Source organism: Streptomyces sp. NPDC007901, from assembly GCF_042959465.1.
Lineage (GTDB): Bacteria > Actinomycetota > Actinomycetes > Streptomycetales > Streptomycetaceae > Streptomyces.
In genome coordinates this window covers 367,334-424,650 of record NZ_JBIBKW010000003.1, presented here as the reverse complement: position 1 = coordinate 424,650, position 57,317 = coordinate 367,334, and the positions used below count along the sequence as shown (strand labels likewise).

Sequence of the window (57,317 nt, the reverse complement as noted above, 5' to 3'; positions counted from 1 at the left end):
GAGCAGGGCCACGCCCACGGCGCTGCCGATCTGGCGGCTCATGTTGAGTACGGCGCTGCCGGTGGTGGCGCGTTCGGGGGCGAGGGTGCCTGCGGCGGCGAACAGCGGCGCCTGGGCCAGACCGCCGGCCAGGCCGACCAGGATCAGGCCCGGGAACATGCCGCCCCAGTAGTCGGGGGTGGTGTGCACGGCCGCCAGCCAGTACCCGGCGGCGAGTGCCATGGCCAGCGTGCCGGTCACGGCGGGGGCGGTACGTCCGAAGCGGCGCTGGAGAGGACCGGCGTTCATGGCGAAGGCGATCGAGGCCAGGGGGGCCGAGGCGATGGAGACGCCTGCGCGCAACGGGCTGAAGTGCCAGACCTCCTGCATGAACAGGGCGGTGCTGAGCAGGACGATGGCGAAGCCGGCGGAGAACAGGAAGAGGGCCAGGGCGGCGGCGGTGAACGGCCGACCGGCGAACAGCTGCTTCTCGATCACGGGCGCCTTGGCGCGCAGCGTGCGTTCGACGGTCGCGGCGCCGGCCAGGGCGGCTGCGACGAACAAGGCCAGGGTGCGGATGTCCGTCCAGCCCCACCCGGGTCCCTGGACGGTGGCGAGCACCAGCAGGCTCACGGCCAGCAGCAGGGCGAGGGCGGAGACCGGGTCCGGCAGGGCGGCGCCCCTGGGCTGGCGCACCTCGGGCAACAGCAGCGCGCCGGCGAGGAGGGTGGCGATGCCGACCGGAACGTTGATCAGGAAGATCCACCGCCAGTCGAGGGTGACGAGGAGACCGCCGACGGGCGGGCCCGCCGAGGCCGCGATCGCGCCCACGCCCGCCCACAGGCCGACCACCAGGGTGTGCTGGCGTTTGGGGAAGCTCGGGTAGAGCAGGCCGAGCGAGGTCGGCACGATCATCGCCGCGCCGACGGCCTGGAAGGCGCGGGCGGCGACCAGCACGCCGAGACTCGGTGCGGCGGCCGCGACGGCGGAGGTGAGGGTGAACAGCGCCACTCCGGACAGCAGCATCTTCTTGCGCCCCCACTGGTCCGCGATGCGGCCCGCGGGCACGAGCACGGCGGCGAAGACGATCGCGTAGGCCGACAGCACCCACGACACGCTCGCGACGCCCGCGCCCGGGAACGACCGGCCGATCCCGTCGAGGGCGACGTTGACGACGAAGAAGTCGAGCTGCGCCATGAAGGCGACGGCACCCAGCACCGCCATGATGCTCCAGCGGCGCGGGTGACCGGCGTCGGTGACGGCCGGAGCCGCACCGGCGGGCCTTGTCGATGCCGCGGCTGCCTGCGGTGAAGCCTGTGTGGACATGGCGTCCGCCCCTTACACGAAAATGGGCTTGCTAGCCCTTTTTTGGGCTCGACCTCATGGAACACCCAAAAAAAGGGGCTGTCAAGCCCACTTTCGTGCTAAGGTCATCCGCATGACCGCAAGCAGCGAAGTGCCGGCCCGGAAGCTGACCCCCAAGGGTCTGGCCACGCGCGAGCGCATCATCGAGGCAGCCGCGGAGCTGATCTACGAACACGGTGCGCAGAACACCAACAACGAGCAGATTCGCGAGGCCGCCGGCGTCAGCGGCTCGCAGCTCACGCGCCACTTCCCCACCAAAGAGGCCCTGGTGCGCGCGGTGCTCGCCTGGCAGGCCGACAACATCGTCGCCCGCCACCAGGCACCAGAGCTGGGCGAGCTGGACAGTTTCGCCGCCCTCCATCAGTGGGCCGACTCCTACATCGCCTCGCAGGACATGCTGCGCGGCGGATGCACGTTCGGCTCTCTGGCCGCCGAGGTCGTCAAGACCGAACCCTCCCACCGGGAGGCGGTGGCCGATGGCTTCGAGCGGTGGCAGGCGCTGTTCCGACGCGGCCTGAGCAAGATGCGCGAGCGCGGCGAGCTGCGGCCGGAAGCCGACCCGGCCGCGCTCGCACACCTGCTCACAGCCGCATTCCAGGGCGGAGCCCTCCTGGACCAGGCGGCCGAAGACAGCACCCCGTTGCGCGACGCGCTGTACGGCGTCCTGGCCTACATCGAGTCCTTCGCCGTAAAGGGCTGAACGGCCCGGCACTGGCGGACACCCGGCGGCAGCCGATGGGGGAGCACGCTGCCCGGTGGGGCCGCAGAGGGATCCGGACGGCACCCGCCCACTGCTCTGCGGAACTCCAAGGACCACCGGCTGGGCCGTCGGGCCCCGAAGGCGAGAGCGACCGCCGCGGGGTGACGGATCCCCTGACAATCAGCGAGTGATGGCCGTCGCCCCCCGCTCGTCGACGAAACGGAAGCGGATCACCGTGTCGTCTCCCGCGCGAAACAGACGGCGGCCTTCCAGAGGATCTCGTTGTCCTCCTTCAGCCGAGCGCTCTCCCGCCGCAGGCGCTTGAGCTCTTCTTTCTCATCAGCCGTCATGCCGGCGTCACCCTCGTCGTCACCGGCCTGGTGACCGAGTGGGAGGTGCGCGGCGCCGGGCAGCGGCTCGTGCGTGTGATCGTCCGGGAGGGCAAGGACGGCGACGGCCCCGAGGACGCGGCCTTCACCGTGGAGATCCAGCCCGACATGGACGCAGAGTGGCTGAAGCCTTCGCACCGCGGTCAGGCGCGCACGAAGGCTTCGAGGGCAAAAAACAGTCCCCGGTAGTGCTGCGCGTGTCCTGAAGCTTCAGTCGTCACTGTTGCCTCGGTATCGCGCCGGCTTGCCGGGGGCCTGAACCACATCCTGTCCGAGTCACTCCGCCGACTAGACGTCCTCACCGACTTTGTGGCCCTTCCGGTGTTGTGGTCTAGTAATCACTTTGCGCGACAAATGCCAAAAGTCAATACATTTTGCGTAACTTTTTTTGGCGTCCTCTGTGCGTCGTCGTGCGTCGTCGAACCCGCCGACGATCGTGCGCCCTCCGGCAGCCCCGGGGGGAGCAACGCTCGCGCCCTTCGTGTGCCCGGGCGCGGCCTGCTCAACGTGGCGGGAACCGTGCGCGTGCCGCCTCTGCGCAGGCCCTCGGTGACGACCGGCACCGGAGGCAGAGCGCGGTCGAGGACCTGCGGCGCTGGATGAGCCGGGTCGTGTCGTGATGCCGGAGATCACGGAGGACCACTTGGGGTGGGCGGGGCTGAGCGCGACCATGTCCTACGGATTCCCGGTACGGCGCGAGGGGACGTGGTGGCAGGGTTTCGACGCGCCCCTGCCGCGGAGCGTCGAACAGCTCACGGCGGCCGGTCACGTCTTCGCGATCAGCGAGACCGTGGTTCACCCGCACACGGACGACCAGGGCCTCGCCCGCCGCCTTCAGCAGCACCTGCTCGCCGACCACCACGCCTCGCTCGGGGCCACGCTGGTGGAACAAGCCGACTTGGCGGTCTGCGACGCCTTCCTGTCGTGGGGCTGGCAGGACATCGGAACGGTCCGTCGCCCGTCGGACCGTTCCGGTCTGCTGTCTCTCCGCCTGTCAGAGGCCGTGGTACTCCGGGCCCTCGTGCTTCCTCTCGGGCTCAGGCCGCGTACGGCTGCTCACCCGGACGGGCCGGCTCACGAAAACCGCACCCAACGCCCCGACTGAAACCGACGCCGATCACGTCCACCGCACGAGCCGCTGCCTCCGCTGCACCGGGGTGCCCGTCGTGGGAGCTGGGGCTGTGCGTCGTGCTCCGTCGGAGGATGCAAATTTCTCCGTCCACTCACACATGGCGCTATTACCCGATATTACGCAGTGGGTTGACCTCTATGACGGGCTCCAACATCCCCGAATGTGTGGCCCGAAGGGTGTGCGCCGACTCTCGACGAAGCGGTTACGACCTACGACTTCCGGCCATACGGATTTACGGTGTCACGCCCATAACTTTATGTGATATTCCGATTCGAGCCTGAGCGTATCCGTCAATACTCACCCAAATGGATCGCACATTAACGTTGTCTGCGGTTCCTCGCCAGCTAATCTGAATCAATACCTCTTTCCCGGGTCTCACCGCGCGGGCCATTGAAACCCGCGGCGCTTGCCAGTGGGAAGAGGTTCCGGCTCGCGGCAATTCGACAAGGACAGCAAACAAAACATTCACCATACCTCCCTAGAGGAGTATTCCCCTCAATGACGCAGAAAATCTCTGGCGCGTATCAATGGCGCGCAATGCCCGCCTGGGTCGCGTCGGTTATCGCGGTGTTGACCGCTGCTGCCGCAGTGGTAATGGTGCCGACACAGGCAAATGCCATTACAACGCCCGTCCCCCTTGGTACTGCCACCAGCTTCGCGGTGCTGGGCGGCGAGGCGGTCACCAATACCGGCTCTTCCCTGATCAGTGGAGACACCGGGGTGTCACCAGGGACTTCGGTTACTGGATTTTGTGCCCCGCCGCCGCCGGCGATCCCCGCATCTCCGCCGTGTGCCAATGTGATCAACGGGACCGTCCACGTGACAGACGGGCAGGCCAACGCTGCCCATGCCGCACTGCAGAATGCGTACACCGTCGCCGCAGCCCGGGGCCCCGTCGATGGCACCCTTAACTCGGAACTCAGTGGCGCAGGCGGCCCGACGGGGCTGGGTCCGGGCTTGTACGACTTCGTTCCTGGTGTGGTCACGAACTCGGGTGTTCTCACGCTGAACGGCGGCCCCGACGCCGTCTGGGTATTCCAGGTCCCCTCCGGACTGACGCTGGCACCCGGCAGCCGAATGGAATTCACAGGCGGCGCTACGGCATGCAATGTCTTCTGGCAGATCGGAAGTTCCGCGAGTTTCGGCAGCGACTCCTTCTCCGTGGGCACCTTCATGGCCCACACCTCGATCACCATGGAGAACAGGGCGACGGTCGAGGGCCGGGTGCTGGCCGGCGCCGTGGACGAGTCCGGGATCGTGTCGATGATCACCAACACGATCACTCGGCCGACTTGCGGGACCGGTACCTCCACCAGCACCACGAGTGGGGGGCTCCTCGGCGGCGGCCTCCTGGGCGGGCCCATCCTCTCGCCCGGCGCAACCTCGGGCAACACCGCCGGGAACACGGCGGGCAACACCGCCGGGAACAGCACCTCCGGGAACACCATGGGCAACACCGCGGGGAACACCGTCTCCGGGACCACCGTGGGCAACACGGCCGGGAACACCTCTGGCGGTATCGGCGGCGGGCCCGACCATGCGCCGGGCCAGCCGGACCATGCCGGCGGGCCTGGAAGGCCGGACCACGAGGTCAGGCCCGGACAGCCGGACCACGGCGGCAAGCCCGACCAAGGACAGTACGACCACGACAGCAAGCCCGACCAAGGACAGTACGACCACGGCGGCAAACCCGACCAAGGACAGTACGACCACGGCGGCAAACCCGACCAAGGACAGTACGACCACGGCGGCAAACCCGACCAAGGCAAGCCGGACGAGAACTTCGGCAAGCCCGACCAAGGCAAGCCGGACGAGAACTTCGGCAAGCCCGACCACGGCAAGCCGGACGAGAACTTCGGCTACGACGAGATGCCCCGGGGCTACGAGGGCGACGACCACTCCAAGGGCTCCGAGAGCTAGGCAGCGCACTGCGGTCAGTCAGCTCACCGGATGACGGCGCGCGGCGGAACTCTCATCGAGTCCGCAGCGCGCCGTCGGTGACAGTCAGCGAAAAATCCAGGCTCAAGCAGCTGGTAGAGAAAGACAGGTAGGCGGTGTCGAGCAGAATTGACTCAGCGGACGTGGAGGAAACCCAGCAGTCCGACTCGGGTCCGGCCACGCAGGAACGTCCTGACGCCACGACCGCGCCGCACACGTCACCGAGGGGCGCACGGGCGCTGGAATCCGGACTGCGCGCCGCCGTGGTCCTGTGCCTGGCGGCGAGTGTCGTCCACGTGATTCTCGTGTTCCTTCACGTGGCACCGGCCAACATCGTCTCCAAGCGATACAGCCCGCTGATCAATGCATGGGTGTATCCCTTCTTCGAACAGGACTGGCGGCTCTTCGCCCCGGACCCCGAATCCCTCAACCGGCAGATTCTGGCGAGAACCGCACACACCAGCTCCGACGGATCGGTTCAGGTGGGTCCCTGGTTCGACCTGACCGCCGTGGACATTTCCGCAGTCGAACATCAGCCGTTCCCGAGCCACACAGCGCAGAACATGCTGCGTCGTGCCTGGTCCGGCTACGTCGACACGCACGGAGGAGACGACAAGGCGCGCACGGAGCGCGCCCTGATGATGCAGAAGTACCTGGCCAACATCGCCGCGGACCGCGTCGCCGCCCACAACGGCGGCACCTTCGACTTCATTCAGCTCCGCGTCCTCGCACTGCCCGTCAACGACGCGCCCGGCCCCGCAGCCGACGAGCGCCCGCCGACGCCGGTCGAGAACCGGCTCCTGCCCTGGTGGAAGGTGACCCGCGATGGAAAATGAGGCGCAGAGGACCGCGTCCGCCGGCGCCGACCGGTGGATCGCCGCCCGGATCAACACCGTATGGGGCCTCCTGACCGGCCGCCCGGTGTCCCTGTACGCCGCATCGGTGCTGCGCATCGGCTACGGACTGCTCTACCTGCTCTTTCTGCTGCGCGAGTTCCCGCACCGTGCCGAGATCTGGGGTCCCGGCTCTGCATGGACGCCTGCCTTGGCACACCAGCTCTTCGAACAGACGGGCTGGTTCAGCGTTCTGCTCCTGTCCGACAGCCGCGCCTACTTCGAGCTTTGCTATGTGCTGGCCCTCGTCACGGCCGCACTGTTCATGCTGGGCTGGCGGACCCGCGTCCTGTCCGTCCTCTTCGCCGTCGTAGTGACCTCGTTCCATGCCAGGGCGATCTTCATGACGGACGGGGGCGACAACCTGATCCTGCTGATGGCCCTCTACCTCGTCCTCACGGCCTGCGGTCGGCGCTGGTCCCTGGACGCGCGCAGAAACCGACTGAAGACGGTTCACGCGGGCAACGCGCCCGAACGGCCGAGGAGTCTCTTCGCGCGGCAACTCCGCCAGGCCCGAATCACCTTGATCACGGTGGTGCACAACTGCGGCATGTTCGTCATCGCGGCACAGGTCTGCTTCCTCTATGGATCAGCCGGCCTGTACAAGGTCCAGGGAGCTTCCTGGCGCAGCGGCACCGCGCTCCACTACGTCCTGAACCTCGAACTCTTCAGACCCTGGCCCGCCATCTCCCATTTCGTGGACGAGCACACGCTCGTGCTCGCCGTCGCCGGCTACATGACCGTGCTCTTGCAGGTGGCATTCCCGTTCGTGCTCTTCGGCAGGCTCAAGTACCTCGTACTCACCATGCTGCTGGGCATGCACATCGGCATCGCCGCGCTCATGGGGCTGCCTCTCTTCTCCGGCGCGATGATCGTCGCGGACGCCGCGTTCCTTCCCGACCGCTTCTACACCTTCCTGCCCCACCTCTGCCGGCGCGCGATGCGGCGGACGGACAGCCGGCGTCCGGCCCCCGGACGGGCGGCAGGAGCCGGAACCGTACCTGCGCAAGGCGGCTCCGGCGTACTCGGCGCGAAGCATCGAGTGTCGCCCACGCAGGTCGAGCTGATTGGCAACGCCGCGGCGCTGGGCGATCGCTACACAAAGACGTTGAGGCCGCTGACGACTCCTGCGTACCGCCAGGCCGCGGAGGACGGGGGGACTTCCGGGCGCCGTTGAATTGGACGAGGTGATCGGCTACCCGCTGTCGATGCCGAGGATCTCGCGGTGGCCGCCGGCATTGACGCCGACCGCGATGAGGGCATGGGCGTTGATGACGCGCCCGCCCTCGCGGACCTTCTGCGTGAGCACGTCGACCCAGACGAACGCAGATCACCCGGCGTCCAGGGGCCGGTTGCGGAAGGCGGCGACCTGCTCGTCCAGGTGCCTGGCCATCACGCCGGCCTGGGACTTCGGCAGCCGGGTGACGCCGAGGCTCTCGGCGAGCTTCTCGACATGGCGGGTGGACCCACCCAGCAGCTAGTGCTGCGACCGGAAAGGTTCACCGGCTCGCGACGCCCGGCAAACCTTTCCGGTCACAGCACTAGGCGGTGGCGACCACGCTGATGAGGTCCTGCTCGGCCCGCCGCCGGCGTTCCAGGAGCCAGTGCGGGAAGTAGCTGCCGGACCGGAGCTCGCGGATGCTCACAGTCCGTAAGTACCGGCCTCCACACCCGCCCGCATGCTCACGATCCGTCAGCTGCCGCCGCCTGCCGCCCGATGGTGCTGGCTCGTGGAATCAGCCGGTGCGGCGCCCGGATCTCCCTGCCCGGCACGGGAGTTGAGCTGCCGATCCGCTTCAGCAGCCGTTCCACCGCCGTCTCCGCGATCACCTTCTTGTCCGGGGAGACCGTGGTGACGGGTGGATTGGAGTAGCGGCCGTCCTCGATGTCGTCGTAGCCGACGACGGCGATGTCCTCGGGGACGCGCAGTCCGCGGGAGGCCAGGGTGTGCAGGGCGCCCAGGGCCACCAGGTCGCTGTAGCAGAAGACCGCGTCGGGCGGTTCCTCCAGGTCGTCGAGCAGGTGGGCCATCGCGGTCGCGCCGTCGGAGCGGTTGAAGCGCGGGGTGGAGACGACGAGTTCCTCGCTGACGGGCAGGCCGGCTCGCTCGTGGGCCAACCGGTAGCCCCGGGTGCGCAGTTGGGCCGCCTCGCCGGTGCGGTAGGGCTGGTCGCCGATCGCGGCGACGCGGCGCCGGCCGAGGCCGAGCAGATGCTCGGTGGCCTCCAGGGAGGCGGCGACGTCGTCGATGCCGACATGGTCGAAACTGCCGTCGCTGACCCGCTCGCCGAGCACGACGAGCGGCAGGCTCGGGTCGCGTTCGGTCAGGTCGGACTGGGCGAGGCCGAGGGGGCTGAAGATGACGCCGTCGAAGAGCAGGTGCTGGGAGCCGCGGCTGAGGAACAGCTTCTCGTGCTCGGCGTCGCCGTCCGTCTGGTCGATCAGCACGTTGTAGCCCTGGACGCGGGCCGCGCGGATGATGCCCTGCAGCAGTTCGGCGAAGTAGGGCGTGTCCAGGTACGGCACCACCACCGCGATCTGGCCCGAACGCCCGGCGGCGAGGTTGCGGGCCAGCACGTTGGGCCGGTAGCCGAGCTTGTCCACGGCCTGCTGAACCCGGACCCGGGTGGCCTCGGCGACGGGCGCGTAGCCGTTGACCACATTGGACACGGTCCGGCTGGAGACGCCGGCGAGCTCCGCGACGTCGCGGAGTGTGACGCCCTTTGCCATATGCCACCTTCATCCCGTATGTCGGTTTCAGCGCTGAAAGTTTTCCCCCAAGAGAGTGCCTCTGCTCTTGCAGCGCGGCAACTTCTCGGTTAACACTTTTGCAGCGCTGCAGAGCGTAGCAGAAGGGCTTGATCCGGCGGATCGAGTTCCCAGGGACCGTGACGTCGCCGCGCCACGGACCGGATCCCCGAGAGCGATCACGGGGATGAACAGTAGGAGCCGCAGTGGGACCAGCAACCTCTCACGGGCCGGGAGCCGCACCCGTCCTGACTGGGCATCACCCTTTACTCACCGCGGTCTGAGCCGTTGCCCGGCGCGCCCGCCGCGCTGATCACCGAGCCGTCTCTCCTCCCTCACCGACGTCACACACGCCCACCCTCCCGCGTCGATCGACGTCCGCCCGCCGGCATCCGTAGGCGGGCAGCACACCCGAGCGCCTCGCGTCCGAAGCGCCCGCCCTTCACCCGAGCCGGCATGCCGCATGCCCTCACCCCGTTCACCGCCTTCACGCCGGTCCTCCGTGTGCCCGGCGCGCGTCCCCTCACCTCCCTTACTCCGTACTCCGTCCTGCCCTCGGGCACCACACCCAGGAGACCGCTCATGTCGTCCAGCAGAAAGCCCCAGCTCCGTTCCGTCCGCCGGACCACGGTCGCGGCGACCTCCGCCGCCCTCGCCGGCGTGCTCCTCGCGGCCTGCGGCGGCGGGGGCGGCAGCGCCGGCGGCGCGCAGAGCGGCCCCGTGCACATCAAGGTGTGGGCCTGGTACCCGCAGTTCAAGCAGGTCGTGGCCCAGTTCAACAAGACCCACAAGGACGTCCAGGTCGACTGGGTGCAGGCGGGCGTCGGCCAGGACGAGTACACCAAGCTGAAGACCACGCTGAAGGCCGGCCAGGGCGCACCCGACGTCGTCATGCTGGAGTTCCAGGAGCTGCCGACCATCCAGCTCACCAAGGGCCTGCTCGACATGGGCAAGTACGGGGCGACCGCCGACAAGGGCAACTACGTGTCCTGGGCCTGGAACCAGTCCTCCGACGGCGACCACGTCTACGCCATCCCGGTCGACGGCGGCCCGATGGCGATGATGTACCGGGCCGACCTCTTCAAGAAGTACCACCTCAAGGTGCCGACCACCTGGGCGGAGTACAAGGAGGAGGCGGCCAAGCTGCACAAGGCCGACCCCAGCGCCTACATGACCGACTTCGGCAGCGACGAGACGGCCGCCGGCTGGCGCCAGGGCCTGATGTGGCAGGCCGGTTCCCGCCCCTACACGTACTCGGCGAGCAAGCTGCCGGACATCGGCGTGAAGCTGAACGACGACAACGCCAAGAAGGTGTACGGGTACTGGGGCGACCTGGTCAAGAACAAGCTGGTCGACACCCAGTCGTACGCCACCACGGACTTCTACAGCGGCCTCAGCAGCGGCAAGTACGCCACCTACCTCGCGGCCGGTTGGGGCCCGGGCTACCTCTCCAGCGTCGCCGCGAAGACCTCCGGCAAGTGGCGCGTGGCCCCGCTGCCGCAGTGGACCGCGGGCGCCGGCGCCCAGGGCGACTGGGGCGGTTCGAGCTTCTCGGTGACCTCGCAGACCAAGCACCCCAAGGAGGCCACCGAGGTAGCCCGGGAGCTCTTCGGCACCTCCCAGGCCGCCTGGAAGATCGGCATCGACCAGGCGTACCTCTTCCCGCTGTCCAACCCGATTCTCAACGGGGCGTACTTCAAGTCCAAGAAGTACGACTTCTTCGGCGGCCAGCAGATCAACTCGGTGTTCGTGCCCGCCGCGAACGGCATCAGCTCCTTCGACTGGAGCCCGTTCCAGGACTACGCCTACAACACCGACACCAGTGAGGTGGGCAAGGCCCTCCAGGGCCAGACCGCCTGGTCGTCCGTCAACGACAACGTCCAGCAGCAGGTGACCTCCTACGCGGCCAAGCAGGGATTCAAGGTCAGCAAGTAACCGGCCCGGGTCCCCGACTCCCCACCGCCTCCGCCGGCGCGCCCGCGCCCGACAGCTCCGCCGCCGGCGGGGGCCCGCACCACGCGCAAGGAGAAGTGATGAGCCTGCTCCGACAGCAGGGTTCCACCGCGGTGGCACCGCCACGTGCCGTCCCCGCGAGGGGACTTCGCACTCCCGTGGCGGGCCGGCGCCCCGGCCGGCTGTCCGCCCGCACCCGGCACAAGGGCATGGGCCTGCTGCTGGTCAGCCCGTTCCTCCTGCTCTTCCTGGCCTTCCTGGTGGCCCCGCTGTGCTACGCCTTCTGGCTGAGCCTGCGCACCTCCACCCTGGTCGGCGGCGACCACTTCAGCTGGTTCGCCAACTACCAGCAGACCTTCACCGACCCGCAGTTCCTGTCCGGTGTGCGCAGAGTCGTCGTCTTCGGTGTGGTCCAGATCCCGGTGATGCTCGGCTTCGCCCTGCTCGGGGCGCTGATCATCGACGAGGTGACCAGCAGGCTCGCCAAGGTGTTCCGGATGACCCTGTTCATGCCGTACGCCGTACCCGCGGTGATCGGCGCGCTGATGTGGGGCTTCCTGTACAGCCCGACCTTCGGCCCGGTGAACTCGATCAGCAACTCGCTCGGCCTCGGCAAGGTCGACCTGCTGTCGCACGGTCTGATGCTGACCTCGCTCGGCAACATCGTGACCTGGCAGTGGACCGGCTACAACATGATCGTCCTGTACGCCGCCCTCCAGGGCCTGCCCCGCGAGGTCTACGAGGCGGCGAAGCTCGACGGCGCCGGCCAGCTCCAGACGGCCCTGCGCATCAAGGTCCCGATGATCTCCTCGGCGCTGGTGCTCACTCTGATGTTCACCCTCATCGGCACCCTGCAGTTCTTCACCGAGCCTCGGGTCCTGGAGAAGACCGCCTCCTCGGTGATCACCCCGGACTACACGCCCAACCTGTACGCCTACAACCTGGCGTTCCAGTACTCGGAGTTCAACTACTCCGCCGCCATCTCCTTCTCCCTCGGAGCGGTGGTCTTCATCGGCTCCTACATCTTCCTGTTCGCCACGCGCAAGAGGAGCGGACTGAAGTGACCACCGTCGCCGCACCCGCCGTCACCGCCGCCCCGGCCACCGGCCGTCGCCCGTCCGCCGCGCGCGGACGCGTCACCGTCAACGTGGTGATGGTGGCGATGATCCTGTACTTCCTGCTGCCGTTCTGGTGGCTGGTCGTCGCCGCCACCAAGGGCAACGACGCGCTGTTCTCCACCGCCGCCCTCTGGTTCCACTCGCCGGGCTCCTTCTTCACCAACCTCCAGCAGCTGTTCACGTACAACGACGGCGAGTACCTGCGCTGGATGGGCAACACCGCGATCTACGCCGGTGTCAGCGGAGTGGGCGCCACCGCCGTGGCGACTCTCGCGGGCTACGCCTTCGCCAAGTACCGCTTCCCCGGCCGGAACCTGCTCTTCTCCAGCCTCCTCGGCGCCATCATGGTGCCCGCCACCGCGCTGGCCATCCCCACCTATCTGCTGCTGAGCAAGGTGGCGCTGACCAACACCATGTGGGCGGTCATCCTGCCGCAGCTGCTCAACCCGTTCGGCGTCTACCTGGTGCGGGTCTACGTGCAGGAGTCCCTGCCGGACGAGCTGCTGGAGGCGGCCCGCATGGACGGAGCCGGCGAGCTGCGCGTGCTGTGGTCGGTGGCGCTGCCGACGCTGAAGCCGGCGCTTGTCACCGTGCTGCTGTTCTCCATGGTCGGCACCTGGAACAACTTCTTCCTGCCGTTGGTGATGCTCAACAACGACAAGCTGTTCCCGCTCACCGTCGGCCTGCAGTCCTGGTACGAGGGAGCGATGATCCAGTCCGGCGCCAACGCGCTGTTCACCCTGGTCATCGCGGGCTCCCTGGTGGCGATCCTGCCGCTGATCGTCACCTTCCTGCTCCTCCAGCGGTACTGGCGCGGCGGTCTGACCGTCGGAAGCCTCAAGTGACCTGACGGGCCCGCCCGTTCCTCCTCTTCTTCTTGCGCACCTCCCGGAGCGACCTTCATGCTGCACGCCTCCCTGACCGTCGACCCCGCCTTCCGCGTCGCCGACGTGAGTCCCCGTACCTTCGGTTCCTTCGTCGAGCACATGGGCCGCTGCGTCTACACCGGCATCTACGAGCCCGGCCACCCGCTCGCCGACGAGGACGGCCTGCGCCGCGACGTCCTGGACCTGGTGCGCGAGCTGGGCGTGACCGCCGTGCGCTACCCCGGCGGCAACTTCGTCTCCGGCTTCCGCTGGGAGGACAGCGTCGGCCCGGTCGCCGACCGCCCCACCCGCCTCGACCTCGCCTGGCACAGCACCGAGACCAACGCCTTCGGCCTGCACGAGTTCCACCGCTGGGCCGAAAAGGCCGGCGTCGAGCCGATGATGGCCCTCAACCTCGGCACCCGGGGCGTCGCCGAAGCCCTGGACCTGCTGGAGTACTGCAACCACCCGGGCGGCACCGCCTGGTCCGACCAGCGGATCAAGAACGGCGCCCCGGACCCGTTCGGCATCCGCATGTGGTGCCTGGGCAACGAGATGGACGGCCCCTGGCAGACCGGCCACAAGACCGCCCAGGAGTACGGCCGTATCGCCGCCGAGACCGCCCGCGCGATGCGCATGATCGACCCGAAGCTGGAACTGGTCGCCTGCGGCAGCTCCAGCTCCGCGATGCCGACCTTCGGCGCCTGGGAGGCCACCGTCCTGGAGGAGGCGTACGACCAGGTCGACTACATCTCCTGCCACGCCTACTACGAGGAACTCGACGGCGACCTCGGCAGCTTCCTGGCCTCCGGCGTCGACATGGACCACTTCGTCGACTCGGTGGTGGCCACCGCCGACCACATCCGGGCCAAGCTGCGCCGCAAGAAGCGGATCAACCTCTCCTTCGACGAGTGGAACGTCTGGTACAACACCCGTTTCGAGGCGCAGGAGAAGCCCACCGAGTGGGCCGTCGCCCCACGCGTGATCGAGGACGAGTACAACGTCGCCGACGCCGTCGTGGTCGGCGGACTGCTGATCAGCCTGCTGCGGCACAGCGACCGGGTCACCGCCGCCTGCCTCGCCCAGCTCGTCAATGTGATCGCCCCGATCCGCAGCGAGGCGGGCGGCCCGAGCTGGCGGCAGACCACCTTCCACCCCTTCGCCCAGGCGGCCCGCCATGCGCGCGGCACGGTCCTGCGCGTGGAGCCGCTGGCGCCGACCTATGAGACGGAACGTTTCGGCGAGGTCTCCGTCGTCGATGCCGTGGCCACGCACCTCGCGGAGGCGGACGGCGCCGACGAGCTCACCGTCTTCGCCGTCAACCGGCACCAGAGCGAGAACGTCGAACTCGCCCTCGACCTGCGAGCGTTCCCCGGCTACACGCCGGTCGAGCACTCGGTGCTGAGCGACCCCGACATCCGCGCCGCCAACACCCAGGACGACCCCGACCGGGTACGCCCGTACGTCGCCGACACCGGTCCCGTCGCCGACGGCCGCCTGACCGCGAGCCTGCCGCCGGTCTCCTGGAACGTCATCCGGCTGCGCCGCGCCGGCTGACCCACCCCCTCGGACACCCGCCGCTCCTTGTTCTCCCGGAGAGCGGCGGGCCCCGCACCACCCCCTCTTCCCGGACATTCCTTGGGAGCCGCCCATGTCCACCACCAGGGAAGGCGCCAGACACGGCGCCCTGCCCCGCACCCAGGCGATCACCCTGCTGCTGGCCCTGCTCGCAGCCGCCGTCGCCCTCGTCCTGCCCGCCGCCGGCCCGGCGCACGCGATCTCGCGCGCCTCGCAGACGATGTACACCCCGCCGTCGAACGCCCCGTCGCCCGGCTCGCTCTACCCGCGCGCCATCCGCCTGCAGAACAGCGGATCGTCCAACGGCACCCTGCTCGCCACGTTCGAGCAGTACAGCTCGGGCACCCCCGTCTTCCCGATCTACCGCAGCACGGACAACGGCAACAGCTGGAGCCAGATCTCCAGCATCAGCGACACCCACAACGGCTTCGGCATGCGCTACCAGCCGTTCCTGTACGAACTCCCCACCGCCGTAGGCAACTTCCCGGCAGGCACGATCCTCGCCGCCGGCAACTCCATCCCCAGCGACCTGTCCTCGACCGAGCTGCACCTGTACGCCAGCACCGACCACGGCGCCAGCTGGTCGTACGTCAGCACCATCGCCACCGGCGGCAAGGCCGACCCCACGAACGGCCAGACGCCGGTCTGGGAGCCGTTCCTGATGGTCTCCGGCTCCAAGCTGATCGTGTACTACTCCGACCAGCGTGACCCCAACAACGGCCAGAAGATCGTGCACCAGGTCAGCACGGACGGCCTGACCTGGGGTTCCGTGGTGAACGACGTCGCCACCTCGACCTACAGCGACCGTCCGGGCATGCCGGTGGTCGCGAAGCTCCCCAACGGCAACTACGTGATGACGTACGAGTTCTGGGGCGCCCCGGAGGGCGGCTTCGCCGTCTATTACAAGATCTCCTCCGACCCGGAGGCCTTCGGCTCGGCGACCGGCATCGCGCTCAAGGCCACCGACGGCACCCAGCCCAAGAGCTCCCCGTACATCACCTGGCTGCCCACCGGTGGCGCCAACGGCACCCTCGTGGTCAGCGCCAACAGCAGCGACGACCTGTTCCTCAACACGCAGAACGGCGCCGCGAACACCTGGACGCGCATCGCCTCCACCGTCCCCGGCGGCTACAGCCGCGGTCTGCTCCCGCTCGCCGACGGCCACAGCCTGCTGGTCCTCAGCGGCGGCCACCTGACCAGCACCGGCCTCAACCCGGTCAGCTACGGCACCATCGACCTGGGCGGCGGCATCTCCGACGGCGCCACCTACACCATGTCCAACGCCAACAGCCATCTGATGCTCACGATCGTCGGCGGGTCGACGACCAACGGCGTCAACGCCACCCAGCAGAACGCCGACAACGCCACCGACCAGCAGTGGAAGTTCGTCCAGCAGACCTCCGGCTACTTCAAGATCTTCAACGTGGCCAGCGGCAAGGTGCTGGGCGTGCAGAACCAGTCCACCGCCAACGGCGCCAAGGTCCTGCAGTGGGACGACAACGGCACCCTCGACCACGAGTGGGCCGTCGCCCCGAACCCGGCGGGCGGCTTCACCGCAACCAACCGGAACAGTGGCAAGTACCTGGAGATCCCCAGCGCCTCCACCACCGTCGGCACCGCCGCCGGGCAGTGGTCCGACACCGGCTGCGCCTGCCAGCGCTGGAACCTCACCCAGACCGCCCTGCCCACCCTGTCCACCGGCCAGTACCGGCTGGTCAACAAGAACAGCGGCAAGTTCCTGGAGATCCCCGGCGCCTCCACCACGGTGGGCAAGCAGGCGGGCCAGTGGGTGAACACCGCCAACAACTGCCAGCTGTGGACGTTCCAGTCGGTCAGCGGCGGGACGTGGACCGTGAAGAACGTCAACAGCGGTCTGTTCCTCGACAACAACGGCTCGACCTCGGCCGGCGCCGCCGTCGTCCAGAACTCGTCGTCGGGGGCGAGCTCCCAGAAGTGGACGCTCACCGACGCGGGAGGCGGCTACTTCAAGCTCGTCAACTCCGCGAGCGGCCTGGTCGCGGACGTCGCCTCGGCCTCCACCGCCAACGGCGCACTGATCGTCCAGTCGGCGGACAACGGCGCCGATGACGAACTGTGGCAGGTCGTGCGGGTCAACTGATCCGCCAGGGGGCCCGGTCGCCGCCGGGCCCCCGACCTTCTGCCCAGCATCCCGAACGATGACTGTCATACCGAACGAGAGAGGTGGATCGCCCCGTGTCTGAAGAACCCTGTGTCGTGGGCGTCGACTTCGGCACCCTGTCCGGCCGTGCCGTGGTGGTACGGGTCGGCGACGGCGCGGAACTGGCGTCGGCGGAGCACGTCTACGCCCACGCCGTCCTCGACCGGAGCCTGCCCGACGGCACCCGGCTGCCCCCCGACTGGGCCCTGCAGGTGCCATCGGACTACATCGACGTGCTCCGAAACGCCGTACCCGAGGCCCTCGCCCGCGCCGGAGTACAGCCGGAGCAAGTCATCGGCATCGGCACCGACTTCACCGCCTGCACGGTCCTGCCGGTCCTCGCCGACGGCACGCCGCTGTGCGAACTCCCCGGCCTGGAGAACCGCCCGCACGCCTACGTCAAGCTGTGGCGCCACCACGCAGCCCAGGGCCAAGCCGACCGGATCAACGCGCTGGCCGCCGAGATGAAGGAGCCGTGGCTTGAGCGGTACGGCGGGAAGATCTCCTCGGAGTGGGAGTTCGCCAAGGCGCTCCAGGTCCTGGAGGAGGACCCGGAGATCTACCGGCGCACCGAGCGGTGGCTGGAGGCGGCCGACTGGATCGTGTGGCGGCTCTGCGGCACATACGTCCGCAACGCCTGCACAGCCGGTTACAAGGGCCAGTACCAGGACGGCACTTACCCCTCCCGGGACTATCTCGCCGCCCTGAACACGGACTTCGCCGACTTCGTGACCGACAAGCTGGACCATCCCATCGGCCAACTCGGCGATCCGGCCGGGGTGTTGACCGCCGAGGCCGCCGCCTGGACCGGGCTGCGGGAGGGCATCACGGTCTGCGTCGGCAACGTCGACGCCCATGTCACCGCCCCGGCGGCGGTCGCCGTGGAACCCGGCCAGATGGTCGCCATCATGGGCACCTCCACCTGCCATGTGATGAGCTCCGACCAGCAGGGTGTCGTGCCCGGCATGTGCGGGGTCGTGGACGGCGGCATCCTCCCCGGGCTGTGGGGCTACGAGGCCGGGCAGAGCGGCGTAGGCGACATCTTCGGCTGGTTCGTGCGCACGGGCCTGCCCGCCGAGTACGCGGAGCGCGCCGCCGCGGCCGGCCAGACCCCGCACGAGTACCTGACCGCCCTCGCGGCCGGACAGAAGGTCGGCGAACACGGCCTCCTCGCCCTGGACTGGCACAGCGGCAACCGCTCCGTCCTGGTCGACCACGACCTCAGCGGCCTGCTGATCGGCCAGACGCTCTCCACCCGCCCCGAGGACATCTACCGCGCCCTGCTGGAGGCCACCGCCTTCGGCACCCGCACCATCATCGACGCCTTCGAGTCCGCCGCCGTACCGGTGACGGAACTGATCATCGCGGGCGGCCTGACGAAGAACGCCCTGCTCATGCAGATCTACGCCGACGTCACCCGCCGCCCCCTGAGCATCATCGGCTCCACCCAGGGCCCGGCCCTCGGCGCCGCGATGCACGCCGCCGTCGCCGCCGGGGCGTACCCCGACATCCGTGCCGCGGCCCACGCCATGGGCAAGGTCCACCGCCGGGTCTACCTGCCGGACCCGCAGCGCGTGGCGGCCTACGAGCGCCTCTACTCCGAGTACCGCGTGCTGCACGACTACTTCGGCCGCGGCACCAACGACGTCATGCACCGCCTGCGCCGCATCCGCGCGGAAGCCTCCGTCTGAGCCACTGTGAAAGGAACCCCCTCATGACCACTTCCGAAAGGCCCCACGACAGCCAGGAGATCTGGTTCCTCACCGGAAGCCAGGGCCTGTACGGCGACGACGTGCTGCGACAAGTGGCCGACCAGTCCAGGAGCATCTCCGAGACCCTCGGCCGCCCCGGGAAAATCCCGGTCAGGATCGTGTGGAAGCCGGTCCTCACCGACGCCGAGTCGATCCGCCGGATGTGCCAGGAGGCGAGCGCCTCCGACGCCTGCGTCGGCGTAATCGTGTGGATGCACACCTTCTCCCCGGCGAAGATGTGGATCGCCGGACTCAGCGCCCTGGACCGGCCGTTGCTGCACCTGCACACCCAGTACAACCTGTCGCTGCCCTGGCCGAGCATCGACATGGACTTCATGAACCTCAACCAGGCCGCCCACGGCGACCGGGAGTTCGGCCACATCGAGTCCCGCGTCGGCGTCGACCGGAAGATCGTCGCCGGGCACGCAACCGACCCGAGGGTCGTCAGACGCGTCGCCGCCTGGGCCCGCGCCGCCGTCGGCCGCCACGCCTCGCGGACCCTGCGGCTGGCCCGCTTCGGCGACAACATGCGCGACGTCGCCGTGACCGAGGGCGACAAGGTCGAGGCCCAGCTGCGGTTCGGCTTCTCCGTCAACACCTACGCCGTCAACGACCTGGTCGCCGTGGTCGACGACGTCGAGGACAAGGCGGCCGCCGAACTCGCCGACGAGTACGTGGAGTCGTACGACGTCGTCCCGGCCCTGCGCCCCGGCGGCATCCGCCACGACTCGCTGCTGTATGCCGCCCGTCTCGAACTCGGCCTGCGCGCCTTCCTCACCGAGGGCGGCTTCACCGCCTTCACCACCAACTTCGAGGACCTCGGCGGGCTGCGCCAGCTCCCCGGCATCGCCGTCCAGCGGCTGATGGCCGACGGCTACGGCTTCGGCGGCGAGGGCGACTGGAAGACCTCCGCGCTGCTGCGCACGATGAAGGTCATGGGCGCGGGGCTGCCCGGCGGCACCACGTTCATGGAGGACTACACCTACCACCTCGGCCCCGGCATCCCGCGCGTCCTCGGCGCCCACATGCTGGAGGTCTGCCCCACGGTCGCCGCCGCCCGCCCCCGCTGCGAGATCCACCCCCTGTCCATCGGCGGCCGCGAGGACCCGGTCCGCCTGGTCTTCAACGCCTCCGAGGGGCCCGCCGTGGTCGTCGGCCTCTCCGACCTCGGCGACCGCTTCCGCCTCACGGCCAACGCCGTCGACGTCATCGCCCCGAGCGAACCCCTGCGCCGCCTGCCGGTCGCCCGCGCCGTGTGGAAGCCGCGTCCGTCCCTGGCGGAATCGGCGGAGAGCTGGCTGCTCGCCGGCGCCCCGCACCACACCGTGCTCAGCTCGGCGGTCGACGTCGAGACCCTGACCGACTACGCCTCCATGACCGGCGTCGAACTGCTCACCATCGACGAGAACACCGCCACCGAGCAGTTCGCCAAGGAAATCCGCTGGAACGCCGCCTACCACCGCCTCGCCCAGGCCCTGTGACGAAGGAGACCACGATGACCGCAGTTGTCCGGGAGGGCCTGCGCCAAGAGGTACTGGAGGCGAACCTTGCCATCCCCCAGGTCGGCCTGGCGACCCTGACCTGGGGAAACGTCAGCGGGGTCGACCGCGAGGCGGGCGTGTTCGTCATCAAGCCTTCCGGGGTCCCCTACGAGGCCCTGACCATCGACGACCTGGTGACGGTCCGCCTGTCCGACGGAGCGGTGGTCGAGGGCGACCTGCGCCCCTCCACCGACACCGAGACCCACCGCTGCCTGTACCTGGCGTTCCCGTCCGTCGGCGGCGTGACCCACACCCACTCCACCCACGCGGTCGCCTTCGCCCAGGCCCGCCGGGACATCCCCGTCCTCGGCACCACCCACGCCGACACCTTCAACGGCCCCGTGCCGGTCACCCGCGACCTCACGAAGGAGGAGTGCGCGAAGGACTACGAGTACAACACCGGCCACGTCATCGTGGACCTCCTCGACGGCGACGACCAGCGGGCCGTCGAGGTCCCCGCCGCCCTCGTCGCGGGCCACGGCCCCTTCACCTGGGGGGCCACCGCCCGCAAGTCCCTGGAACACGCGATCATCTGCGAGGCGGTCGCCGACATCGCCCTCCACACCATGTCCCTCTCACCGACGACTCCGCCACCCCCTCACCTCCTGGAGCGCCACTACACCCGCAAGCACGGCCCCGACGCCTACTACGGCAATCCGACGACCCCGGCGGCCCCGGCGACCCGGTGACGGCGATGCACAGAAGCCGCGTATACGCCGTACTGATCGACACACCCGAAGCCGACGCCGCCCGGGCAGCGGACTTCTGGTCGGCAGCGCTCGGTGTGACTGCCCAACCGTTTCCACCGGCACCGCAGTTCACCACGCTCCACCAGGCCCTGCCAGGGCTGATCACCGCAGTCCAGGCGGTCGACGACGCACCCCGTATCCACCTCGACATCGAGACCGACAACGTCGAATCGGAAACCGCGCGCCTGATCGCTCTGGGCGCCGAGCAGATTTCACAGTGGCAGGAGTGCTGCGTGCTACGAGTGCCTGGCGGTCATCTGCTGTGCGTACTACCTGTGGAGAGCGACCCCGACACGTTCCGGGCACAGGCACACGTCTGGCCATGACGAATAGACGAATATTCGAGCGGTCCCGGGCGGCCGGCCCGTTACCCCCGGGTTGGCCGAGATCGTCGAGGGGATCGTGGTTCAGGGGGCGGGGACGAGGGGCGGCTCTCCCCAGTCGGCCGCAAGGGCCTGCTTGAGGGCGTCGAGCGCGTCGACGGTCGGGCGCCCCCTTCAGGCGCAGCACCTTCGGCCGGAAGTGGCGCAAGGCCCGTACCGTCGTCGGCGTCCCCGAGGGCTTCCGGTTCTACGACCTTCGCCACACCGGACACACGCTCTCGACCCGTTCCGGTGCCACCCTCAAGACACGATGGTCCGCGTCGGCCAGTCCTCCGAGAAGGCCGCGCTGATCTACCAGCACTCCGACGACGACCGACAGCAGGAAGGTGCAGCCGGCCTCGATGCGACCGTACGCAAGGCACGCCGGCAAGCTGCTGCGACCATGCCAGGACATGAGCCCACCGCCCCCGACGATCAACCATCTGGCACGAATCTGGCACGTGACAACTAATCACCACGGACAACAAAAGGGCCCAGGTCGCTGACCTGGGCCTTCTCCATGGAGCGGGTGACGAGAATCGAACTCGCGCTCTCAGCTTGGGAAGCTGATGTTCTACCATTAAACTACACCCGCGTAAGACGCCGACGGGGCCGGTGTCCGAACGCTCGCTCACTGTACCTCATGGTGGACCCCCGGTGCTGGGACCGTGGGGTTCGTCTGTGTTTCAGGGGTGTGATCCGGCTGCGGCGGGCCGGAGTTGGGGCGTACGGTGGGGATGTGGGAGAGGGTCCGGGTGGGCCGGAGTGCCGCCTGGAGAGCCGTCCCTTTGATCCCGTAATGTGGCTTTCCGTCGTCACGGCAGTAAGCCCAACGCGGCTCCTGGGGAAGGGACTCAAGGGACTTGATGGAACGCACCGTCGTCCGCTGTGCCGAAGGGCACGTGTTCAGCACCGCTTCGTTCCCGATGCAGCAGGCCGAGCGGCTCGGCCCCGGCCGGCTGGTCCGGTGTCCGAAGTGCGCCCGGCTGCGCAGTGTCGTGCCGGTCGCACTCGAGAAGCATGAGCCGGCATAGCCGCATAGCGGCAGAGGCACAGCAGAAGCAGTAGGAAACAGCAGTCACACAGGCGCGTGGACTCGTCACGATTGTCGTGGGTCCGCGCGCCTTGCGTATCCTCGGGGCGTGCTTCTCTCAGACAAGGACATCCGGGCCGAGATCGACGCCGGGCGGGTACGGATCGATCCCTACGACGAATCCATGGTGCAGCCGTCGAGCATCGACGTGCGGCTGGACCGGTTCTTCCGGGTGTTCGAGAACCACCGGTACCCGCACATCGACCCCTCCGTCGAGCAGCCGGACCTCACCCGGCTCGTGGAGCCGGAGGGCGACGAGCCCTTCATCCTCCACCCCGGTGAGTTCGTGCTCGCCTCGACGTACGAGGTCATCTCGCTTCCCGACGATCTCGCCTCGCGGCTGGAGGGGAAGTCCTCGCTCGGGCGGCTCGGGCTCGTCACCCACTCCACCGCCGGGTTCATCGACCCGGGGTTCAGCGGGCACGTGACCCTGGAGCTCTCCAATCTCGCGACCCTGCCCATCAAGCTGTGGCCGGGCATGAAGATCGGGCAGCTGTGCATGTTCCGGCTCTCCTCCCCCGCCGAGCACTCCTACGGCAGTGAGCGCTACGGCTCCCGCTACCAGGGGCAGCGCGGACCCACCGCCTCCCGCTCCTACCTCAATTTCCATCGGACGCAGGTGTGAGGGGCCGACCATGAGCGCTGACATACGGGAGAATCTGACGTACGAGCGGTTCGGGGTCGCTGTGCGCGAACTCGCGCAGGTCATCGCCGACGACGGGTACGAGCCGGACATAGTGCTCTCCATCGCGCGCGGCGGGGTGTTCGTCGCCGGTGGGCTCGCCTACGCCCTCGACTGCAAGAACCTGCACCTGGTGAACGTCGAGTTCTACACCGGGGTGGGGACGACCCTCGACATGCCGGTCATGCTCGCGCCCGTCCCCAATGTCATCGACTTCAGCGACAAGAAGGTCCTCATCACGGACGACGTCGCCGACACCGGCAAGACGCTCAAGCTCGTCCGCGACTTCTGTCTGGACACGGTCGCCGAGGTGCGGTCCGCGGTGATCTATGAGAAGTCCCACTCCCTCGTGAAGTGCGAGTACGTGTGGAAGCGGACCGACGACTGGATCAACTTCCCGTGGAGTGTCGAACCGCCCGTGGTGAAGAGGGCCGGGCAGGTCCTGGACGCGTGAGGTAGGTGCGCAGGCACCGAAGAAGGGCCCCCGGCGAGGCAGCCGGGGGCCCTTCTCATGTCGGCGGTGCCGCTCAGAACGTGCCGAGTTTCACGATCGACAGCAGCGCGATCAGCTGGATCGCCGACGCGCCCAGGGCCTTCGGCCAGGGGAGGTCGTGGGACTTGCCGACCATCAGCGTGAGCAGGGCGCCCGCGGCGATCCAGGTGACCCAGCCGAGGATCTGGACGAAGCCCGCGTCGCCGCCGAAGAACATGGCGAAGAGGAGACGGGGGGCGTCGGTGATCGACATGATCAGCATGGAGAGGCCGACCGTGGGCTGCCAGGCCCCGTCGCCGCCCAGCTGGCGGGCGAGGGTGTGGGTCACCACGCCGAGCACGAACGCGGAGATCACCATCGCGATCGCCGTCACCAGGACGATCGGGACCGCGTTGGTGAGGGTGGCGTTGATCGCGTCCGAGCGGGCGCCGTCGAAGCCGAAGACGGCGAGCAGGCCGTAGAGGAAGGTGACGATGAGGGCGGGGGCCCACATCGCGTAGTCCCGCATCTGGAGGAAGGTCTGGTTGGGGGCGAGCACGATCCCCCGCAGCAGGTCCTTCCAGTGCAGGCGCGGCCCGATCGGACCGGACGGCGCCGCCGAACCGGCGTGGTAGGTCGCACCCTGCGTGTACGCGCCGGCCTCGTCGACCGAGAAGGCCTGGGTGTGGCCCGGCTGGTTCGCCGCGTACGGGTCGGGGGCGCCGGGGCCCTGGCCGTCCTGTCTTCCGTAACCGCCGTAGCCGTTGTCGTCGCCGAAGTACTCCGGGCCGTCGCCGCCGGGCTGCGTCCGGCCCGGGTGCCCGCCACGCGCCTGCGGCCAGCCGGACCCGCCACCGTGGTGCGGGTACGGCTGCGGGGCCGCCGGGTGTCCGTACGACGGCCCCGGCTGCCCCCCGTAGTTCTGGGGCGGCGCCTGCTGCCCGTACGCGGGTTGTTGCGGTCGCGTGTGCGGGGCACGGTCGTCCCGGCCGCCGCGTCCGATCCTGAATCCAGCCACGTCCTCGAACGTACCTGGTCCCGCGGAGGCGTGTGCGGGCTCGGCCGCCCGAGCCCGCCATTGCGGCAGACCTGTGACATCCCCTAAGGGCGACCTAAGGGGAATCCAAGGGCAGACCCTGAAGTCCCCTGCCGGTCGCCGGTACTCACTGCCCGAACAGGGAACCCAGCCCCGCGGCCGACCCCGACACACCCACCGACGCCGCGTGGAAGGAGACCGCGCCGGTCGTCGTCAGGCCCGTGGCGGAGCCGGGCAGGGTCCATACCGCGCCCTGTCCACCGTTCTCGTGCCGGGCGCCGACCGCCAGATCGGCCCGGTGGTCGCCGTCGAGGTCGGCCAGGCGGACGGCGCTGCCCCAGAAGTCGTCGGTCTCGTTGAGGTCCGGGACACCGGGCGTGTTCTGGGTCCAGCGGGTCGCGCCCTCGCCGGTCAGGCCGGCGGCGGAGCCGCGCAGCAGCGTGACGGTGCCGGTCTGCGGGGCCGCGGTGACCCCTTCGTAGGGCGTACCGACCGCCACGTCCGCGTAGCCGTCGCCGTCGACGTCGCCGACGGAGAGCGCGGCGCCGAACGAGGAGGTGCCCGGCGCCCGGGTGGCGCCCGGAACGCCGGGGCTGTCCTGGGTGAGGGCCGCCTGCGGGGTGGGGCTCACGCCGTGGGCGCCGCCCAGGTAGGCGAGGACCTCGCCGGGCCCGGCCGTGTCGTTGTAGACGAGGACGTCGGAGGTGACGATGTCGTCGTAACCGTCCCCGTTGACGTCGCCGAGGACCGCCCGCTGCTTGCCGCCGTCCACCAGCATCCGCAGCGCCTTCGGCCGGGAGTCCGCGCCCAGGTACACCAGGTTGCCGTCGACGTATTCGCCGCTCCCGGTCCGGAACCTGCCGCTGATCACCAGGTCGTCGACGCCGTTGCCGTTGATGTCGCCTGCGGCCAGCGACCGGGAGCCGTAGCTGTCGCCGGTGGCCAGGGAGGGCACCACCCAGGTGCGGGACGCGGCTCCGTGGGTCTTGGTGAAGCCGCCCCGGAAGATCTGCACGTCGGCGCCGGTGCTGCCGACGGCCAGGTCGGCCCGGCCGTCGGCGGTGAAGTCGCCGACCGCCAGGGACATGCCGAAGCGGTGATGGGAGGAGGCGGCCGGGTCGGGGACGGTACGGCCTCCGGTGAGGCCCTTCGCGCTCCCCCAGAGGATCGTCACCGTCCCGGCGCCGCCGTTCTCGCCGTCTGCGCCGACGACCAGGTCCGCGTAGCCGTCGCGGTTCAGGTCCCCGGAGGCGAGCGCCGAGCCGAACGCGTCGCCCTTCTCGGCCGTGCCGGGGACGGCCGCCGAGTTCTGGGTGACGACCGTGCGGTGCGAGGCCCGGACGCCGGACGCGGAGCCGTAGGTGACGACCACGGCACCGGCCCGCGACCGGCCGCCGACCGTGGCGCCCGGGGCGGCGGTGGCGAGGTCGTGGTAGCCGTCGCCGTTGAAGTCGTCCGCGTAGGGGGCGAACACGGCGGGCGCGGGTGTGGCGGAGGCCGGTGTGGCGAGCGGGACGAGGCCCGCGGTGAGGAGTGCGGCGAGGGGCGCCGCCGTACGGACGCGCATGGTCAGCCCTCCAGTACGTCGCCGAAGTAGGCGGTGCCCGACGGGCCGCCCAGGGTGGTGCCGGTGAAGGTCTTGGAGCCGCTTGCCGTGACGCCGGCGGTGGTGGACTTGAAGAGCCAGACGGTGCCGGCGCCGCGGCTCTCGCCGTAGGCACCCGCGATCAGTTCGGCGCGGCCGTCGCGGTTGGCGTCGGTGAGACGGACCGAGGAGCCGAAGAAGTCCTGGGACTGGGCGGTGCCGGGCACGCCCGCGGTGTCCTGGGAGAAGAGCTTGGCGCCGCTGCCGGTCAGGCCGCTCGCCGAACCGCGCAGCACGGTGACCGTGCCCGCCTGCTTCTTCGTGCCGAGCGTCTCGGCGTAGGCGCCGACGGCGATGTCCGCGTACCCGTCGCCGTTGACGTCCCCGGCGGACAGGCTCCAGCCGAAGCCGTCGTTCTTCTCGCCCTTCTCCGGCACGCCCGCCGTGTCCTGGGTGATCCGGACCGGCGTACGGCCGCTGAGGCCGCCGGCCGCGCCGTACGTCACGGTGACCGCGCCGCCGAGGCCGCCGTTGGGCTCGGTGGCCGACTTCTCCATGAAGTTGCCGGTGACGATGTCGCCGTAGCCGTCCTTGTTGACGTCGGCGATGACCGCGTCGTAGCCGCCGGCGAGCTTCTTGCCGACCTTGAGGGTGCCGCCGGTGGCGCTGGTTCCGGTGTAGAGGACGCTGCGGGTGCGGTAGTCGCCGGAGGCGGTCTCCTCCTGGCCCATGACCAGCAGGTCGGTCTTCCCGTCGCCGTTGACGTCGCCCGCGATCAGCTTGTCGGAGTAGATCGTGGTCTGGTCGACCGTGTCGATGCCGACCAGGGCGGCCGCCTTGCCCTTGCGGGTGAAGGGGCCGCGGAAGATGTTCAGGGACGGCGTGGAGTTGTTGCCGACGGCCAGGTCGGTGTGGCCGTCGCCGTCGAAGTCGCCGGCCGCCAGCGCCCAGCCGAGTTCGTTTCGGTACCTCGGCAGCGGCGAGGTGAGGTTGCTGGCGCCCTTGAGGCCGCTCGCGCCGCCCCAGAGCACGGTCACGTTGCCGTAGGAGTCGGTGCTGCCGATCCGCTCGCTGTGCACGCCCACGACCAGGTCGGTGTAGCCGTCGCCGTCCAGGTCGCCGGAGGTGAGCCGGTCGCCGAAGTAGTCGCCGGAGGCCGGGGTGCCGGGGACGCCGGTGGTGGCCTGGCTGATGATCTGGCGCTTGGTGGTGTCGAGGCCGTTCTTGGTGCCGTAGACGACCGCCACGTAGCCGGCCCCGGACTTGCCGGAGACCTTGGCGATGGGCGCGGCGATCGCGAGGTCGCGGTAGCCGTCGCCGTTGAAGTCCCCGGACAGGCCCGAGGGGGCGGCGGAGGCGGTGGCGGCGGGCAGGGCGGTGAGCAGGCCGGTGGTGAGGGCCGTGGCGAGGAGCAGGGTGGTGCGCTTGTGCATGGATTCCCCCCGTGAGGTGGTGAGGCGACGCGGCTTCGGGTGAGCGCGCGTCAGCCAGTGAGCGCGCGTCAGCCGGTGAGGCCGGTGCCGAACGCGCCGTACGTGCGGGAGAGCCCGAAGGTGCCTGGGCCGAAGGACTTGGCGCCGGTGGCGGTGATGCCGGAGGCGCTGCCGCGCAGGGCGGTGACCGCGCCGACGCCCTCGTCCTCGAAGCCGGCCGCGACGGTCAGGTCCGCCTTGCCGTCCTTGTTGACGTCCGAGAGCACGAGGTCGGAGCCGAAGTAGTCCATGGACTCGTTGGTGCCGGGGACCCCGGTGGTGTTCTGGGATATCGTGCGGGCGCCGGTGCGGGAGACGCCGTCGGCCGAGCCGTTCATCAGCACGACGAGACCGGTGTCCTCGGCCGCGCCGATGTCCTTGAAGACGACGCCGATGGCGAGGTCGCCGTAGCCGTCGCCGTTGGTGTCCCCGATGGAGACGGAGCCGCCGAAGCCGTCGCCCTCCTTGTCGGTGCCGGGGACGCCGGTGGCGGACTGGGTGAGCTCGGCCATGGGGGCGTCGCCGTTGACCGGGCCGCCCTTGCTGCCGCGGATGACGGTGACCTGGCCGCCGAGGGTGCCCGTGTGGTCGTCCTCCTTCGCGAAGACGTTGCCGATGGCGATCTCGTCGTAGCCGTCGCCGTCGATGTCGCCCAGGGCGAGGGAGGTGCCGCCGTTCAACGGGCGCGGCTTGGTCGTGACCACGCCCGTGGACGCGCCGAGGTAGGCGGCGCCCTTGGACCAGCTGCCCGACGGGTCCGAGGCGAGCGCGGTGCGGTAGGTGAGGACGAGGTCGGCCTTCTTGTCGCCGTTGGTGTCGCCCGCGGCGAGCGCGTCGATGCCGAACTCCGCCTTCTCCGGGGTCGGGACCTTCTGGGTACCGCCGGTGGTGCCGGACTTGGTGAAGCCGCCCTTGACGATGTAGGCGTACGACCCGGCCGTGCCGGACGCCAGGTCCGCCTTGCCGTCGCCGTTGAAGTCGCCGGCGGCCAGGACCGAGCCCCAGGCCTCGTGCTTGGTCGCCGAGGGGTCCTTGACCGTCGTACCGTTCTTCAGGCCGCTCGCCGAACCCCACAGGATGGTGACCGAACCGCCGTCGGTGTCCGTGCCGTTGTCCTCGCCGGGCGCGCCGACGGCGAGGTCGGTGTAGCCGTCCTTGTTGAAGTCGGCCACGGCGAGCGCGTCGCCGAAGAAGTCCTCGGTCTCGGCGGTGCCGGGGACACCGGTGGTGTTCTGGCTGACGATCGTGCGCTTGGCGGGGTTGAGCCCGGAGGAGCTGCCGTAGACCACGGCGACGTACCCGGCCATGTTCTTGCCGCCGACCTTGGCGTAGGGGGCGGCGAAGGCGACGTCGCCGTAGCCGTCGTGGTTGAAGTCGGCCTTGTAGGCGCGGGCCGTGGCGGCGGACGCGGCGGGGGCCGAGAGGGTCAGCAGTCCGCCGGTCAGCGCGGCGGCGGTGACGGTCGCGAGGGCGAGGCGACGGCGGTGGTGTCCGTTCACGGGAGAGAACTCCTGTAGTCGGCGTGAAGGGTGACGGAGGTTCACGGGTCCGCGGGTGTGCGGGGGTGCCGGAAGACCCTCTCCGTACGGGGTACGGGGTACGGGGAGGGTCTTCCGGCCGGTGGATCGTGGATCAGTCGCCGAAGATGGCGCCGAACTGCGGGACGCCGGTCGTCGAGATGCCCACCTTGCCGGCCGCGAGGGCCCGCGAGCCGGTCGTGGTGATCTTCGAGCCGTTGGACGGCAGGTAGGTCACCGCGCCGTCGCCGCCGTTCTCGTACGAGCCGACGACCAGGTCGGCCCGGCCGTCGCCGGTGACGTCGTCGAGCTTGACGTCGGCGCCGAAGAGGTCGTTCTTCTCGTCGTCGCCGGGGACGCCGGCCGTGCTCTGGGCGAAGGACTGGGCGCCGGAGGCGAGGTTGATCCCGGTCTTCGCGCCGTACAGGACGGTGACCTGGCCGGTGTTGGTGTTGCTGCCGATGTCCTCGTTGGGCGTGGAGACGACCAGGTCGGCGTAGCCGTCGCCGTTGACGTCACCGAGGTCGAGGTCCCAGCCGAAGCCGTCGCCCTTCTCCGAGGTGCCGGGGACGCTGCCGCTGTTCTGGTTGAACATGGTGGCCTTGCCGGGGCCGGAGGCGCTGCCGTAGGTGATGGCCACCCGGCCGCCCTTGGCGGAGTCCGGGACGGCGGTGCCCTCGCTGGTGGTGGTGTCCCAGGAGGCGCCGCTGACGATGTCGCCGAAGCCGTCGCCGTTGATGTCGCCGATGCCGGTGACGATGCCGTTCTTCAGGGCCTTGGCGCCGGTGGCGGTCAGGCCGTTGGAGGTGCCCGGCAGCCAGTAGTTGGTGTTCCAGTGGTTGCTGGTCTTCGTCTCGTACCCGTCGACGATCAGGTCGGTACGGCCGTCGCCGTTGACGTCACCGGCGGTGAGGTGCATCGGGCCGTAGGGGTCGGAGTTGCTGCCGGGCTCGATCGGCGGCTTGACGGTGTAACGGCCGCCGGGGGTGCCGGTGCTGGAGAAGCCGCCCTTGAACACCCACAGGGTGGCGGCGGAGCTGCCGACGGCGAGGTCGGCCTTGCCGTCGCCGTCGAAGTCGCCGGCGGCGAGGTTCAGACCCCAGTAGTCGTGGCCGCTCGGCGACGGGTCCTTGATGTCGACGCCCTTGCCGGTGAGCCCGCTCTTGGAGCCCCACAGCAGGGTGACGGTGCCGCCGTTGGTGTCGGTGCCGACCTTCTCGGACGGCGCGCCGACGGCGAGGTCGTCGTAGCCGTCGCCGTTGAAGTCGGCGTACGCCAGGTCGTAGCCGAAGTCGTCGCCGGCCTCGGCGGTGCCGGGGACACCGGCGCTGTTCTGGCTGAGGGTGGTGCGCTTGGTGGTCGTGACGCCGGAGGCGGAGCCGTAGAGGGCGACGACCTGGCCGGCGTTCTTGTGGCCGCTGACGTAGGCGGTGGCCGCCGAGGTGGCGATGTCGCCGTAGCCGTCGCCGTTGAAGTCGGCGCGTGCGACCTTGACGGAGTCCGCGGCCGATGCCGAAGCGGCCGAGAACGTGAGCAGACCGCCTGTCAGCGCGGCCGCGGTGGCCGTCGCGAGGGCGAGTCGCGGGAACGTGTGCATGCGGGTTGTCTCCTGCGGCATGCGGGGGCCGTCCGCACCCGGCGGACGTCCGGACTCGAAGCTGTCCGGCGCTCAGGAGACCCCCTTGAAGGGGTAAGGGTTGTACGTGAGTTCGATGAATTCTTGGGACTGGCTGTGAGCTGTGGTGTCCGGTGTCCGGCACGGACCGGCACGGCGCCGGGCTCAGTCTCCGCTCAGCCGGGCGAGGGCCTCGCGCATCCCCTCGGTGAAGCGGCGGCCGGCCGGGAGGAGTTCGCCGCTGCCGAGGAGCGTGTCCACGGCACCGCAGGTGTACCCGTACCAGGTGGCGTGCTCGCGCTCGGCCCGGGGACACGGCGCGACGGCCCGCCGTTCGGTGTGCCAGAAGTCGCAGACGCCCAGGTGGGCGTAGGTCCCCTGGAGGAGCGCGTCCAGCGGCCGGGGGTCGGGGCGCCAGGGGGCGTGATAGCGGGCCGATGACGCCGGTCCGTGCAGGGGGACCAGGTCCAGCAGGGCCCCGAGCTGGATGTGCAGGAACTCGTGGACCAGGGTGAGGGCCAGGAGCACGGGATCGCCGGGCGGGGAGAGGGCGACGGCGCCGTGGGCCCGGCGGGCCGCGGAGCTGACCGATGTGCCGCCCGGCACCGGGCGGAGCGGCACCAGGGTGGACACGCAGGCGGCGACGGCCCGGGCGTGCCAGGGATGCCGGCGGACCAGGATCTGCCAGGCACCGTCCAGGGCCCGCTGCCACTGCTCGACCTCGTCGGAGCCCAGCGGCTCGGCGGGGGTGTAGCCGTGGACGTCGCGGAACGGGCCGCGGTCGGCCAGCCGCAGCCGCAGCACCACGCCGTCGCACTCGGTGGACAGCCGGTGCGGTCCGGACAGCGCGGCCGGTCCGCCGTCGACCAGCTCGCCGAACCAGGAGAGGTCGGGCCGACCGCCGTGCGCACACCCGGCCAGAACCCGGGCCAGGCCCTCGTCCAGATAGGGGTGGAGCATCGTCTCCCGCCAGCGGTCCGGATCGTCGCGGGACAGCGCGGCCAGCCGCCGGTACGCCTCGTCGAAGCCGGTGCCGGTGCCGGGCGGCAGCGACCGGCGGACGGCCACCAACAGCAGCTTGCGTTTGCTGAGCTGGCCGCGCCTCAGCTCGGCCACGGCCGCGGTGCCGCCGCGGGCGCGGGCGACGGCGTCGAACAGGTCCGGTGCGAAGTCGTGCATGACGAGGGTGCCGAGGGCGGAGGGTGGGACGGAAGGCGGTACGGGCACGGGGGCTTGCTCCTCGCGGGTGGACCGGGCGCCGGGCGCCGTCATGTCGCCGCCGGCTCCACCGCCGCGCGGAACGCCGTGACGCCCGGGCGCAGCCGGTCGGCGATGTGGTCGACGAGGACGGCGAGATCCCGGCAGTAGACGGACGGGGCGGCGAAGGGGGTCGGCGCTGACCCGGGATGGTAGCGGTGGGCGTACAGGCCGCCACCGCAGACCGTCGCGCGGGGGCAGGCGGTGCAGACGGGGCCGAGGCCGGCCAGCCCGCGCTGCCGGGCCCGGAAGGCCTCGTGGCGGGCGGCGTCGGCGAAGGTGTGGCGGAAGACGTCCAGACCGGTGTCCGGGGCCCCGGGATAGGTCACCTTGAGCGAGTCGGCCTGCTCGATCGTGCCGTCGGTCTCGACCACCACGAGGTCGACCGGGGTCAGTCCGACGGTCTCGCTGCGGGCGGCACCGCCGAGGAGCAGCACCAGGATCTCCTCGAAGAGCCGGATCCCGGTCTCCCGGCGCGGTGCGTCGTACCACCGGTCGAACACCGCGCACAGCCAGCGCGCGTACGGCACCGGTTCCTCGGGGACGGCGCCGGGCGCCGTGCGGGGCGGGCCGGTCCGGTCGGCCAGGCCGGGCGGCGGACTGTCCCAGGTGCCGTGCGGCAGGAGGAGGTTGAGCTGGGGCGGTGCGAACTCCAGCAGCGCCTCGTAGGTCTCGACGGGGTCGGCGGCCAGGTCGACGGTGCACAGCACCCCGGCGTAGAGGGCGCGGTAGGGCCCGTCGGCGAGGAGGCGCAGCGCCCGTGCCACGTCGGCGTGGCTGCCGCGGCCGTCGGGGCGCCGGCGGTGCCGGTCGTGCGTGGCGGCCGTGCCGTCGAGGCTGACCCCGACCCGGACTCCGTGGCGGGCCAGGACCGGCAGCAGTGCGGGGTCCTCCACCAGCCGCAGGCCGTTGGTCTGCAGGGTGAGCCGCAGTTCCGCCACCTCGTGCAGGGCGTCGGCGAGTTCGCGCAGCAGGGCGTCCAGCCGCACCGCCCCCACCAGCAGCGGCTCACCGCCGTGCAGGACGACGTGGACCTCGGTCAGGCCGTGCCGGCGGGCGTGCTCGGCGATCAGCGCGGCCGTCCGGCGCACGGTGCCCGGGGCCATGACACGGGGGCGGTCGCGCCAGCTCTGGTCCACCGACTCGTAGACGTAGCAGTAGTCGCACGCGAGATTGCAGCGACTGTGGATCTTCAACAGGAACTGCCGGAACGGGACCATGGGCCAGCCTCGCTGGGGCGCACCGGAGCCGCTCCCGCCGACGGCCGGGCCGACACGGGAACGGGTACTGGCGGGTGGCGGCATCCTACAGCCCGTCAGTTCCCGGACTCACCGGTTCCAGGACGGCCCGCACTTCTGCCGCGGCACCATGCGCCTCTCACGTGGTCGGCGGCTCGATGTCGGAATCCAGCCGCACCCCCTGGGCGACCGCCAGCGTCGTCGGATGCCGCTCCCCCAAGGTGCGCCTGGCGCGGGCCAGGGCGTCCGCGCGCAGGGCGTCCGCCTCCGCCGTACGGCCCAGGTCGCGCAGGGTCAGCGAGAGGTTGGAGCCGCTGCCGATGGAGTCGTAGTGGTCGGGCCCCAACGCGGCCAGCAGCCCCTGCCGCGCCGTGGTCTCCGTGTCGACGGCCTCCTGGATCCGGCCTGCCGCCACCAGGTCGTTGGCGTGGTTGAGCATGCAGCAGAAGGTGTGCGGGTGGGCCTCCCCGAGGACCTCGCGCAGGTGTTGGGCGGTGCTTCCCGAGAGCGCGAGGGCCTCCGCCGCGCGGCCCTGCAGTCGCAGATACACCGACATGTTGTTGGCGCAGACCAGGGTGACCGGATGCCTCTCGCCCAGGTAGTCCTTGTAGCGGCCGAGGGCCCGCTCCGTGAGCTCCAGCGCCCGCGTGATGTCGCCGAGCGCGGCCAGGTCGCCGGCCAGGCTGCAGGCGGCGCCCAGGGTGTCGTAGTGGTCGGGGCCATGGGCCTGCTGGTAGCGGTGGTAGATGTCCTCGTCGATGTCGCGGGCCTCGGCGTACCGGCCGTCCCGGCACAGGGCAACGGCCAGGTTCTTGCGCGCCCGCAGGGTGTCGCTGTGTCCGTCGCCGAGCAGCTGCTGGTAGAGGCGGGTGGTGGTCTCCAGCAGGGTCAGCGCCTGCCGGAGCTCCCCGGTCTCGCGCAGGTCTCGCGCGTAGTTGTTGGCGAGGTTCAGGGTGCGCGGTTTCATGCTGCCCTGGTTCTGCCGCTGCCGTTCGTAGGCCGAGCGGTGCAGTTCCAGGGCGGCCTGGCGGTCGCCCGCCAGGTATTCGGACATGCCCAGGTTGTTGGCGTACATGAGGGTGCGCTGGTGGTCCTCGCCGAACTCGGCGTACGCCGCCTGATAGGTGTTCCGGTCCAGCACGCGGGCCTCCTGGTAGCGGCCGAGGGCCCGCAGGTCGGCGCCGACGTTGCCGGCCGCGGCGAGGGTGGCCGGATACTCGGCGCCCTTGGTGCGGGTGAACCTGTCCAGCACGTCGATGTCGAGTTCGTACGATTCCTCCAGCCGCCCCTGCGAGCGCAGCACATTGCCCAGTTGGGTGCGCAGCAACAGGGTGTGCGTGTCGTCGGGGCCGCCTGGGAAGTCCGACCGCCCCCAGCGTTCCAGGGTGCGTTCGGCGAGGTCGTGGGCCGTGCTGTACAGGCTGCGCTTCCACAGGTAGCGCACCGAGTCGACGATCAGCTTGCGGACCTCGGGGTTGGGGTCGGCGGACGCGCGGGAGGGCTCCAGGTGGGGCAGGAGTTCGTCGTACTTGTCCCAGTCGGCGGTGGCCTCCGGGTTGTTGTCCCGGTTGGCGTCCGCCAGCGCCGCGTGCACCACCCTGCGCAGTTCCGTCCAGCGCTGCTCGCCGACCCCGTCCCGGATGACCGCCTGGACCAGTCGGTGCACGGTCAGGGTCTCGCTGCCCTGGTCGCTGCGGGCCAGTCCGTACCGGTTGAGGAGGCGCAGCAGTTGGGCGACGGCCATCTCGTCACGGGGTTCGTCCGTGTCCGCGGTCAGGGCCTGGGTGACGGCGCGCCCGTAGAGCAGCCGCATGGGGATGGGTTCGGGGCCGAAGAAGGAGCAGATCTCCAGCATCTCGGCGGCGGCCCGGTCGCGCCTGCGCAGGTCCTCCACCGCGATCTGCCAGGTCCGGGCGGCGGAGTTGGGGTACTCCCGGGGCGACAGCTGGGTGGTCTCGAGGATGTCGGCGGGGCGGTCGCGCAACTGGGCGAGGTAGCGGTCGACCGGCATGTTGCTCTCGCTCAGCCAGGTCGCCGTCTGCCCCACCGCGAGGGGCAGGTCGCCGAGTTCGTGGGCGATCTCCTCCGCGTCCTCGGTGGAGAGCAACGGGCTGAACCTGTGCAGCAGTTCGACGCTCTCCTCGCGGGTGAAGACCTCCACCTCGGCCCGCCCCGCGCTGTTGACCCAGGCCCGGTCCCGCGAGGTGACCAGCACATGTCCGCCGGGTGGTCCCGACGGCAGGAGTCCGTCGAGTTCCTTGGGGTTGCCGGCGTTGTCGTACACCAGGAGCCAGCGTTCGTAGGGCTGTCCCTGTCCGAGGGCGCGCAGCACGGCCTCGGCGGTGCTGCCCACGTCCTCGCCCTTCACCAGGCCGAGGTAGGGGGCGAGGTCGGCGAGGGCGGAGCGGATGAAGCCGGGCTGGGCGGCGTCCATCCACCAGACCACGTCGTACGACGACTTGTACCTGTGGGCGTACTCGAGCGCGGTCTGCGTCTTCCCCATGCCGCCGAGCCCGTACAGCGCCTGGCTGGGCACGGCGGCGGTGGGCCCGCCGGTGAAGTGGTCACGCAGCCGTTCCAGGAGCGGGCCGCGTCCGGTGAAGGAGATGTTGCGCGACGGCAGGCGCTGGGCCGCCGGCATCGAGCCGGGGAAGCCGGGCAGGTTCGCTGCGGCGGCCGCGGCGGACCCGTCCGGGAGACGCCGGCCCGAGGGCGGCCCGAGGACCGACAGGAGCTGGTCGACGGCCTCGGCCGGACCGCTCCGGCTGAGGTCGGCGAGCGTGTTGTCGAGGTACGGGCCCGCGGCGGCCGGGTCCAGGTCCTGGAGACGGACGGCGACCAGGCCGGGGCCGCCGAGCGTCTCGTGCCCGGCCAGCTGGAGGCGGATCGCGGCGGCCCGCGACTGGGTCGCGTATTCCGGCGACAACAGGGCGAGCACCCGGCCCTGGCCGCTCAGGGTGCCGGCCACCTCGGGCAGGACGCTGCCGTCCGGGGCGACCGTGCTGTGCAGCGAGACCTGGTAGCCGACCGCTTCCAGGGCCTCCGCCGTCCACTCCGCCCAGACCCGGCCGAGCGGCGCGTAGCTGAGGTAGATCTGCGTGGGCAGGGCGCGGGGAGCCCGCAGATAGGCGGCGCGCAGCTCGGCCCGCCGGTCCGGGGGCAGCGAGGTGAGCCGGCGTACCCGGCCGTCCGAGATCCATTCGGTGAGCCGCTCGAACGCGGTGAGCAGCGAGCGCTCCTGGCGGGGCCGGTCGGCGACGGTGGCGGGGATCTCCTCGTAGGCGTAGAACGCCTTGTACGGGATCTCGATCTCGCCCCAGTAGCGGCTGCGGTCCTCTTCCGGGAGCCAGGTCAGGAACGGGTCGAACTCGGAGCGGGAGAAGTCCCGTCCGGCCTCCAGCCGTTCGGTCTCCGCCTCCTCGACCCGCATGGGGACCGGCAGCACCTTGATGTCGCGGGGTGCGGAGCGTCGTACCGCGGCCGCCGCGTCCACACCGCCGCGGATGCTCTGGGCGCTCATCGTGAAGCAGTCGACGAGGACGTCGGGCAGGACGATGGTGCAGATACCGGAGGTGTCGCTGACGCCCGTCCGGCTGTCGATCAGCACATAGTCGTAGGTTGCGATCATCTCCTCGCGCAGTGCCTGGAGGAAGTACCCGCCGCCGTGCCGTTCGTAGAAGCTGTGCCAGTTGAAGCTGGTGACGGCGGCGGAGTAGGCGGCCGATTGCCGGCCGGCGGGCAGGAAGTCGAGCTGGCCGCCGTCGGGCAGTTCCAGCAGCAGACCGACGGTGTACGGACTCAGGTCCGCGGCGGCTCGCAGCCAGTCGTCGGCCTCGGCGGTGACGGTCGCGGCCCGCCGCTGCCCGGGGCCGCCCACCGTCTCACGGACCGTGGGCGGGTCGGGGTTCAGCACCGTGCGCACATAGGCCTGCATCATGTTGATCAGGCCGTCGGACGAGCGCAGTTCGGGGTCGATCAGCAGCGGGTGCAGATAGCGGTGCAGGCCCGGGGCTTCCAGGTCCCAGTCGACCAGCAGCACCCGGTGACCACCGCTGGCGAGGATCCAGCCGACGTTGGCGAGCGCCATGGTGCGTCCGGTGCCGCCCTTGTACGAGTAGAACGTGACGATCTTGCCCGGTCCGCTGGGACTACTGGTCATCGTCTGGGTCCTTCGGAACGAATGGTCCGCCGAGGGGCTCCTGCCCGGGCTCGGCGGCGTTCGGACGGGGTGTGGGTGCGCCGCCGCGGTACGGGAACCGCGGCGGCCTGTCGGCGGGAACGGCCGGGCCCGGGATGGTGAGTCCGGTCATCGGGGGCGGAGTCGGCCCCGTGGGGGACCGGAAGGACGTGGTGCTCTCCATCTCCATCAGCCGGTTCTGGGCGACCGCCAGCATCACGGCGAGCCGGTCGTCGAACTCGTCCCCGCCCACACGCACCCGGAACAGGGGGTCGTGCGGATCGTTCTGCCGGCGCCAGTTGCGCCAGAACACCCGGCTCAGGTCCTCCCAGATCGGCTCGTCACCGGACTCCTCGTCAGAGTCATGACAGGGCACGAGGACACCGGTGGCCGGACGGTTCTGACCGTCGTAGGCCGCGAGGACGTCCCGGTAGACCGGGGTGCGCACGGCCCACGGATCGACCAGCAGGATGCTCGTCTGGTTGTTGGCCATCGATTCGTCGAGACGGCTGCTCAGCTCGGCGTCGACGATCTCGACACTGCTGGTGTAGGGCCCCGACTCCATGATCACCCGCTGTGCCCGCCGGGCGACCGTGGGGTCCTTGGGCGGGTGGTACGGCGTCCACTCCCGCGGCGAGCGCCCGTAGTACTCCGACCGGTGCCGCCCTTCGGGCAGCTCGTCGGCGACACCGGCGGCCAGGAAGACCTCCACGTGCCCGGCGCCCGGTGCGGCGGCCCGCCGGCGCCCTGCCACCGGGAAGAGGCCACGCACCTCACCGAGGTCGAGACCGGACGTGAAGGGGAGCCGGAAGCGGTCCGCGGCGATCTTCACCCGGGCGGCGACCTTCTGGACGGCCTGGCTGTACCCCGGGCCCATCGGGTCGGCACGCAAAACCCGCATCAGGCCCTGCGTGACGTACTCCGGGCCCATGTCGGCCTCGTGGTACTGGAAGCGGGCGATCTCCTCCGGCAACTCCCCCTCCATGGGCGCCCACAGGACCGGCACCAGCGCGGGGACGTCGATCCCGGTCTCCCGGCGGTACTCCCGCAGCCTCGCCCGGAAGGCCGTCCACTCCTTGCCGCAGTACTCGCTGTTCAGGTACGCCGGGGAGTACAGCGCGACGAACGCGCGGCAGTGCCCGACCGCGGTGCCGAGCACCCGCGCCCAGTCGTCGCCCAGGCCCAGCCCCTCGACGTCCCGGAACGGCGGCTGCGCCGCCGGATCGGCGCCGATCCGGCGGAGTTCCTGCACGAGATCGTCGTAGAACCGCTTGACGAACTCGTCGGGACTGTCCTTCCGCGCATAACTGAGGAAGAAGTACGGCTCCTGAACCAAGGCGCCCCCCGAATGCTCTCCGGCCGACCTGACGGCGTGCCACCTGTGTGCCAGAGCGTGTCCGGGGTCATACCCCGAGGGGCGATGCCTCAAGCTGCCGGATTCTGATCACCTGTCAGAGGGGCGCGAGGGGAGGGAGAAAGCTGCGGGACGCTCAGATCATCGCGGAGTCGAAGGCGGCGTACGGCACGCCGACCGCGGTGACCGCCTCGTCGACCATACGTCGCAGCGCCGCGCCCAGCGCGTTGTCGGGCAGCTCCCCGAGGAGCCCGTCCAACGCTTCCATGCTCAGGTCTGCGACGTCCAGCAGACATGAGTCGATCCGAGCGCTAGCGTCCATCGGCATCCTTCACACATGAGCGTGCCGATGGTCCGGCACGCACGAGTTTGTTCACCCTACAGGCCCCAGGCCGCCTCAACTCAAGCAACGTCGCCCTCCTTGTCCCTTGTTGTGATGAGGCAATTGGGGACGAGGCCGACCGCGCCGCACGGCGCACAAGCACCGTTGCACCCGGGCCGGCCCCGTGCACTGCCCTCAACGCGCTTCCGCGTCCCGGGCGCATGCGGTGGCGGGCTCGGACTGGGCGTCTCCCGTTCGGTTGACTCGGGGCGCCTGTAAGCTCGCGCGGATGGAAGATCTGGGACCCGTGGCCTGGCCGCCTGAGCCGCTCAGGACCGAGCGGCTCGTGCTCCGTGAGTCCGAGGGCCGCGACCGTGCGGCGTTCATCGAACTGCTCGCGTCGCCGGATGTGCACACCTACCTCGGCGGCCCCCGCCCGCGTGACGAGCTCGAGCGGGAGCTGTCCGGGGTGCCCGCGCGGTGGCCCGGGAGCTTCGTCGTCGATCTCGACGGGTCGATGATCGGCCAGATCCTGCTCAGGAGGGCGACGGGGCACCGTCGCCCTGCTGCCGTGGGGAAGGCCGATCTCGGCTATCTGTTCCTGCCGCGGGCGTGGGGATGCGGGTACGCCACCGAGGCGTGCGCGGCGGCACTCGGCTGGTTCGCCGGTGCGCTTCCCGGCGAGCCGGTGGTGCTCACCACCCAGACCGCCAACGCAGGCTCGATGCGTCTCGCGGCGAAGCTGGGGTTCACCGAGGTGGAACGGTTCGAGGCCTGGGGCGCCGAGCAGTGGCTCGGCATGTGGTCCCCGGTCACGGCGTCCAGGTGAGTCTCAGCGGACTGTGCGCAAGAATCGTCCGGCTCCGCACCTGGCGGACGAAGTCCTCGTCGGTAGCGGCAGTTTCCAACGCACGACGGGCGGCCACGTCGTCTATGTACTTCCTCAAGATCCGACTCCCTGTAGTTGCGTCCGAGCCTTGCCTTCCCGCCGTCCGCAAGATCGCGAAGCTACGGAGGACCCCGACAGGTGACCGGAGGTGGATCAAAGGTCAACCGTTAGGTGACTCTGTGGACCAACAAAATCCCATGTCAACAGCGAAATAGGTGAAAGGAGAGACCAACATAACCCTCTACCGCTGTAGGGCAATCCGGGAACGGTGTCATCATCGTCATTCGTCACCGGCCGACACGATCCACAGGGCCACAATGCCGTAGGAACGCCCACGGCCCGCCGCCGGGGGGTACCGACAACGGGCCGTGAACGACGCTCAGGCGCCTACTTGGCTGGTGCCTCCGCCCAGTGCACGGCCACCCGTTCCGCCGTGTTCGCGTTCCGGCCTCTGCCCACGCTGCGTGCCACGGTTACACGGTCAACGAACAGCGCAAGGAACTCCCGTCGTTCGGAAAGGGACCAACCGGCCCACGTCGACTCTGGCCCCAGCGGGTCGCCCTCCGGGTCCGTCCACTCCGAGGGGATCGCCACCGTGCCAGCCTCGGCGGTCCCCAGTTCTTCCACGCGTCCGGCCGTTCGCGCCTCGTGCGCCGTCAACCGCTCCACGGACTCACGGAACATCTGGTCACCCACGGCACCCGCGTACAAGCCTGCCTGCCGGTCGACATACAGCGTGCGGAGCGCTTCCCGTACGTGCTCCAACTCGGCGCGTGCTGCTGCTAGTTCGGCCTGTCGCTCGCCCGTGTCCGCTTGCGCTGCAAACCGGCGTGCGGCCTCGGCGAGCCATTCGAGATCTTCCGGGTCTTCGGGGTCCAGCGCTGTCAGGCGGGACCACACGGTACGGGCCACCACGTCGTCACCGGCGTCCATGTTGATGGCCAGACCACCGTGTCCCGGTACGGCGCCGGACTGGGCCCGGTTGCACCGATAGAGTTGTTTGCCCTCCCTCCGGTCGGTCACCATGGACGACCCGCAGACGCCACAGAAGAGCATCCCGGCGCCACCCAGCAGAGACGGCACGGAGCGCCCACCCTGACGGCCCACCTGGGGCGCGCGGCCGTCGAGTACGTCTTGAAGGCGCCACCAGTCTTCCGGCGGAATGATCGGCTCATGTACAGCCAGCGGGGCCCCTGAGTCGTCGCGCAGGATGACGCGCTTCGTCCCCTGGCGTTCGGCGGCGTAGCCGGCAAGGCGCGGGTCACGGAGGATGCGGAGCACAGTGGACGACACCCACGTCGTACGCTCCAGCGGCTGGCTAATGCCTCGGGCCCGGCGGGCGGTCACACGCGCTGACATGTCCGCTGCCTTGGTCGGTACGCCCTCAGTGTTCAGCTTGCGAGCCATGGCCGATGCGGTCATGCCGCCCAGTGCCCAGGACACCATGTCGCGCACGTACGGGGCCTCAGCCGGATCAGGGACCAGCTTGACCACCACCAGTTCGCCGCGCGGCTCACGCGTCGGCTGGAAGCCGTACGGGGCCATGCCGGACACGTGGCTACCTGCTGCCCTCAGCGTCTCTTTCGTCGCCGTGATGTACGCCGACTTCATGTCGGACTCTTGCTGGGCCAGCGCAGCGATAAGGCCGAAGATCGCGACGCCCATGGGGGTGGACGTGTCCAGGTAGGGCTCTTCGACGCTGACGAGCAGCACGCCGTGTTTGGCCAACTCCTCATTGACCAGCATGGCCTCAAGGGCGCCCTGTCGAGTGAGACGGGACAGCGAGAACACGACCACTGCGTCTACGTGCCCGGCGCGAACGGCGGACATCATCTCCTCGAACTCCGGCCGGACGACCTTGGGGTCCCAGCCGGATTTACCGACGTCGGCGAAGTGGCCCGCGTTGTCCCAGCCCTTGGCTGTGATCAGCGCCTCGCACTTGGTCCGCTGTGCTTCGGGGGACGACGCGGAGTCGTCTTCACGCTTCCCTGACTGTCGGATGTAGGACACTGCGCGCACATGGTCCAGGTTAGGGGTCCAGTCGAGGCCCCGTTTGACGAGAGGTGTCATGTGCCTAGCGTAGTAAAAATCAATGTGCTGACCGTGCCCGCCGAGCAGCGGGAGGTGCTGGAGAAGCGGTTCGCTTCGCGGGCGCATGCGGTGGAGGGCTCGGACGGGTTCGAGTGGTTCGAACTTCTCCGGCCGGTCGAGGGGACCGAGCAGTACCTGGTGTACACGCGGTGGCGGGACGAGGAGGCGTTCCAGGCGTGGATGGAGGGGCCGATGAAGGACGCGCACCGGGGTGGCGGCGAGGGGGAGCGGCCGAAGCCGGCGGCGTCCGGGTCGATGCTGTGGTCGTTCGAGGTGGTGCAGTCGGCGGGGCCGAAGGGCTGAAGGGGGCGCGAGGGTCAGGGTTCTGACTGGCATTTGACCACCGCGTCGCCGGAGTCGGCGGTCTGGGTGTAGAAGGCTCGGAGTTCGTGGTGGGCCGCGGCGAACGCGCCCCACGTCTGAGGTTCTGCGGCTGTGCCGCCGTAGCGGGGCAGGAGTGTGTCGCGGGCGACGTCCCAGAGGGCGTCGAAGTCGGCGGTCGTCAGGAAGCCGGCCACGCGGCGGGCCTGGGCGGCCGTCAGGACCAGCAGCGGCGGCCGGTGCGGGTCGGTGCGGAAGACGGGACGGCCGCCGAGCACCACCTGGGTGTGCGGGTGGTGCTCGGAACGGTGCGCGGGGGTGCCGGCGTAGATGCGCTCCTGGTCCGGGTAGCGCTGGTCCAGCACCTCCTCGCGGTGGCGGCGGACCCGTTGCCGGACGGTCTCCGCGTCGCTCTCGAAGAGCCGTTCCAGCCAGGCCGGGCTGTTGCGCAGTGCCGGGGCCGGCACCGCTCGCAGACGGAGGTACTCGCTCATGCCCTATGGAGCGCACGAGGGCGCCCGGACATTACGCCGGGGCGTTGGCCGCCGGTGCGGTCTGCGGGACCGCTTGCGGTACGACGCGGCGGCGCCGGGCCGGGATGCCGAGCAACGGGTTGGCGACGCTCCAGGCCGCGCCCTTGCAGACCAGTTCCTTGTAGACGGCGGCGGTCCGGCCGGTCAGGGCGGCCCGTACGGCGCGGTCGTCGGCCGTGACGTACTGGATCAGCCCCTCCTTGCGGCCCAGGGAGATGCACTGGTTGAAGTAGCGCACCGGGGTGTTCGGGAGCTTGCCGCCGGTCAGCCGGGCCGCGATGGCGTCCGCGGCCTGCCAGGCCATGGGGACGCCCGAGGCGCAGGACATCCGCAGCGGCTTGCCGCCGGGACCGGTCGCCGTCGCCGCGTCGCCGATCGCGTACACGTCCGGGTGCGAAACGGAGCGCATGGTGCCGTCGACGACGATCCGGCCGGCGCCGGTGACCTCCAGGGCGGTGGCCCCGGAGATGGGGTGGACGGCGAAGCCGGTGGTCCACACGGTGACCGCGGCGGGGAGCGTGCCGCCGGCGGTGGTGGTGACGTGGTCTGCCGACACGGCGGTGACGGCGGTGTGTTCGTGCACCGTGACGCCCAGCTTGTCGACGACCTTCCGCAGGTGAGCGCGGCCCTTGGGCGAGAGCCAGTCGCCGAGACCGGCGCGGGCCGCGAGGGCCACGTCGAGGTCCGGGCGGGCCTCGGCGATCTCGGTCGCGGCCTCCAGGCCGGTCAGGCCGCCGCCGACCACGACCACCGGCTCGCCCGCGCCCAGTGCGGCGAGCCGCTCGCGCAGGCGGAGCGCTCCCGGGCGGCTCGCGATCTGGTCGGCGTGCTCGGCGGTGCCGGGGACGCCCTGGTCGTGCCAGGCGCTGCCGAGGGCGTACACGAGGGTGTCGTACTCCAGCAGGTCCTCGGTGCCGTCCGCGGCGGTGACGGTGACCGTCTTCCGGTCGACGTCGACGGCGGTGACCCGCGCGAGCCGCAGCTCGACTCCGGTGCCCGCGAACATCTCGGCGAGGGGCCGGGGCCGTAGCTCCTGGCCGGTCGCGAGCTGGTGCATGCGGACGCGCTCGACGAAGTCGGGCTCGGCGTTGACGAGGGTGAGGGCGACGTCCTCGCGGCGCAGCCGCCTGGCGAGGCGGCCGGCCGCGCTGGCTCCGGTGTATCCGGCTCCGAGGACGACGATGCGGTGCTGCATGTCCGTACTCCTGTCATCCGGTTCTTCGGGTTCTTCGGGTTCTTCGGGGAGTCGCCCCTTGAACCGGGCAGGCCGTCGATTCCTGACAGAAGTGCGGTGTGAAGCAGGTCACACAGGGGAGAAGGGCTGGTCGGGTGGTCAGAAGAGGCGGAGCAGCGGGGTGCCGTGGTCGGTGGCCGCCCACTGCCGGGTCGCGCGTTCCAGCTTGTCGGGGTTGACCTGGTTGCGGAACGCGGCGATGCCCTCGTCGGTGATCTCCAGGCACATGACGCCGAAGACCCGGCCGGCGACGACCGCCACCAGGGCGGGGCCGCCGTTCGCGGAGGTGACGTAGAGGTCGACCGGGCCGCCGGCCAGGGCCCGCTGGGCCGGGCCCGGTTTGAACAGGCCCCGCATGAATCTCGCGACCGCGACGGCGCCCTCGAACGCCCGGGCGCGGGCCGGGACCTTCCCGCCGCCGTCGCCGACCGCGACGGCGTCCTCGGTGAGCAGCCGGACGAGCGGCTCGGTCCGCCCGCTGGTGGCGGCCGCGAGGAACTCCTCGATGATCCGCCGGGCGGCGGCCTCGTCGACCTCGGCGCGGGCCCTGCCCTCCGCGACGTGCTTCTTGGCCCGGTGGAAGATCTGCTGGCTGGCGGCCTCGGTGAGGTCGAGGATCCCGGCGATCTCCCGGTGCGGGTAGTCGAAGGCCTCCCGCAGCACGTAGACCGCGCGTTCGCTGGGCGTCAGGCGCTCCAGCAGGGCGAGCACGGCGTACGACACCGACTCGCGGCGTTCGGCGCTGTCGGCGGGGCCGAGCATCGGGTCGCCCGCCAGCAGCGGCTCGGGGAGCCACTCACCCACGTAGGTCTCGCGGCGGGCGCGGGCCGAGGTGAGCTGGTTGAGGCAGAGGTTGGTGAGCACCTTCGCCAGCCAGGCCTCGGGGACCTCGATCCGGTCGACGTCGGCGTTCTGCCAGCGCAGATACGTCTCCTGCACGGCGTCCTCGGCCTCGCTCGCGGAACCGAGGAGGCGATAGGCGATGGCCTCCAGACGGGGCCTGGAGCTCTCGAACCGGTCCACGTCGGTCATGGTCAGGGCCATGGGGCGGATCCTAGTCCGCGCGGCTCCTGGCGGAGCGGGGGGAAGCGGGGCTCAGTGGTGGTGGCCGTAGGAGGTGGTGGTGGTTCCGGCGCGGGCGGCGGCCTCGGCGGCGCGGTTCCTGGCGTGGGCGGCCTCGGCGGCGCGTCCGGTGCCGTCCAGGACCCGGGCCAGGTTGTTCCAGGTCAGGCTGGTGGCGTACCAGTTGTCGTCGTCATGGCGGATCCGGAGGCACTCCCGCAGGGCGGCGACGGCCAGGTCGGTGCGGCCCGCCGTGTGCAGCACGCAGCCGAGGCTGTTGAGGGAGTCGCCGTGCAGGAAACGGTTGCCGGTGGCGTGGTGGAGCTCGCAGGCCCGGCGGAGCGCGGCGACCGCGTCGGCGTAGCGGCCCTGGGTGTCCAGCACCAGACCGAGGTTGTGCCAGGCCCGGCCCTCGTGGGAGAGGTCGCCGGTGTCGCGGAAGCGGTCGCGGGCCCGCCGGTGGGTGGCGGCGGACTCGTGCAGCAGTCCCGACCTGCGCTGCGCGAGACCGAGGTTGTTCCACGCCATGCCCTCGCCGGTCGCATCCCCGAGCGTACGGAAGAGGTCCGCCGCGTGGACGAGGGGTTCGAGGGCCTCCTCGGAACGGTCGGCCCGCAGCAGCGCGTTGCCGAGGTGGTTGCAGACGGCCGCCTCCGCGTGCCGGTCCGGTGACTTGCGCGCCCGCTCCCTGGCGGCGCGGCCCACGGCGACCCAGTCCTCGAAGAAGCGCCGCTCGCGCAGGAACTCGGCGAGGTGCAGCGCGAGCGCCACGGTGCAGTCGGTGTCGAGTTCGTCGGGCCACTGGGTGGCCGCCACCAGGTTGACGCGCTCGGCGTCGAGCCAGGCGACCGCCTCCGCCCGCTCCTTGAAGAGGCCGGGCAACGGGCCGGACGACGGGACCGGCGGCGGGACCGGCGGCGGGACCGGCAACGGGCCCGGCGGCAGTCCCGGCGACGGGCTGTCCGGGGGCGCCGCCCGCAGATGGCGGCAGGCCGCCTCGGTCTTGGCGCGGTAGTGGTCCCGTATCCGCCGGCGGGCCCGGCCGCCCTCCTCGACGAGCGTGGGGTCCTCGACGGCCAGCGCGCTCGCGTAGCCGCGGACCAGGTCATGGATGCGCCAGCGGCCGGGGAACCCGTCGCCCGGCTCCTCCCCGGTGATCAGGTGGGCGCCCACGAGGTCGTCGAGGAGTTCCAGCGCCTGGGACCGGGGGTGTCCGGTGGCCACCACCGCCGTCTCGGTGCTGAAGTCCGCGAACGGCACCTGGGCCAGCGCGCACAGCGCCCGGGCCCGGTCCCGGGGCAGCCGGCGGAAGGACATGTCGAAGACCGGGGCGAGCGCGAGGGCCCTGCCGTACTCGTCGACACCGCGGCTGGTCAGGACCCGGGTGGGGTCGACGGCCGCGCGCAACTCCCCGACCAGGGACGCGAGCGGGTCGCCGACCCGGCGCCGGTGCAGCAGGGCGGTGGCGATCCGCAGGGCGAGCGGCATACGGCCGCAGAGCCGGGTCAGTTCGCGTACGGCCTCGGTCTCCTCCGGCGTCCACCCGTCCGCGGCGGCGGTGCGCCGGCGGACCGCCGGGGCGATCAGCCGGACGGAGTCGTCGGGGCTGAGGGGGCCGAGGGGTAACTCGGCGGCCGTCAGCGACTCGTGGCACTCCCGGGTGGTGATCAGGACGCAGTGCAGACCGCTGGCGGGCAGCAGCGGCGAGATCTGGGCCGAGTCCGAGACGTTGTCGAGCACCAGCAGGACCCGCCGGCCGGCGTCGGCGAGAGCCGCGAGATGGCTCCGGTACGCGTCCAGCTGGTGGCCCTCCTCCCCGAAGTGGCCGACCAGTTCGGAGCCGAGCCGGACGTCGCCGTCGGCGAGGGCGTGCAGCAACGACGTCACCGCCCGGGTGGGGGTGACGGGGCGGTCGTCGTAGCCGGCGAGGTCGAGGAAGAGGGCACCGCCGGTGAACCAGCCCTCCGTGCGCGCCCGGTGCGCGGCCTTCAGGGCGAGCGCGGTCTTGCCCATCCCGCCGAGCCCGGTGACGACACAGACGACGGGGGTGTCCGGGGCGGGGTCGGCGGGCGGACACAGCCGCGCCTCCAGCGCCGCCAGCTCCGCGGCCCGCCCGGTGAAGCCGGGCTGGGCCATCGGCAACGTGCAGGGCGCGGGCCGCTCGGGACGCTCCGGCCGCTCGGGACGGTGCGGGCCCTCATTCACGATCATCTTCCCGACGACCTGCCCCCGGAAGACACCTCGCCGGAAGTCGACGTGATCGTCGCCACTGGGGGTGGGGTCATCGTCGCCGCCCGGGTCCCCGTCCCCGTCGCCGCCGGACTCCGGTGTCCGGTCGTCGCCCTCCTGTGCCCGCACCTGTGGCCCCCCTCGCCCCGTATCCGCCAGGCTCGCACCGCTTTGAGTGGCTTCACGGTAGGGCATGCCCGTGCGCCGCGGGACCGTTCCGCGTCCTTCGCTCCGCACTTCTTTTGCACATCGCGTTCCTACGCTCCCGGGGCACCGTCCACCCAGCCCAGGGAGTCGTCCATGGCACTGGTCATCGCCGCCGCAACGCCGTTCCACGGCCATGTCCAGCCCGTCCTCACCGTCGCCGCGGACCTGGTGCGCCGCGGGCACGAGGTCGTCGTACTGACGGGGAGCCGGTTCGCCGAGGACGTCCGGGCCGCCGGCCCTGGCCGTGGTTGCCACCCGGGCCGCAGCCCACCCCGACTTCCCGCTCGCCGCGATCGCGGACGAACTGCGCGCCGCGCACGGCAGCCTGGACGCGTTCACCGACGCGGACCCGGCCGGGGACGTACGGGCGGTGTTCTCCTGGTCGTACCGGGCGCTGAGCCCCGGCGCGGCCCGGCTGCTGCGGCTGCTGTCCCTGCACCCGGGCCCGGACGTCACCCCGGCCGCGGCGGCGGCCGTCGCGGGCGACGACCCGGCCGGGGTCCGCCCGCTGCTGGCCGAGCTGACCCGCTCCCATCTGCTCGCCGAGCGCGCGCCCGGCCGGTACGGCTGCCACGACCTGCTGCGCACCTACGCCGCCGAACGCGCCCTGGAGCACGAGGACGCGGACGCCCGGGAGGCCGCCGTCCGCCGGCTCCTCGACCACTACCTGCACACCGCGCACGCCGCCGGGCGCGTCTACTCCCCCTACTGGCGGCTGTGTCCGCCGCCCGCCGCCGCCCCGGACGCGCGGCCCGGGTCGTTCGCCGACGACGGGCAGGCGCTGCGCTGGTACACGGCCGAGAACCAGGTGCTGCGCGCGGTCACCAGGGCGGCGATCGCGCGCGGCGACCACGCCCATGTCTGGGGAATGGCCTGGTGTCTGGAGCGCTTCATGGACCGGCAGGGCCACTGGCACGACGGGGCACTGCTCCAGCGCGCCGGTCTCGACGCGGCCGTGCGCGACGGCCACCGCACGGCCGAGGCCCATCTGCACCGCGGCCTGGCCCGCGCCTCGGCCCGGCTGGGCCGGCACGACGACGCCCGCACCCACATCCGGCACTCCCTGCGCCTGTTCGCCGAGCTGGGGGACCGGCTCGGTCTCGCGCACGCCCACCGCAGTCACGGCTGGCTCCTGGACCGGCTCGGCGACCACGACGGAGCTCGACGCGGCCGGCCGCGCCCTCGCCCTCTACCGGGAGCTCGGCGACCGCCCCGCCGAGACCAGCGCCCTGCACGCCCTGGGCTGGACGCATGTGCTGCGGGGCGAACACCGGCGGGCCGCCGCCTACTTCGAGGAGGCCCTCGGCGGCCTCGCCGGACTGGACGGCACCCGGTACGCCGAGGCCGGTGCCTGGGACAGCCTCGGAGTCGCCCGGCACCACCTCGGCGAGCCCGCGCGGGCCGTCGCCGCGTACCAGGGCGCGCTGCGGCTCCACCGGGAGATCGGCGACACGTTCAGCGAGGCCGGCACCCTGCGCCACCTCGGCGACACCTACCTCGCCACCGCCGACCCCGGCGCGGCCCGGACCCTGTGGGAGCGGGCGCTGCGGCTGCCGGCCCCGCCCGACCCGACGGCGGCCGAGGAACTCCGCACGAAACTGCTGGCCCTCGGCGACGAGGTGCCCGCGCCCCGCATCACCGCGGTCTCCGCCACCCCGACGACGACCGCACCCGACGAGGACGACCTGACCTCCTGAAGGGATACTCACCCTCATGCCGACGCTCTTTTCCCGGATCCTCGCCGGAGAACTGCCCGCCCGGTTCGTCTGGCAGGACGCCGAGGTCGCCGCGTTCCTCAGCATCGCCCCGCTGACCCCCGGCCACACGCTGGTGGTGCCCCGGCGGGAGGTGGACCGGTGGACCGACGCGGACGGCGCGCTGCTCGCCCGCTGTGTCACCGTGGCGCAGGCGATCGGCCGCGGGGTGCAGCACGCCTGGGACGCGCCCCGGGCCGCCCTGGTCATCGCGGGCTTCGAGGTGCCGCATCTGCACATCCATGTCGCGCCCGCCTGGAGCATGGCCGACTTCGACTTCTCCCGGGCCCAGGTGGAGAAGGACGAGACCGCGATGGACGACGCGGCGGCCCGGCTGCGCACCGCGCTGCGCGAACTCGGCTTCGCCGAGCACGTGGCGTCCTAGAGGCCGGCGGCCAGTCTCCGCAGCACGGCGTCCGACACCGGCGCGGGCAGGGCCCGCAGGGTGCGCACCAGCGCCGCCGCGGGCCAGGGAAAGCACGCCTGCGCCGGTTCCCGCTCCAGGGCGCGTACGACGTGCCGGGCGGCCCGCTCCTGGCTGATCTGGAAGGGCTTGGGCAGGCCGTCGCCGCCGACCCGCTCGGTGGCGACGAAGCCCGGGTGGATCGAGGTGAACCGGACGCCGTGCGGGGCGAGTTCGACGCGCGCGGTGTCGAGGAGCGTGCGCACGGCCGCCTTCGCCGCCGAGTACGGCCCCTGCCGGGGGATGCCCATCAGCCCGGCCAGGGAGTTGGTGTGGGCGATCAGACCGCCGCCGGCCTGCCCGCGCAGCTGCGCGATCAGCGGGACGAGGTAGTTGACGACAACGTCGTAGTTGAGCGCCATGATCCGCGAGACGTCCGCGACGTCCACCCGGTCCATGGACATGTCCGGTCCCTGACCGGCGTTGAGGAGGGCGATGTCGACGGAGCCGTACTCCGTGACGGCGGCGGCCACCACCCCGGCGGCGGCCGTCGCGTCCAGGGCGTCCGCGGGCAGGTCCAGGCAGACGCTGCCCGCGGCCCGTATCTCCGCGGCCACGGCGGCGAGTTCGGCGGCGCGCCGGGCCGTGATGACGAACCGGTTGCCGCCGCCCGCGAGGTGACGTGCCACCTCGGCGCCGATGCCCGACGAGGCACCGACGATCAGAACCGTCCGCCCGGTGATGCGTGCCATGGTGTCCCTCCGTCCGGCGCGTGCGGCGCACGCGACGCCAGGGTAGGCCGGGCGAGTGGGCGAAGAGTGGCCGCGGTCAGGTGGCCTGCGCCGTCCTGACCAGCTGCTCGACTCTGCGGTGCAGGTGCTCGACGTGGTCCTCCGACTCCGGCTTCATGAGGACGCTGCGCAGGATCCGGGCGCCGTCCGCGTCCGCCGTGATCTTGGGGTGGCGGGCGGCGAAGGCGTCGCGGTCGGCCTTGAGGGTGCTGAGGAAGACCGGGTCGGGGCCGGTCATGCCGTCCGTCAGGACCCGGGCGGAGACGGCGTCGATCGCGGTGAGGGACGCGGGGTCGGTGGCCGGGAAGTAGGTGACGATGTCGAGCGAGGGGCGCTGGTAGAGCTCCAGGGAGTCGGACGCCTCGATCAGGTCCGCCCAGCGCAGGGCGGCCCGCCGCCCGGCCGCCAGCACCCGGCCGAGGCCGTCGGGGGTGGGCGGGAGCAGCCGGAAGGTGAGCCAGAGGGCGGCCGCGGCGGCGCCGGCGCGGGAGCACTCCAGGCTGATCTCGCCGAGGTGGAGCTCGCTGGAGGTGAAGTAGGTGTAGGGCGAGTCGTGCAGGTAGAAGCGGCCCACGTCGGGGTCGCGGAAGAGGACGGCCCCGCAGCCGTAGGGCTGGAGTCCGTGCTTGTGCGGGTCCACGACGATCGAGTCGGCCCGGGCGAGCGCCCGCCACGGCTCGGGCGGGAGTCCCTCGGGGCCGTCGGCGCCGGCGAGGAGCGTGAAGAAGCCGCCGTAGGCCGCGTCGACGTGGACGCGGACGCCGTACCGCTCGGCGAGCGGCAGGATCTCGTGGACGGGGTCGACGGCGCCCAGTCCGGTGGTGCCGGTGGTGAGGACGACGGTGCCGACATCTCCCGTCTCCAGCACGTCCGCCAGCGCGTCGAGGTCCATCCGGCCCTGGCCGTCGGTGCGGACGGGGTGGCTGGTCATGTCCAGGACGTGGCACATCCGGCCGTGGGTGTAGTGGGCGTCGGCGCTGTGCGCGATGCCCCGCCCGGGGTGGAGTTCGCGGGCGACGAAGAGGGCTTCGAGGTTGGCGATGGTGCCGCTGGTGGTGAGGTGGCCGAGCGGAGCGTAGTCGGAGCGAATGGGGGCACCGCCCGCGCCCGAAGGGCTGTGGGGGAGAGTGTCGTACCCGAACATCGCGGCGAGCTGGGCCACGGCCTCGCGTTCCATCGCCGCCGTCGCGGGGCCGCCGTCCAGGGCGTGGTTGTTGGGGTTGATCAGCATCGCGGTGAGGTGGCCGACCACCGCGGCGGGGTGCGGGGGCTTGAGCATCTGGCCCGCGTAGTGCGGGTGGAAGAAGGGGTAGTTGTCCTTCAGCCGGTCCGTGAACTCCTCGAAGACCGGTGCGAAGCGGTCGTCGGCCACGTCGAGGGACGGGTGCGGCCGGTACGGGCCGAAGGTGTCGGCCCACTCCTGTATCGCGTCGGTGGCTCGGCCGAGCCAGTGCTGCAGATCCACGGGTCCGCCTTCCTCTCGTTCGCGGGTGCTCCTCCCACCGTACGATTTCATTGACCAGTCAGCAATTGATTGCTCAGCGATTGAGATGGCAGTGGTTGTGACAGCAGTGATTGAGACGGCAGTAAGTGCGATCGCAGTAAAGTCGCCCGCGATGAACTCCACGCCGCAGCACGACGACGAAGCCGCCGCCCGCGCCGCCAACAGCCCGCTCGTCCGGGACTTCGGGCTGCTGATCAAGTCCGCCACCCGGCTGGAGCAGCGCATCGACAGCGCGCTGCGCCGCGAGTGCGGGATCAGCCACACCATGCTGGAGGTGCTGATACGGCTCTGCCGCCGACCCGGCGAGGAGATCCCCCAGCGGCAGCTGGCCGACGACCTGACGCTCACCAGCAGCGGCACCACCCGGCTGATCGACCGCATGGAGGAGGCCGGCCTGGTCCGGCGTGTGCCGTCCCCCGAGGACCGGCGGGTGGCGCTGGTGGAGCCGACCGGCAAGGGGCGCACGGTGTTCCTGGGAGCGGCGGCCGTGCACGCCCGGGTGGTCGAGGAGTTCTTCGTCCGGCCGCTGGCCGCCGACGACTACGCCCGGCTGACCGCCGCGCTGGGCACGATCGACCGCGTACTGCGGGAGGAGACCGGCTGACCGCTTGGCTGCCCTGACATCAGACCCCCGTAGAGGGTGATTTCCGGCAGAACCCCGCAAGGAACCGAAGATGGGTCTCGGTGTCGGCGTTCCGAAGCGCAGGTCCCTGTCCCGCGCGGCCGTCGCGGTCACGGTCGGCGCCGGACTGGCGCTGACCGGCGCCTGCGGCGGGAGTGGGAGTGGGCACGATGGCGGCCTCAGCGTCGGCGTGCTGCTGCCCGGCGGCGGGGCCTCGCGGTTCGGGCAGTTCGACCGGCCGCTGATCGAGCGGAAGCTGAAGGAGCTGTGCCCGCAGTGCCCGGCACCGGCCGTAGCCGCCACCCCCGAGCCGGACGTCCAGCAGCAGCTCGACGCCTTGATCACCCGGGGTGTGGACGTGCTGATCCTGTCCGCGATCGACCCCAAGGCGCTGCGCTCGTCCGTCGAGGCCGCCCACCGGGCCGGTATCCCGGTCGTCGCCTACGACCGGCTCGCGCAGGGCCCGGTCTCCGGTTACGTCACCTTCGACGGCGAGATGATCGGGCGGCTCCAGGGCGAGGTCCTGCTGAGGGGCATGGGCGCGAAGGCGGACGGCGGCCAGATCGTCATGATGAACGGCGCCGCGACCGACCCGAACGCCGGCTGGTTCGAACGGGGCGCGCTCTCCGTGCTCCAGGGCAAGGTGAAGATCGGCAAGACGTACGACACCGCCAACCGGCGGCCGGAGAACGCCTTCGCCGACATGACCGGCGCCATCGCCGCCCTGGGCCCCGGCCGCATCGACGGGGTGCTCGCCGCCGACGACACCCTCGCCGGTGCCGTGATCTCCGCGCTCGACGCCGCCGCGGTCCGGCCGCTGCCCCCGGTGACCGGCCAGGACGCCGACCTCTCGGCGGTGCAGCGGATCGTCGCGGGCCGGCAGTACATGACCGTCTACAAGTCCTACCGGGAGGCCTCTTCGGGGGCCGCGGCTCGACCTGGTCCGCGCTGCTGGGCGTCCTCATCATCCAGTCCATCGCCTCCGGCATGGCCCTGCTGGGCGTCCAGCCCGCCGTCCAGTTCATGATCACCGGCGGTGTGCTGCTGATCGCGGTGGTCTTCGACTCCCTGGCCCAGCGGGCGGTGGCCGCACGAGGCCGGGCCCAGCGCCGGGAGGTGTCCGGCGGACGGTGCCGCAGACTCGGGAGGGGCGGGGGAATCGGGTGGGGCTTCGGGGGGGCATCTAGTGTGACCCAGATCACGGGAAGTCGGTGTCGCGTGCCGGACAGCTCAGTGACGTGAGCACACATATGCGTACCCGGGTACGGGCCGGGGAGTCGAGCGCGTTCGCGGAGCTGTTCGACAGCTATGCCAACGCCGTCTACAACCATGCCTTCCGGCTCACCGCCGACCGGTCGGTCGCCGAGGACGTGATGGCCGCGACCTTCCTGGAGGCATGGCGGCTGCGCGAGCGGGTCGACCCCGAGGGCGGTTCGCTCCGTCCGTGGCTGCTGGGCATCGCCACCAACACCGCCCGCAACCAGTACCGGAGCAACCGCCGTTACCGGGCCGCCGCCCAGGCCGCCGCGGCGGCCGAACTCGCGGTGCCCGACCACGCGGACGAGGTGGCCGACCGGATCGACGGCCGGCGCCGCCTCGCCGCGGCCCTCACCGCCCTCGCCGGACTGCGCAGACCGGAGCGCGAGGTCGTCACGCTCTGCCTGGGCGAGGGCCTGGACTACGAGGCCGCGGCGGAGGCGCTCGGCATCCCCGTCGGCACGGTGGCCTCCCGGCTCTCCCGCGCCCGAAGAAAGCTGCGCGGCCTCACCGACGCGCCGATGCCGGACGTACCGCCCACCGGCGCACCGCCCGCCGGCGCACCGCCGAAAAAAGTTCGCGGAGATCGGGAAGGCGACCGCCCCTCCCGACAGACAAGAGGTGATCACACCCACGTGATCCGGCCCGCACAGGAAGGAAGACGATGACCGCGAACGCCTCCCGGAACCACCCGGCCGAGGGGGACGGCAGCGCCGAGCAGCTGCTGTCCGCCACGACGCGGCACCTGCCGCCGGGCCGCCACCAGTTCCACAAGGAGCGACTGATGGCCCAGATCCACGACCTGCAGCAGGCGGAGTCCGCGGCGACGGCGCCCGCGAAGGAGCGGCGCCGCCGGTTTCCGCGTCCGGCGATCGCGCTGCCCCTGACGGCGGCGGCGCTGGCGGCGGCGGTCGTCGCCGGAGTGACCATGTCCGGCAACGGCGGCGGCAACGGGGTGCGGGACTACGGCCCGGCCCTCACCACCAGCATCGGCGCGGTCAGCAGCAAGGGCGTGCCCCAGCTCCTCGACCAGATCTCCCTGGCGGCCGCCAGGACCTCTCACCCGGACGTCCGGCCCGGCCAGTACATCTACATCAGGTCCGAGTCGGCCGACACCTACGTCAGGCACGTCGGCGACACGACCTCCCTGGCGAGCCACCCGCTGCACACCCGGCAGATCTGGAAGTCCCCGGACGGCACCAAGGGCTGGCTGATCGACCCGGCCGTCAACGACAGCCCCGAGGGCGAGACCCTGTCCCTCCCGGACGAGCAGGGCAACACCCCGAAGCCGACCCTGAACGGTCCGTCGTACGACTACCTCACCCAGCTCACCACCGACCCCGACCAGCTGCTGGCCAAGATCTACAAGGAGACGAAGGGCCAGGGGAACTCCCCCGACCAGGAGGCGTTCACCACCATCGGCGACCTGCTCGGCGAGAGCTACCCGCCGGCGGAGCTGTATCCGGCGCTGTTCAAGGCCGCCGAGAAGATCCCCGGTGTCGTCGTGGTCGACGACTCGACCGACGCGGTGGGCCGGCACGGTGTGGCGGTGGCCCGGCTGGACGAGGCCACCGGGGAGCGCGAGGAGTGGATCTTCGACAAGAAGAGCCATGTCTTCCTCGGCGAGCGCACGGTCCAGGTCCGTAAGAACAGCGGCGCCGACGCGCTGATCACCCCCGGCACCGTCCTCTTCACCAGCGCCATCATGGAGCGCAGCGTCGTGGACGGCATCAGGCAGACTCCCTCCGCGAAGTCCTGACCGCCACCCGTCCGCGGTTGTCCCCCGGGCCGCCGGTTGAGCGGGACGGGGCGCGGCGGGATCCTGGGAAGCGGGTGCGGACACCCGGACACCCGGAGGCACCATGGAGCGACGCGTACCGGAGGACCTGGCGGTCGTCGTCGACGCCGGTGGGGCGGTGCTGGTGTGGAGTGCGGGTGCCCGGCGGCTGCTCGGCTACGAGCCCGCCGAGGTTGTCGGCCGGCCCGCGCGGAGCCTGCTCGCCGCCGACCTGCCCGCCTCCGCACGCCGTCACCTCGCCGGCGGGCACCACTGGTCCACCGAGGTGGCGCTGCGGCACCGCGACGGCGACCGGGTCGTCGTACGCCTCCAGGGGATCCCGCTCGCGGACACCGGTCCCAAGCCGCTCTGGCTGGTGACCGGTGCCGCGCAGACCACCGTCGCCGGGCGCGACCAGCCCGGTGCGGCGGTCCTGTGGGACCTCACGCTCGCCCAGCTGCCCATGCCGGTGGCGATCTACGACCGTGAGGCGCGGTTCGTCGCCGGCAACGACGTGATGAGCCGGATCATGGGCCGGCCCGCGGCGGAGATGCGCGGCCTGACCCTGCGGGAGATCGAGCCCAGCTTCCCCTTCGACGAGTACGACCGCCTCCAGCGGCAGGTGCTGCGCACCGGGCGGACGGTCTTCCACGAGCAGCACGGCCAGGCGCCCGGCGAGACCCGGGAGCACTCCTGGTCGATGTACTTCTCCCCGCTGAAGGACACGACCGGCGCGGTGCAGGGCCTGTCCGCGATCGTCTTCGACACCACGGAGCAGTACTGGGCCCGCCGCCACCTGGCCGTCCTCAACGACGCCAGCATGCGCATCGGCAGCACCCTGGACGTGACCCGGACCGCCGAGGAACTGGCCGAGGTGGCGGTGGGCGGGTTCGCGGACTTCGTCACCGTCGACCTGCTGGAGTCCGTCGCCCTCGGGGACGAACCGGAGCCGCTGCCGCCGGGCCGGGCGGTCACCGTACGCCGTACGGCACAGCGGTCGGTCCTGCCGGGCTGCCCGGAGTCGGTGGCCGACCCCGGCGACCCGATCCGCTACCCGGCCGGGACTCCGCCGCTGCGGGCCCTGCTCGCGGGCCGCGGCACCCGGCACACCCCGGGCGAACCCGGGATGCGGGAGTGGATCACGTCGTCCCAGGCCCGCGCCGACTCGGTCGCCCGGCACATGATCCACTCGGTGTTGATGGTCCCGCTGCGCGCCCGCGGGGTCACCCTCGGCCTGGCGCACTTCCTGCGCCACCGCACGCCCGAGTCGTTCACCGAGGACGACCAGCGGCTCGCCGAGGAGATCGTCGCCCGGGCCGCGGTGAGCGTGGACAACGCCCGCCGCTACACCCGCGAGCGCCGCACCGCCCTGGCCCTGCAGCGCAGTCTGCTGCCCGGCCGGCCGCCGGGGCTGGCGGCGACGGAGGTGGCCTACCGCTATCTGCCCACCGGGTCCGGCGAGGACGTCGGCGGCGACTGGTTCGACGTGATCCCGCTGTCCGGCGCCCGGGTCGCCCTGGTGGTCGGGGACGTGGTCGGGCACGGCATCCGCGCCTCCGCCACGATGGGCCGGCTGCGGACG

General features: G+C 71.0%; 46 protein-coding genes, 1 tRNA gene and 5 pseudogenes (2 of these 52 running past the window's edge). 30 read left to right on the top strand and 22 right to left on the bottom strand.

Translation table 11 applies throughout. The annotated features are described in order from the left end of the window. Nucleotides 1-1,305 carry the 5' portion of an MFS transporter gene (locus ACFZDK_RS12230; protein ID WP_390971932.1) on the bottom strand. 120 nt of this gene lie to the left of the window's left edge, so 1,305 of the gene's 1,425 nt are visible here — the first part of the coding sequence; it begins with the start codon at nucleotides 1,303-1,305; its stop codon lies beyond the left edge, outside the window. A 112-nt stretch (nucleotides 1,306-1,417) separates the two neighbouring features. Between ACFZDK_RS12230 and ACFZDK_RS12225 the strand changes: the two genes are divergently transcribed. From ACFZDK_RS12225 to ACFZDK_RS12200, 6 genes are all read left to right on the top strand, one after another. Continuing rightward, nucleotides 1,418-2,044 (top strand): TetR family transcriptional regulator C-terminal domain-containing protein, encoded by a 627-nt coding sequence (locus tag ACFZDK_RS12225; RefSeq protein WP_390971931.1) that lies wholly within the window; start codon nucleotides 1,418-1,420, stop codon nucleotides 2,042-2,044. Between the two features lie 380 nt (nucleotides 2,045-2,424). After that, nucleotides 2,425-2,622 (top strand): hypothetical protein, encoded by a 198-nt coding sequence (locus ACFZDK_RS12220; protein WP_390971930.1) that lies wholly within the window; start codon nucleotides 2,425-2,427, stop codon nucleotides 2,620-2,622. A gap of 430 nt (nucleotides 2,623-3,052) precedes the next feature. After that, a complete protein-coding gene (locus ACFZDK_RS12215) occupies nucleotides 3,053-3,538 on the top strand; it encodes a hypothetical protein (protein ID WP_390971929.1) in 486 nt (161 codons plus the stop codon). 525 nt (nucleotides 3,539-4,063) lie between these two features. Continuing rightward, nucleotides 4,064-5,485, top strand: coding sequence for an ice-binding family protein (locus ACFZDK_RS12210; protein WP_390971928.1), 1,422 nt, complete (start codon nucleotides 4,064-4,066; stop codon nucleotides 5,483-5,485). Nucleotides 5,486-5,766: 281 nt separating this feature from the next. Then, nucleotides 5,767-6,339, top strand: a complete 573-nt coding sequence (locus tag ACFZDK_RS12205; RefSeq protein ID WP_390971927.1) for a DUF5819 family protein — start codon at nucleotides 5,767-5,769, stop codon at nucleotides 6,337-6,339. Then, a complete protein-coding gene (locus ACFZDK_RS12200) occupies nucleotides 6,329-7,573 on the top strand; it encodes an HTTM domain-containing protein (protein ID WP_390971926.1) in 1,245 nt (414 codons plus the stop codon). Before ACFZDK_RS12205 ends, ACFZDK_RS12200 begins: the two co-directional genes overlap by 11 nt. A gap of 30 nt (nucleotides 7,574-7,603) precedes the next feature. On the opposite strand, the pseudogene ACFZDK_RS12195 reads toward ACFZDK_RS12200, so the two are convergent. Then, a pseudogene (locus ACFZDK_RS12195) lies at nucleotides 7,604-8,042 on the bottom strand (transposase); the annotation flags it as partial. Between the two features lie 37 nt (nucleotides 8,043-8,079). Then, nucleotides 8,080-9,126, bottom strand: coding sequence for a substrate-binding domain-containing protein (locus ACFZDK_RS12190; RefSeq protein WP_390971925.1), 1,047 nt, complete (start codon nucleotides 9,124-9,126; stop codon nucleotides 8,080-8,082). Nucleotides 9,127-9,726: 600 nt separating this feature from the next. On the opposite strand from ACFZDK_RS12190, the gene ACFZDK_RS12185 reads away from it, so the two are divergent. From ACFZDK_RS12185 to ACFZDK_RS12140, 10 genes and pseudogenes are all read left to right on the top strand, one after another. Next, on the top strand, nucleotides 9,727-11,079 hold the full coding sequence (locus ACFZDK_RS12185; RefSeq protein WP_390971924.1) for an extracellular solute-binding protein: 1,353 nt from the start codon (nucleotides 9,727-9,729) through the stop codon (nucleotides 11,077-11,079). Nucleotides 11,080-11,177: 98 nt separating this feature from the next. Then, entirely contained in the window at nucleotides 11,178-12,161 is a 984-nt protein-coding gene (locus ACFZDK_RS12180; RefSeq protein ID WP_390971923.1) for an ABC transporter permease subunit, read from the top strand. Beyond that, on the top strand, nucleotides 12,158-13,060 hold the full coding sequence (locus ACFZDK_RS12175) for an ABC transporter permease subunit (RefSeq protein ID WP_390971922.1): 903 nt from the start codon (nucleotides 12,158-12,160) through the stop codon (nucleotides 13,058-13,060). Before ACFZDK_RS12180 ends, ACFZDK_RS12175 begins: the two co-directional genes overlap by 4 nt. A gap of 57 nt (nucleotides 13,061-13,117) precedes the next feature. After that, entirely contained in the window at nucleotides 13,118-14,638 is a 1,521-nt protein-coding gene (locus ACFZDK_RS12170; RefSeq protein WP_390971921.1) for an alpha-L-arabinofuranosidase C-terminal domain-containing protein, read from the top strand. A gap of 94 nt (nucleotides 14,639-14,732) precedes the next feature. After that, nucleotides 14,733-16,778 (top strand): RICIN domain-containing protein, encoded by a 2,046-nt coding sequence (locus ACFZDK_RS12165; RefSeq protein ID WP_390971920.1) that lies wholly within the window; start codon nucleotides 14,733-14,735, stop codon nucleotides 16,776-16,778. Between the two features lie 95 nt (nucleotides 16,779-16,873). Beyond that, nucleotides 16,874-18,529, top strand: a complete 1,656-nt coding sequence (araB, locus tag ACFZDK_RS12160; protein WP_390971919.1) for a ribulokinase — start codon at nucleotides 16,874-16,876, stop codon at nucleotides 18,527-18,529. Nucleotides 18,530-18,552: 23 nt separating this feature from the next. Then, nucleotides 18,553-20,070, top strand: coding sequence for an L-arabinose isomerase (gene araA / locus ACFZDK_RS12155; RefSeq protein WP_390971918.1), 1,518 nt, complete (start codon nucleotides 18,553-18,555; stop codon nucleotides 20,068-20,070). A 14-nt stretch (nucleotides 20,071-20,084) separates the two neighbouring features. Then, nucleotides 20,085-20,819, top strand: a complete 735-nt coding sequence (araD, locus tag ACFZDK_RS12150) for an L-ribulose-5-phosphate 4-epimerase AraD (RefSeq protein ID WP_390971917.1) — start codon at nucleotides 20,085-20,087, stop codon at nucleotides 20,817-20,819. A gap of 5 nt (nucleotides 20,820-20,824) precedes the next feature. Next, the gene (locus ACFZDK_RS12145; protein WP_123970535.1) at nucleotides 20,825-21,205 is read left to right on the top strand and encodes a VOC family protein; all 381 of its coding nucleotides are present in this window, start codon (nucleotides 20,825-20,827) and stop codon (nucleotides 21,203-21,205) included. Between the two features lie 161 nt (nucleotides 21,206-21,366). Then, nucleotides 21,367-21,713, top strand: a pseudogene (locus tag ACFZDK_RS12140) (site-specific integrase); the annotation flags it as partial. Nucleotides 21,714-21,762: 49 nt separating this feature from the next. Here ACFZDK_RS12140 and ACFZDK_RS12135 read toward each other — a convergent pair. After that, nucleotides 21,763-21,836 (bottom strand) — tRNA-Gly (locus tag ACFZDK_RS12135). 271 nt (nucleotides 21,837-22,107) lie between these two features. Between ACFZDK_RS12135 and ACFZDK_RS12130 the strand changes: the two genes are divergently transcribed. The 3 genes from ACFZDK_RS12130 (at nucleotide 22,108) to ACFZDK_RS12120 (ending at nucleotide 23,470) form a co-directional block, all read left to right on the top strand. Beyond that, nucleotides 22,108-22,275 carry a hypothetical protein gene (locus tag ACFZDK_RS12130; RefSeq protein WP_355710238.1) on the top strand — a complete coding sequence of 56 codons (168 nt, stop codon included), beginning with the start codon at nucleotides 22,108-22,110 and terminating at the stop codon, nucleotides 22,273-22,275. 108 nt (nucleotides 22,276-22,383) lie between these two features. Next, nucleotides 22,384-22,959, top strand: a complete 576-nt coding sequence (dcd, locus tag ACFZDK_RS12125) for a dCTP deaminase (protein WP_133023558.1) — start codon at nucleotides 22,384-22,386, stop codon at nucleotides 22,957-22,959. Nucleotides 22,960-22,969: 10 nt separating this feature from the next. After that, the gene (locus tag ACFZDK_RS12120; protein ID WP_390971916.1) at nucleotides 22,970-23,470 is read left to right on the top strand and encodes a phosphoribosyltransferase family protein; all 501 of its coding nucleotides are present in this window, start codon (nucleotides 22,970-22,972) and stop codon (nucleotides 23,468-23,470) included. Between the two features lie 73 nt (nucleotides 23,471-23,543). Here ACFZDK_RS12120 and ACFZDK_RS12115 read toward each other — a convergent pair whose 3' ends face one another. The 10 genes from ACFZDK_RS12115 to fxsA form a co-directional block, all read right to left on the bottom strand. Next, nucleotides 23,544-24,506: a YIP1 family protein gene (locus tag ACFZDK_RS12115; RefSeq protein WP_390971915.1), complete on the bottom strand. Its 963-nt coding sequence runs from the start codon at nucleotides 24,504-24,506 to the stop codon at nucleotides 23,544-23,546. Nucleotides 24,507-24,651: 145 nt separating this feature from the next. Beyond that, a complete protein-coding gene (locus tag ACFZDK_RS12110; RefSeq protein ID WP_390971914.1) occupies nucleotides 24,652-26,091 on the bottom strand; it encodes an FG-GAP-like repeat-containing protein in 1,440 nt (479 codons plus the stop codon). Between the two features lie 2 nt (nucleotides 26,092-26,093). Further along, nucleotides 26,094-27,542, bottom strand: coding sequence for an FG-GAP-like repeat-containing protein (locus tag ACFZDK_RS12105; protein ID WP_390971913.1), 1,449 nt, complete (start codon nucleotides 27,540-27,542; stop codon nucleotides 26,094-26,096). 68 nt (nucleotides 27,543-27,610) lie between these two features. Then, the gene (locus ACFZDK_RS12100) at nucleotides 27,611-29,080 is read right to left on the bottom strand and encodes an FG-GAP-like repeat-containing protein (protein ID WP_390971912.1); all 1,470 of its coding nucleotides are present in this window, start codon (nucleotides 29,078-29,080) and stop codon (nucleotides 27,611-27,613) included. Nucleotides 29,081-29,213: 133 nt separating this feature from the next. Continuing rightward, nucleotides 29,214-30,695 (bottom strand): FG-GAP-like repeat-containing protein, encoded by a 1,482-nt coding sequence (locus ACFZDK_RS12095; RefSeq protein WP_390971911.1) that lies wholly within the window; start codon nucleotides 30,693-30,695, stop codon nucleotides 29,214-29,216. A gap of 183 nt (nucleotides 30,696-30,878) precedes the next feature. Then, the gene (locus ACFZDK_RS12090) at nucleotides 30,879-31,940 is read right to left on the bottom strand and encodes an aKG-HExxH-type peptide beta-hydroxylase (RefSeq protein WP_390971910.1); all 1,062 of its coding nucleotides are present in this window, start codon (nucleotides 31,938-31,940) and stop codon (nucleotides 30,879-30,881) included. A 41-nt stretch (nucleotides 31,941-31,981) separates the two neighbouring features. Continuing rightward, nucleotides 31,982-33,190 carry an FxsB family cyclophane-forming radical SAM/SPASM peptide maturase gene (locus ACFZDK_RS12085; RefSeq protein ID WP_390971909.1) on the bottom strand — a complete coding sequence of 403 codons (1,209 nt, stop codon included), beginning with the start codon at nucleotides 33,188-33,190 and terminating at the stop codon, nucleotides 31,982-31,984. Nucleotides 33,191-33,347: 157 nt separating this feature from the next. Beyond that, nucleotides 33,348-37,367 (bottom strand): FxSxx-COOH system tetratricopeptide repeat protein, encoded by a 4,020-nt coding sequence (gene fxsT / locus ACFZDK_RS12080; RefSeq protein WP_390971908.1) that lies wholly within the window; start codon nucleotides 37,365-37,367, stop codon nucleotides 33,348-33,350. Beyond that, a complete protein-coding gene (gene fsxC / locus ACFZDK_RS12075) occupies nucleotides 37,357-38,721 on the bottom strand; it encodes an FxsC protein (protein ID WP_390971907.1) in 1,365 nt (454 codons plus the stop codon). The genes fxsT and fsxC overlap by 11 nt, the downstream gene beginning before the upstream one ends. A 154-nt stretch (nucleotides 38,722-38,875) precedes the next feature. Then, entirely contained in the window at nucleotides 38,876-39,061 is a 186-nt protein-coding gene (fxsA, locus tag ACFZDK_RS12070; RefSeq protein ID WP_390971906.1) for an FxSxx-COOH cyclophane-containing RiPP peptide, read from the bottom strand. A 289-nt stretch (nucleotides 39,062-39,350) separates the two neighbouring features. Between fxsA and ACFZDK_RS12065 the strand changes: the two genes are divergently transcribed. After that, nucleotides 39,351-39,890, top strand: a complete 540-nt coding sequence (locus tag ACFZDK_RS12065; protein ID WP_390971905.1) for a GNAT family N-acetyltransferase — start codon at nucleotides 39,351-39,353, stop codon at nucleotides 39,888-39,890. Nucleotides 39,891-40,337: 447 nt separating this feature from the next. On the opposite strand, the gene ACFZDK_RS12060 is transcribed toward ACFZDK_RS12065, so the two are convergent. Beyond that, nucleotides 40,338-42,020 (bottom strand): recombinase family protein, encoded by a 1,683-nt coding sequence (locus ACFZDK_RS12060; RefSeq protein ID WP_390971904.1) that lies wholly within the window; start codon nucleotides 42,018-42,020, stop codon nucleotides 40,338-40,340. Between ACFZDK_RS12060 and ACFZDK_RS12055 the strand changes: the two genes are divergently transcribed. Next, complete coding sequence (locus tag ACFZDK_RS12055) at nucleotides 42,021-42,344, top strand: antibiotic biosynthesis monooxygenase (protein WP_390971903.1); 324 nt, start codon at nucleotides 42,021-42,023, stop codon at nucleotides 42,342-42,344. Between the two features lie 14 nt (nucleotides 42,345-42,358). Here ACFZDK_RS12055 and ACFZDK_RS12050 read toward each other — a convergent pair whose 3' ends face one another. The 5 genes from ACFZDK_RS12050 to ACFZDK_RS12030 form a co-directional block, all read right to left on the bottom strand. Further along, nucleotides 42,359-42,856, bottom strand: a complete 498-nt coding sequence (locus tag ACFZDK_RS12050) for a DUF1877 family protein (protein WP_390971902.1) — start codon at nucleotides 42,854-42,856, stop codon at nucleotides 42,359-42,361. A 31-nt stretch (nucleotides 42,857-42,887) separates the two neighbouring features. Further along, nucleotides 42,888-44,090, bottom strand: coding sequence for an FAD-dependent oxidoreductase (locus tag ACFZDK_RS12045; protein ID WP_390971901.1), 1,203 nt, complete (start codon nucleotides 44,088-44,090; stop codon nucleotides 42,888-42,890). 138 nt (nucleotides 44,091-44,228) lie between these two features. Beyond that, nucleotides 44,229-45,173 carry an RNA polymerase sigma-70 factor gene (locus tag ACFZDK_RS12040; protein WP_390971900.1) on the bottom strand — a complete coding sequence of 315 codons (945 nt, stop codon included), beginning with the start codon at nucleotides 45,171-45,173 and terminating at the stop codon, nucleotides 44,229-44,231. Nucleotides 45,174-45,224: 51 nt separating this feature from the next. After that, complete coding sequence (locus ACFZDK_RS12035) at nucleotides 45,225-47,549, bottom strand: tetratricopeptide repeat protein (protein ID WP_390971899.1); 2,325 nt, start codon at nucleotides 47,547-47,549, stop codon at nucleotides 45,225-45,227. A gap of 226 nt (nucleotides 47,550-47,775) precedes the next feature. Further along, complete coding sequence (locus ACFZDK_RS12030) at nucleotides 47,776-48,300, bottom strand: hypothetical protein (protein ID WP_390971898.1); 525 nt, start codon at nucleotides 48,298-48,300, stop codon at nucleotides 47,776-47,778. Nucleotides 48,301-48,495: 195 nt separating this feature from the next. On the opposite strand from ACFZDK_RS12030, the pseudogene ACFZDK_RS12025 reads away from it, so the two are divergent. From ACFZDK_RS12025 to ACFZDK_RS12015, 3 genes and pseudogenes are all read left to right on the top strand, one after another. Next, nucleotides 48,496-48,732, top strand: a pseudogene (locus tag ACFZDK_RS12025) (hypothetical protein); the annotation flags it as partial. A 124-nt stretch (nucleotides 48,733-48,856) separates the two neighbouring features. After that, complete coding sequence (locus ACFZDK_RS12020) at nucleotides 48,857-49,324, top strand: tetratricopeptide repeat protein (protein ID WP_390972504.1); 468 nt, start codon at nucleotides 48,857-48,859, stop codon at nucleotides 49,322-49,324. Nucleotides 49,325-49,340: 16 nt separating this feature from the next. Continuing rightward, nucleotides 49,341-49,766: an HIT domain-containing protein gene (locus ACFZDK_RS12015; protein WP_390971897.1), complete on the top strand. Its 426-nt coding sequence runs from the start codon at nucleotides 49,341-49,343 to the stop codon at nucleotides 49,764-49,766. On the opposite strand, the gene ACFZDK_RS12010 is transcribed toward ACFZDK_RS12015, so the two are convergent. Together ACFZDK_RS12010 and ACFZDK_RS12005 are read right to left on the bottom strand one after the other, a co-directional pair. Further along, nucleotides 49,763-50,536 (bottom strand): SDR family NAD(P)-dependent oxidoreductase, encoded by a 774-nt coding sequence (locus tag ACFZDK_RS12010; RefSeq protein ID WP_390971896.1) that lies wholly within the window; start codon nucleotides 50,534-50,536, stop codon nucleotides 49,763-49,765. The genes ACFZDK_RS12015 and ACFZDK_RS12010 overlap by 4 nt on opposite strands. Nucleotides 50,537-50,612: 76 nt before the next feature. After that, nucleotides 50,613-52,040 (bottom strand): aminotransferase class I/II-fold pyridoxal phosphate-dependent enzyme, encoded by a 1,428-nt coding sequence (locus ACFZDK_RS12005; protein WP_390971895.1) that lies wholly within the window; start codon nucleotides 52,038-52,040, stop codon nucleotides 50,613-50,615. 151 nt (nucleotides 52,041-52,191) lie between these two features. On the opposite strand from ACFZDK_RS12005, the gene ACFZDK_RS12000 reads away from it, so the two are divergent. The 6 genes and pseudogenes from ACFZDK_RS12000 to ACFZDK_RS11975 all read left to right on the top strand — a co-directional run. Then, complete coding sequence (locus tag ACFZDK_RS12000; protein ID WP_390971894.1) at nucleotides 52,192-52,683, top strand: MarR family transcriptional regulator; 492 nt, start codon at nucleotides 52,192-52,194, stop codon at nucleotides 52,681-52,683. A 70-nt stretch (nucleotides 52,684-52,753) separates the two neighbouring features. Then, nucleotides 52,754-53,563: pseudogene (locus tag ACFZDK_RS11995) on the top strand (substrate-binding domain-containing protein); the annotation flags it as partial. 53 nt (nucleotides 53,564-53,616) lie between these two features. Beyond that, nucleotides 53,617-53,805 (top strand): annotated as a pseudogene (locus ACFZDK_RS11990) (sugar ABC transporter permease); the annotation flags it as partial. 146 nt (nucleotides 53,806-53,951) lie between these two features. Continuing rightward, nucleotides 53,952-54,626 (top strand): sigma-70 family RNA polymerase sigma factor, encoded by a 675-nt coding sequence (locus ACFZDK_RS11985; RefSeq protein WP_390972503.1) that lies wholly within the window; start codon nucleotides 53,952-53,954, stop codon nucleotides 54,624-54,626. After that, on the top strand, nucleotides 54,623-55,717 hold the full coding sequence (locus ACFZDK_RS11980; protein WP_390971893.1) for a CU044_5270 family protein: 1,095 nt from the start codon (nucleotides 54,623-54,625) through the stop codon (nucleotides 55,715-55,717). Before ACFZDK_RS11985 ends, ACFZDK_RS11980 begins: the two co-directional genes overlap by 4 nt. 103 nt (nucleotides 55,718-55,820) lie before the next feature. Beyond that, nucleotides 55,821-57,317: the 5' portion of a SpoIIE family protein phosphatase gene (locus ACFZDK_RS11975; protein WP_390971892.1), read on the top strand. Its footprint extends 900 nt past the window's final position; the window shows 1,497 of its 2,397 coding nt (coding positions 1-1,497); its start codon is at nucleotides 55,821-55,823; the stop codon falls past the right edge of the window.

Bases quoted from the DNA above. Each gene is read 5' to 3' on its own strand.
- ACFZDK_RS12000 (WP_390971894.1), top strand. From the start codon at position 52,192: ATGAACTCCACGCCGCAGCACGACGACGAAGCCGCCGCCCGCGCCGCC.
- ACFZDK_RS12185 (WP_390971924.1), top strand. From the start codon at position 9,727: ATGTCGTCCAGCAGAAAGCCCCAGCTCCGTTCCGTCCGCCGGACCACG.
- ACFZDK_RS12165 (WP_390971920.1), top strand. From the start codon at position 14,733: ATGTCCACCACCAGGGAAGGCGCCAGACACGGCGCCCTGCCCCGCACC.
- ACFZDK_RS12050 (WP_390971902.1), bottom strand. From the start codon at position 42,856: ATGAGCGAGTACCTCCGTCTGCGAGCGGTGCCGGCCCCGGCACTGCGC.
- ACFZDK_RS12190 (WP_390971925.1), bottom strand. From the start codon at position 9,126: ATGGCAAAGGGCGTCACACTCCGCGACGTCGCGGAGCTCGCCGGCGTC.
- araD (WP_390971917.1), top strand. From the start codon at position 20,085: ATGACCGCAGTTGTCCGGGAGGGCCTGCGCCAAGAGGTACTGGAGGCG.
- ACFZDK_RS12145 (WP_123970535.1), top strand. From the start codon at position 20,825: ATGCACAGAAGCCGCGTATACGCCGTACTGATCGACACACCCGAAGCC.
- ACFZDK_RS12015 (WP_390971897.1), top strand. From the start codon at position 49,341: ATGCCGACGCTCTTTTCCCGGATCCTCGCCGGAGAACTGCCCGCCCGG.
- ACFZDK_RS12210 (WP_390971928.1), top strand. From the start codon at position 4,064: ATGACGCAGAAAATCTCTGGCGCGTATCAATGGCGCGCAATGCCCGCC.
- ACFZDK_RS12105 (WP_390971913.1), bottom strand. From the start codon at position 27,542: ATGCACAAGCGCACCACCCTGCTCCTCGCCACGGCCCTCACCACCGGC.
- ACFZDK_RS12200 (WP_390971926.1), top strand. From the start codon at position 6,329: ATGGAAAATGAGGCGCAGAGGACCGCGTCCGCCGGCGCCGACCGGTGG.
- ACFZDK_RS12060 (WP_390971904.1), bottom strand. From the start codon at position 42,020: ATGACACCTCTCGTCAAACGGGGCCTCGACTGGACCCCTAACCTGGAC.
- ACFZDK_RS11980 (WP_390971893.1), top strand. From the start codon at position 54,623: ATGACCGCGAACGCCTCCCGGAACCACCCGGCCGAGGGGGACGGCAGC.
- ACFZDK_RS12110 (WP_390971914.1), bottom strand. From the start codon at position 26,091: ATGCGCGTCCGTACGGCGGCGCCCCTCGCCGCACTCCTCACCGCGGGC.
- ACFZDK_RS11985 (WP_390972503.1), top strand. From the start codon at position 53,952: ATGCGTACCCGGGTACGGGCCGGGGAGTCGAGCGCGTTCGCGGAGCTG.
- araA (WP_390971918.1), top strand. From the start codon at position 18,553: ATGACCACTTCCGAAAGGCCCCACGACAGCCAGGAGATCTGGTTCCTC.
- ACFZDK_RS12095 (WP_390971911.1), bottom strand. From the start codon at position 30,695: ATGCACACGTTCCCGCGACTCGCCCTCGCGACGGCCACCGCGGCCGCG.
- ACFZDK_RS12045 (WP_390971901.1), bottom strand. From the start codon at position 44,090: ATGCAGCACCGCATCGTCGTCCTCGGAGCCGGATACACCGGAGCCAGC.
- fxsT (WP_390971908.1), bottom strand. From the start codon at position 37,367: ATGACCAGTAGTCCCAGCGGACCGGGCAAGATCGTCACGTTCTACTCG.
- ACFZDK_RS12120 (WP_390971916.1), top strand. From the start codon at position 22,970: ATGAGCGCTGACATACGGGAGAATCTGACGTACGAGCGGTTCGGGGTC.
- ACFZDK_RS12130 (WP_355710238.1), top strand. From the start codon at position 22,108: ATGGAACGCACCGTCGTCCGCTGTGCCGAAGGGCACGTGTTCAGCACC.
- ACFZDK_RS12065 (WP_390971905.1), top strand. From the start codon at position 39,351: ATGGAAGATCTGGGACCCGTGGCCTGGCCGCCTGAGCCGCTCAGGACC.
- ACFZDK_RS12215 (WP_390971929.1), top strand. From the start codon at position 3,053: ATGCCGGAGATCACGGAGGACCACTTGGGGTGGGCGGGGCTGAGCGCG.
- ACFZDK_RS12085 (WP_390971909.1), bottom strand. From the start codon at position 33,190: ATGGTCCCGTTCCGGCAGTTCCTGTTGAAGATCCACAGTCGCTGCAAT.
- ACFZDK_RS12010 (WP_390971896.1), bottom strand. From the start codon at position 50,536: ATGGCACGCATCACCGGGCGGACGGTTCTGATCGTCGGTGCCTCGTCG.
- ACFZDK_RS12225 (WP_390971931.1), top strand. From the start codon at position 1,418: ATGACCGCAAGCAGCGAAGTGCCGGCCCGGAAGCTGACCCCCAAGGGT.
- ACFZDK_RS12180 (WP_390971923.1), top strand. From the start codon at position 11,178: ATGAGCCTGCTCCGACAGCAGGGTTCCACCGCGGTGGCACCGCCACGT.
- fxsA (WP_390971906.1), bottom strand. From the start codon at position 39,061: ATGGACGCTAGCGCTCGGATCGACTCATGTCTGCTGGACGTCGCAGAC.
- ACFZDK_RS12170 (WP_390971921.1), top strand. From the start codon at position 13,118: ATGCTGCACGCCTCCCTGACCGTCGACCCCGCCTTCCGCGTCGCCGAC.
- ACFZDK_RS12040 (WP_390971900.1), bottom strand. From the start codon at position 45,173: ATGGCCCTGACCATGACCGACGTGGACCGGTTCGAGAGCTCCAGGCCC.